This window comes from Streptomyces sp. NRRL F-525 (genome assembly GCF_000716605.1).
In the GTDB taxonomy this organism is placed as follows: Bacteria; Actinomycetota; Actinomycetes; order Streptomycetales; family Streptomycetaceae; genus Streptomyces.
Genome location: NZ_JNXE01000029.1, coordinates 1 through 57671 on the forward strand (window position 1 = coordinate 1; position 57671 = coordinate 57671).

At 70.4% G+C, this 57671-nt stretch carries 46 protein-coding genes (1 of these 46 running past the window's edge); 25 read left to right on the forward strand and 21 right to left on the reverse strand.

Translation table 11 applies throughout. The features are described from left to right. Positions 1 to 482: 482 nt before the first annotated feature. Positions 483 to 1442, reverse strand: a complete 960-nt coding sequence (locus OO69_RS32875) for a helix-turn-helix domain-containing protein (RefSeq protein WP_078652669.1) — start codon at positions 1440 to 1442, stop codon at positions 483 to 485. Positions 1443 to 1710: 268 nt separating this feature from the next. Between OO69_RS32875 and iolC the strand changes: the two genes are divergently transcribed. From iolC to OO69_RS32925, 10 genes are all read left to right on the forward strand, one after another. Further along, positions 1711 to 2661 (forward strand): 5-dehydro-2-deoxygluconokinase, encoded by a 951-nt coding sequence (iolC, locus tag OO69_RS32880; protein WP_033284523.1) that lies wholly within the window; start codon positions 1711 to 1713, stop codon positions 2659 to 2661. A 164-nt stretch (positions 2662 to 2825) separates the two neighbouring features. Beyond that, entirely contained in the window at positions 2826 to 3695 is an 870-nt protein-coding gene (locus OO69_RS32885; protein ID WP_033284612.1) for a Cgl0159 family (beta/alpha)8-fold protein, read from the forward strand. A gap of 10 nt (positions 3696 to 3705) precedes the next feature. Next, positions 3706 to 4545: a 5-deoxy-glucuronate isomerase gene (iolB, locus tag OO69_RS32890; protein WP_033284524.1), complete on the forward strand. Its 840-nt coding sequence runs from the start codon at positions 3706 to 3708 to the stop codon at positions 4543 to 4545. Continuing rightward, complete coding sequence (iolD, locus tag OO69_RS32895; RefSeq protein WP_033284525.1) at positions 4542 to 6425, forward strand: 3D-(3,5/4)-trihydroxycyclohexane-1,2-dione acylhydrolase (decyclizing); 1884 nt, start codon at positions 4542 to 4544, stop codon at positions 6423 to 6425. Before iolB ends, iolD begins: the two co-directional genes overlap by 4 nt. A gap of 14 nt (positions 6426 to 6439) precedes the next feature. After that, positions 6440 to 7942 carry a CoA-acylating methylmalonate-semialdehyde dehydrogenase gene (gene mmsA / locus OO69_RS32900; protein WP_033284526.1) on the forward strand — a complete coding sequence of 501 codons (1503 nt, stop codon included), beginning with the start codon at positions 6440 to 6442 and terminating at the stop codon, positions 7940 to 7942. 197 nt (positions 7943 to 8139) lie between these two features. Further along, entirely contained in the window at positions 8140 to 9573 is a 1434-nt protein-coding gene (locus OO69_RS32905) for an APC family permease (RefSeq protein ID WP_033284613.1), read from the forward strand. 160 nt (positions 9574 to 9733) lie between these two features. Next, positions 9734 to 12538, forward strand: coding sequence for an alpha/beta fold hydrolase (locus tag OO69_RS32910; RefSeq protein ID WP_033284527.1), 2805 nt, complete (start codon positions 9734 to 9736; stop codon positions 12536 to 12538). Next, positions 12535 to 13398: an ABC transporter permease gene (locus OO69_RS32915; RefSeq protein WP_033284528.1), complete on the forward strand. Its 864-nt coding sequence runs from the start codon at positions 12535 to 12537 to the stop codon at positions 13396 to 13398. The genes OO69_RS32910 and OO69_RS32915 overlap by 4 nt, the downstream gene beginning before the upstream one ends. Before the next feature lie 148 nt (positions 13399 to 13546). Continuing rightward, positions 13547 to 15148, forward strand: a complete 1602-nt coding sequence (locus OO69_RS32920) for a vWA domain-containing protein (protein WP_078652670.1) — start codon at positions 13547 to 13549, stop codon at positions 15146 to 15148. An 88-nt stretch (positions 15149 to 15236) separates the two neighbouring features. Further along, a complete protein-coding gene (locus OO69_RS32925; protein WP_033284529.1) occupies positions 15237 to 17168 on the forward strand; it encodes an AMP-dependent synthetase/ligase in 1932 nt (643 codons plus the stop codon). A gap of 59 nt (positions 17169 to 17227) precedes the next feature. Here OO69_RS32925 and OO69_RS32930 read toward each other — a convergent pair whose 3' ends face one another. Both OO69_RS32930 and OO69_RS32935 read right to left on the reverse strand, forming a co-directional pair. Next, on the reverse strand, positions 17228 to 17638 hold the full coding sequence (locus OO69_RS32930; protein WP_033284530.1) for a rodlin: 411 nt from the start codon (positions 17636 to 17638) through the stop codon (positions 17228 to 17230). Positions 17639 to 17952: 314 nt separating this feature from the next. Beyond that, a complete protein-coding gene (locus OO69_RS32935; RefSeq protein ID WP_033284531.1) occupies positions 17953 to 18366 on the reverse strand; it encodes a rodlin in 414 nt (137 codons plus the stop codon). A 191-nt stretch (positions 18367 to 18557) separates the two neighbouring features. Here OO69_RS32935 and OO69_RS32940 point away from each other — a divergent pair, with 191 nt between their 5' ends. From OO69_RS32940 to OO69_RS53760, 3 genes are all read left to right on the forward strand, one after another. Further along, entirely contained in the window at positions 18558 to 18974 is a 417-nt protein-coding gene (locus OO69_RS32940) for a rodlin (protein ID WP_019056497.1), read from the forward strand. A gap of 259 nt (positions 18975 to 19233) precedes the next feature. After that, on the forward strand, positions 19234 to 19461 hold the full coding sequence (gene chpD, locus OO69_RS32945) for a chaplin ChpD (RefSeq protein ID WP_033284615.1): 228 nt from the start codon (positions 19234 to 19236) through the stop codon (positions 19459 to 19461). Between the two features lie 96 nt (positions 19462 to 19557). Further along, positions 19558 to 20493 carry a chaplin gene (locus OO69_RS53760; RefSeq protein WP_033284532.1) on the forward strand — a complete coding sequence of 312 codons (936 nt, stop codon included), beginning with the start codon at positions 19558 to 19560 and terminating at the stop codon, positions 20491 to 20493. Between the two features lie 44 nt (positions 20494 to 20537). Here OO69_RS53760 and OO69_RS32955 read toward each other — a convergent pair whose 3' ends face one another. Further along, entirely contained in the window at positions 20538 to 21794 is a 1257-nt protein-coding gene (locus tag OO69_RS32955) for an NAD(P)-binding domain-containing protein (protein WP_033284533.1), read from the reverse strand. Further along, positions 21794 to 23104, reverse strand: coding sequence for a hypothetical protein (locus OO69_RS32960; protein WP_033284534.1), 1311 nt, complete (start codon positions 23102 to 23104; stop codon positions 21794 to 21796). The genes OO69_RS32955 and OO69_RS32960 overlap by 1 nt, the downstream gene beginning before the upstream one ends. Before the next feature lie 153 nt (positions 23105 to 23257). Here OO69_RS32960 and OO69_RS32965 point away from each other — a divergent pair, with 153 nt between their 5' ends. Further along, a complete protein-coding gene (locus OO69_RS32965) occupies positions 23258 to 24559 on the forward strand; it encodes a glycoside hydrolase family 26 protein (RefSeq protein WP_033284535.1) in 1302 nt (433 codons plus the stop codon). 22 nt (positions 24560 to 24581) lie between these two features. Here OO69_RS32965 and OO69_RS32970 read toward each other — a convergent pair whose 3' ends face one another. From OO69_RS32970 to OO69_RS33010, 9 genes are all read right to left on the reverse strand, one after another. Beyond that, positions 24582 to 25676 carry a GNAT family N-acetyltransferase gene (locus tag OO69_RS32970; RefSeq protein ID WP_033284536.1) on the reverse strand — a complete coding sequence of 365 codons (1095 nt, stop codon included), beginning with the start codon at positions 25674 to 25676 and terminating at the stop codon, positions 24582 to 24584. Between the two features lie 5 nt (positions 25677 to 25681). Beyond that, a complete protein-coding gene (locus OO69_RS32975; protein WP_033284537.1) occupies positions 25682 to 26314 on the reverse strand; it encodes an LPS biosynthesis protein in 633 nt (210 codons plus the stop codon). Further along, on the reverse strand, positions 26311 to 27465 hold the full coding sequence (locus OO69_RS32980) for a glycosyltransferase (RefSeq protein ID WP_033284538.1): 1155 nt from the start codon (positions 27463 to 27465) through the stop codon (positions 26311 to 26313). The genes OO69_RS32975 and OO69_RS32980 overlap by 4 nt, the downstream gene beginning before the upstream one ends. After that, positions 27462 to 28220 carry a polysaccharide deacetylase family protein gene (locus OO69_RS32985; protein ID WP_033284539.1) on the reverse strand — a complete coding sequence of 253 codons (759 nt, stop codon included), beginning with the start codon at positions 28218 to 28220 and terminating at the stop codon, positions 27462 to 27464. Before OO69_RS32985 ends, OO69_RS32980 begins: the two co-directional genes overlap by 4 nt. Next, complete coding sequence (gene murJ, locus OO69_RS32990) at positions 28204 to 29919, reverse strand: murein biosynthesis integral membrane protein MurJ (protein WP_078652671.1); 1716 nt, start codon at positions 29917 to 29919, stop codon at positions 28204 to 28206. The genes OO69_RS32985 and murJ overlap by 17 nt, the downstream gene beginning before the upstream one ends. After that, entirely contained in the window at positions 29916 to 31232 is a 1317-nt protein-coding gene (locus OO69_RS32995; RefSeq protein WP_051801349.1) for an O-antigen ligase family protein, read from the reverse strand. The genes murJ and OO69_RS32995 overlap by 4 nt, the downstream gene beginning before the upstream one ends. An 84-nt stretch (positions 31233 to 31316) precedes the next feature. Then, a complete protein-coding gene (locus OO69_RS33000; RefSeq protein ID WP_033284540.1) occupies positions 31317 to 32738 on the reverse strand; it encodes an exopolysaccharide biosynthesis polyprenyl glycosylphosphotransferase in 1422 nt (473 codons plus the stop codon). Continuing rightward, positions 32735 to 33910, reverse strand: coding sequence for a glycosyltransferase (locus tag OO69_RS33005; protein ID WP_033284541.1), 1176 nt, complete (start codon positions 33908 to 33910; stop codon positions 32735 to 32737). The genes OO69_RS33000 and OO69_RS33005 overlap by 4 nt, the downstream gene beginning before the upstream one ends. 54 nt (positions 33911 to 33964) lie before the next feature. Continuing rightward, positions 33965 to 35044 (reverse strand): hypothetical protein, encoded by a 1080-nt coding sequence (locus tag OO69_RS33010; RefSeq protein WP_033284542.1) that lies wholly within the window; start codon positions 35042 to 35044, stop codon positions 33965 to 33967. Positions 35045 to 35297: 253 nt separating this feature from the next. Between OO69_RS33010 and chpG the strand changes: the two genes are divergently transcribed. From chpG to OO69_RS33045, 7 genes are all read left to right on the forward strand, one after another. Further along, positions 35298 to 35537, forward strand: a complete 240-nt coding sequence (chpG, locus tag OO69_RS33015; protein WP_019065678.1) for a chaplin ChpG — start codon at positions 35298 to 35300, stop codon at positions 35535 to 35537. A 260-nt stretch (positions 35538 to 35797) separates the two neighbouring features. Beyond that, on the forward strand, positions 35798 to 36505 hold the full coding sequence (locus tag OO69_RS33020) for a hypothetical protein (RefSeq protein WP_033284543.1): 708 nt from the start codon (positions 35798 to 35800) through the stop codon (positions 36503 to 36505). Between the two features lie 267 nt (positions 36506 to 36772). Beyond that, positions 36773 to 37063, forward strand: a complete 291-nt coding sequence (locus tag OO69_RS33025) for a hypothetical protein (protein WP_033284544.1) — start codon at positions 36773 to 36775, stop codon at positions 37061 to 37063. A gap of 127 nt (positions 37064 to 37190) precedes the next feature. Next, positions 37191 to 37688, forward strand: a complete 498-nt coding sequence (locus OO69_RS33030; protein WP_033284545.1) for a DUF5949 family protein — start codon at positions 37191 to 37193, stop codon at positions 37686 to 37688. A gap of 188 nt (positions 37689 to 37876) precedes the next feature. Next, positions 37877 to 38395 carry a hypothetical protein gene (locus tag OO69_RS33035; RefSeq protein ID WP_033284546.1) on the forward strand — a complete coding sequence of 173 codons (519 nt, stop codon included), beginning with the start codon at positions 37877 to 37879 and terminating at the stop codon, positions 38393 to 38395. A 166-nt stretch (positions 38396 to 38561) separates the two neighbouring features. Continuing rightward, the gene (locus tag OO69_RS33040) at positions 38562 to 38996 is read left to right on the forward strand and encodes a tyrosinase family oxidase copper chaperone (RefSeq protein ID WP_033284547.1); all 435 of its coding nucleotides are present in this window, start codon (positions 38562 to 38564) and stop codon (positions 38994 to 38996) included. After that, on the forward strand, positions 38980 to 39846 hold the full coding sequence (locus OO69_RS33045; protein WP_033284548.1) for a tyrosinase family protein: 867 nt from the start codon (positions 38980 to 38982) through the stop codon (positions 39844 to 39846). Before OO69_RS33040 ends, OO69_RS33045 begins: the two co-directional genes overlap by 17 nt. Positions 39847 to 39940: 94 nt before the next feature. Here the strand turns inward: OO69_RS33045 and OO69_RS33050 are convergent, their stop codons facing one another. Further along, positions 39941 to 40240 carry a chaplin gene (locus tag OO69_RS33050; protein WP_033284549.1) on the reverse strand — a complete coding sequence of 100 codons (300 nt, stop codon included), beginning with the start codon at positions 40238 to 40240 and terminating at the stop codon, positions 39941 to 39943. Between the two features lie 196 nt (positions 40241 to 40436). Between OO69_RS33050 and OO69_RS33055 the strand changes: the two genes are divergently transcribed. Next, positions 40437 to 40982, forward strand: a complete 546-nt coding sequence (locus OO69_RS33055; protein WP_033284550.1) for a DUF2087 domain-containing protein — start codon at positions 40437 to 40439, stop codon at positions 40980 to 40982. 40 nt (positions 40983 to 41022) lie between these two features. On the opposite strand, the gene OO69_RS33060 is transcribed toward OO69_RS33055, so the two are convergent. From OO69_RS33060 to OO69_RS33075, 4 genes are all read right to left on the reverse strand, one after another. After that, entirely contained in the window at positions 41023 to 41982 is a 960-nt protein-coding gene (locus tag OO69_RS33060; RefSeq protein WP_033284551.1) for a D-2-hydroxyacid dehydrogenase family protein, read from the reverse strand. Positions 41983 to 42022: 40 nt separating this feature from the next. Further along, positions 42023 to 43561, reverse strand: coding sequence for an APC family permease (locus OO69_RS33065; protein ID WP_033284552.1), 1539 nt, complete (start codon positions 43559 to 43561; stop codon positions 42023 to 42025). 221 nt (positions 43562 to 43782) lie between these two features. After that, the gene (rfbB, locus tag OO69_RS33070; RefSeq protein WP_033284553.1) at positions 43783 to 44793 is read right to left on the reverse strand and encodes a dTDP-glucose 4,6-dehydratase; all 1011 of its coding nucleotides are present in this window, start codon (positions 44791 to 44793) and stop codon (positions 43783 to 43785) included. Further along, positions 44790 to 45857: a glucose-1-phosphate thymidylyltransferase gene (locus OO69_RS33075; protein ID WP_033284554.1), complete on the reverse strand. Its 1068-nt coding sequence runs from the start codon at positions 45855 to 45857 to the stop codon at positions 44790 to 44792. The genes rfbB and OO69_RS33075 overlap by 4 nt, the downstream gene beginning before the upstream one ends. 224 nt (positions 45858 to 46081) lie before the next feature. On the opposite strand from OO69_RS33075, the gene OO69_RS33080 reads away from it, so the two are divergent. Continuing rightward, the gene (locus OO69_RS33080) at positions 46082 to 48091 is read left to right on the forward strand and encodes a glycosyltransferase family 2 protein (protein ID WP_033284555.1); all 2010 of its coding nucleotides are present in this window, start codon (positions 46082 to 46084) and stop codon (positions 48089 to 48091) included. A 367-nt stretch (positions 48092 to 48458) separates the two neighbouring features. On the opposite strand, the gene OO69_RS33085 is transcribed toward OO69_RS33080, so the two are convergent. Continuing rightward, positions 48459 to 49550: a hypothetical protein gene (locus OO69_RS33085; protein WP_033284556.1), complete on the reverse strand. Its 1092-nt coding sequence runs from the start codon at positions 49548 to 49550 to the stop codon at positions 48459 to 48461. A 463-nt stretch (positions 49551 to 50013) separates the two neighbouring features. Between OO69_RS33085 and OO69_RS33090 the strand changes: the two genes are divergently transcribed. Continuing rightward, positions 50014 to 56433, forward strand: coding sequence for an RHS repeat-associated core domain-containing protein (locus OO69_RS33090; RefSeq protein WP_078652672.1), 6420 nt, complete (start codon positions 50014 to 50016; stop codon positions 56431 to 56433). Positions 56434 to 56504: 71 nt separating this feature from the next. Next, on the forward strand, positions 56505 to 56795 hold the full coding sequence (locus tag OO69_RS33095) for a hypothetical protein (protein ID WP_033284557.1): 291 nt from the start codon (positions 56505 to 56507) through the stop codon (positions 56793 to 56795). A gap of 429 nt (positions 56796 to 57224) precedes the next feature. Here the strand turns inward: OO69_RS33095 and OO69_RS33100 are convergent, their stop codons facing one another. Further along, on the reverse strand, positions 57225 to 57671 hold the 3' end of the coding sequence (locus OO69_RS33100) for a membrane protein (RefSeq protein WP_033284558.1). Its footprint extends 1266 nt past the window's final position; only the last 447 of its 1713 coding nucleotides appear in the window; the start codon falls outside the window, past its right edge; the stop codon is at positions 57225 to 57227.

Here is a 57671-nt window from a genome sequence, read left to right on the forward strand (position 1 = left end):
GGCGTGCGGGGTGGGGAGGTGGGCCGGGCACGCTGGGGCGGGGTGGCGAGATGGCCCGGATCTCCTGCACCGGCCCTGGTGAAGGTGGCCCGGATCTCCTGCACCGGCCCTGGTGAAGGTGGCCCGGATCTCCTGCACCGGCCCTGGTGAAAGTGGGCCCGATCTCCCGCACCGGCTCCGGCGAAGGTGGGCCCGATCTCCCGCACCGGTCCCCGGCGAAGGTAGGCCCGGATCTTCCGCACCGGCCCCGGCCGAGGCGGCCCGGATCCCCCGCGTCGGCCCCGAGCGAGGTAGGCCGGATCCCCGTCCCGGCCCCGGCAAGGCGCCCCGGATCCCCACCCCACCCCACCCACACGCACCCAAGGCGGGCCGGACCCGCTGCGACAGGTCCGGCCCGCTGCCCCCGCATCCCCCGTCGGACCGGTGACCCCCTGAGGACCCTCGCGTCCCCAGGGATCAACCGGCCAGGCGCTCAGCCTGCATCAACGTGCCCGGCCGGTCTTGGAAAAATCCGCACTACGGCCCGGCGCGAGCAACAGACTCGTCGCCTCGCCCGTCATCCGGTCGCCGGCCGGCATCCCGGACCGCGCCACCGCCGGACCCACCCGCGCCACCGCGAACTGCCCCGGCGTGCACCCCGTCATCGCCCTGAACTCGCCGCTCAGGTGCGCCTGGTCGTAGAAGCCGCAGACCGCCGCCGTCTCCGCCTGGCTGCGGCCGGACGCGAGGAGCCGCCGGGCCCGTTGCAGCCTCAGTACCCGCGCCGCCGCCTTGGGGCCGAGGCCGATCTGTTCCCGGAAGCGGTTCTCCAACTGCCGTACGCTCCAGCCCACTTCCTCCGCGAGCCGGGGCACCGGCACCGCGCCCCGGGTCCGCACCAGCTCCGACCAGGCCCGCACCACCCGCTCCGAACTCGGCGTACCGGCAGCCGACCAGCGGGTCAACACGTCGTCCAGCAGCCCGAATCGAGCCTCCCAGGTCGGCAACGCGGCCAGCCCGGCGGCCAGTTCACCGATCCCGGCCCAGCGGGAGCCGAGCACGTGCGGGAGTTCGTCGGGGTCCACCACCCGGTCGGCGAGTTCGTGCTGAGCCGTACCGAACAGCGTGAACGCCGCCCACGGCATCAGCAGCACCTCGACTCCCGCGAGCCGCCCGCTGTGTTCGCCGAGCGCCGCAGTGGTCGTAGGACCGCAGAACACGGACCCCAGCGTCGCCGTGGGCCGCCCCGCCCGCGAGATCCGCACCGACCCCTCGAACCCGAGCAGCAAGGTAGCCGCCCCGATCGGCGCCTCCAGCCGAGCCCGCGGCCGCGCCAGGTCGAGCCGCATCCCGCGATAACTGATCACCCCGGGCCGCAGGCGCGGATGCGGCGACCCGAGCGCGGTCTCCCAGGACCCATCGGCCCCGTGCCCGCGCCGGATGTACACGGCAGCAACAGACATCCACTCATAGTCCACGGGACTACAGCGCCCCGTAAGGGGCGCGGGGAACTGCGCGACAAGCCACAACGGACCCGCACCCGACGAACAACCTGACACGGCGGTCACTGTGCAAGCCCTTACCCCCAACCCACCCCCGTCTCGTCCGAATGTCTGGACAAAACATTGACAGGGCTCGGCCACCGGGACTACAAACCGTGGAGAGCCGAAACGAAGCCGCTCCGCATCCGGTCCTCAGGGGGACCGCTCGCGCGGGCGCGAAGGGAAGTCGATGGCGTACGACCTGATCACCATGGGGCGGCTAGGGGTGGACCTCTACCCGCTGCAGACGGGCGTGCCGCTGCCCCAGGTGACGACCTTCGGGAAGTTCCTCGGCGGCTCGGCGGCGAACGTCGCGGTCGCCGCCGCCCGGCTCGGTCGCGAGGTCGCCCTCGTCTCGCGCACCGGCGACGACCCCTTCGGCACCTACCTGCACGAGGCGCTGCGCGACTTCGGGGTGGACGACCGCTGGGTCACGCCCGTCGCGGAGTACCCGACCCCGGTCACGTTCTGCGAGATCTTCCCGCCGGACGACTTCCCGCTGTACTTCTACCGGCAGCCCAAGGCCCCGGACCTGGAGATCGACGCCCACGACCTCGACCTGGACGCGATCCACGAGGCCCGTATCTTCTGGATCACCGGCACCGGCCTGAGCGAGGAGCCCAGCCGTACGGCCACGCTCGCGGCCCTCGCCCACCGCGCCAAGTCCGGTACGACGGTCTTCGACCTCGACTGGCGCCCCATGTTCTGGAAGGACCCGAGCGCGGCCCGCCCCTTCTACGAAGAGGCCCTGCGCCACACCACCGTCGCCGTCGGCAACCTCGACGAGGTCGAGGTCGCCACCGGCGTACGCGAACCGCACGCCGCCGCCCGCGCGCTGCTGGACGCCGGAGTCGAACTCGCCGTGGTCAAGCAGGGCCCCAAGGGCGTCCTGGCCGTGCACCGCGACGGTACGACCGCCGAGGTACCCCCGCTCCCCGTGACCGTCCTCAACGGACTCGGCGCCGGTGACGCCTTCGGCGGCTCGCTCTGCCACGGCCTGCTCTCCGGCTGGGACCTGGAGAAGATCATGCGCCACGCCAACGCGGCCGGCGCGATCGTCGCCTCCCGCCTGGAGTGCTCCTCCGCGATGCCGACCGTCGCCGAGGTCGAGGGCGCCGTCGCCGCCGGAGCGGTGCTGTGAGGGCGGGTCGTGTGACGGGCGCCGAGCACGGGGGCGAGTACGAGGGCCAGTACGAAGGCGGGGACGGTGTGACGCACGCGCACGGCGAGCAGGGTGACGGGGACGACGTCTCCGGCCACGAAGGCAACACCGGCACCGGCGCAGGCACCGGCCCCCGCGTCGACATCTCCGAACTCGTCCGCACCCGCGCCCGCCACCCCGAAGCGATCGCCGAGGCCGCCGCCCGCCGCGTCCGCCGCCCGCTGCTCAACGACGCCGGCCGCCTGATGATCGTCGCCGCCGACCACCCCGCCCGCGGAGCCCTCGGCGTCGGCGACCACAAGTTCGCCATGGCCAACCGCGCCGAACTCCTCGAACGCCTCTGCCTCGCGCTCTCCCGGCCCGGCGTCGACGGCGTCCTGGCGACCGCCGACATCCTCGACGACCTGCTCCTCCTCGGCGCCCTCGACGGCAAGGTCGTCATGGGCTCGATGAACCGCGGCGGCCTCCAGGGCGCGAGCTTCGAACTCGACGACCGCTTCACCGGCCACCGCGCCGAGGACATCGAGCGCCTCAACTTCGACGCGGGCAAGTTGCTGCTCCGCATCGACTACGACGACCCCGGCTCCCTCACCACCCTGGAGTCCACCGCCCGCGCCATCGACGACATGGCCGCGCGTCAACTCCCGCTCTTCGTCGAGCCGTTCATCAGCCGCCGCACCGACGAGGGCAAGCTGAAGAACGACCTCTCCGCCGAGGCCGTCATCAAGTCCATCGCCATCTCCTCGGGCCTGGGCGGCACTTCGGCCTACACCTGGCTCAAGCTCCCGGTCACCGAGAACCCGGACGACATGGCCCAGGTCATGGAGACCTCCACGCTCCCCGCCGTGCTGCTGGGCGGCGAGGTCGGCGACGACCAGGACGGCGCCTACGAGAAGTGGCGCGGCGCCCTCCAACTCCCCACCGTGCGCGGCCTGGTCGTCGGCCGCTCGCTGCTCTACCCGGCGGACGGAGACGTCGCCGCCGCCGTGGACACCGCCGTAGGACTGCTGTGAGGGGCGCGTTATGACGACCGCCGAGCCGTACGTCCCCGAGCTGTACGTCCCCAAGGGCTCGGCCGCCAACGCGCAGTACGCCGTGGACATCGACCCCAAGCGGGCCGGCTGGACCCACAGCAGTCTGCGGGTCGTCGAGCTGGAGCCGGGCGGGACACACCACTTCACCACCGGTGACAGCGAGTGGATCGTGCTTCCGCTCGGCGGGGGATGTACCGTGCGAATTGAGGACGAAGAGTTCCAACTCCTGGGCAGGGAAAGCGTGTTCGCCGGAGTCACCGACTTCGCGTACGTGCCCCGCGACGCCCAGGCCAAGATCGCCTCCGGCGCGGGAGGCCGCTTCGCCCTGGCAGGAGCGAAGTGCGAGCGACGACTCCCCGCTCGCTACGGCCCCGCGCCGGAGGTTCCGGTGGAACGACGCGGCGACGGCACCTGCCTGCGCCGCGTCCGCAACTTCGCCTCGGCCGACGCCTTCGACTGCGACAAGCTGATCGCCGTCGAGGTGATCACCCCCGGCGGCAACTGGTCCTCGTACCCGCCCCACAAGCACGACGAACAACGGCCGGGCGAGGAAGCCGAGTTGGAGGAGATCTACTACTTCGAGATCGACGGCCCGAACGGTTTCGGCTATCAGCGCGTATTCCCCTCCCGTGAGGGCGGATCCGACGTCCTCGCGGAGGTCCGCTCCGGCGACGCCGTGCTCGTGCCCGATGGCTGGCACGGCCCGTCGATCGCCCAGCCGGGTCACGACATGTACTACCTGAACGTCATGGCGGGGCCGGGTGGAACGAGGGAGTGGCGGATCTGCTTCCACCCGGACCACGTTGAAAGCACAGGTGGTTACCGATGACCTCGACGACGAGGCTGACGGTCGCACAGGCACTCGTACGGTTCCTGTCCGTCCAGTACACCGAACGCGACGGCGTACGGCGGCGGTTGATCGACGCGACCTGGGGCATCTTCGGCCACGGCAACGTGGCCGGCCTCGGCCAGGCCCTCATCGAGTACACCGACGAGATGCCGTTCCACCAGGGCCGCAACGAACAGTCCATGGTCCACGCGGCAGTTGGGTACGCCCGTCAGTCGAATCGCCTGTCCGCACACGCGGTTACGACGTCCATCGGCCCCGGCGCCACGAACCTCGTCACCGGCGCCGCCCTCGCCACCATCAACCACCTCCCGGTCCTGCTCCTCCCCGGCGACACCTTCGCCACCCGCGTCGCCGACCCGGTGCTCCAGCAGCTCGAAGTCCCGTACGCGGGCGACGTGTCGGTCAACGACTGCCTGCGCCCGGTGTCGAAGTACTTCGACCGGATCACCCGCCCCGAGGCCCTGATCCCGGCGGCGCTCCAAGCCATGCGCGTACTCGCCGACCCGGTCGAGACCGGAGCCGTAACTCTCGCTCTCCCGCAGGACGTTCAGGCCGAGGCGTACGACTGGCCGGACGAGTTCTTCGCCGAACGCACCTGGCACGTAAGGCGCCCGGCCGCCGACCCGGCCGAACTCGCAGAAGCGGTAAGGGCAGTTCGCGAGGCCAAGCGCCCCCTGATCATCGCGGGCGGCGGAGTCCACCACAGCCGCGCCGAGGCAGCCCTCGCGGAGTTCGCGTCGGCCACCGGCATTCCGGTCGCCTCCACCCAGGCCGGCAAGGGCTCCCTGAACCACGACCACCCCCAGGACGTCGGCGGCATCGGCCACACCGGCACCGCGACCGCCGACGAACTCGCCCGCCTGGCCGACCTGGTGATCGGCGTCGGCACCCGCTACACCGACTTCACCACCGGCTCCCACACCCTCTTCGAACGCCCCGGCGTCCGCTTCCTCAACCTCAACATCGGTGCCTACGACGGCCACAAGCTCGCCGGGCAGCCGCTGATCGCGGACGCGCGGAGCGGACTGGCCGCGCTGGCAGGGGAGTTGGGCCAGGACGCGTACCGGGTCACCGAGTCGTACATCGCCGAGTACCGCGAGGACAAGGAGCGTTGGGAACAACGCGTCGATGCCTGCTACGAGGCCGAGGAACCCGACGTACGACCGACACAGCCCCAAGTCCTGGGCGCGCTGGACGAGATCGTCGACGAGTCCGACATCCTCATCAACGCGGCCGGTTCGCTCCCCGGCGATCTGCACAAGCTGTGGCGGACGCGGTCGTTCGACCAGTACCACCTGGAGTACGGCTACTCCTGCATGGGCTACGAGATCCCGGCCGCGATCGGCGTGAAGCTGGCCGCGCCGGACCGGCCGGTGTGGGCGCTGGTCGGCGACGGCACGTACCTGATGATGCCGACGGAGATCGTGACCGCCGTACAAGAGGGCATCGCGATCAAGGTCCTGCTGATACAGAACCACGGGTACGCGTCGATAGGCGGCCTGTCCGAGTCGGTCGGCGGAGAGCGCTTCGGCACGGCCTACCGCCACCAGGCCGACGACGGCACCTACACCGGCGCCCCGCTGCCCGTCGACCTCGCCGCCAACGCGGCCAGTCTCGGCATGCGGGTGCTGCGTGCGAAGACCGTCAGCGACCTGCGTGAAGCGCTTGCCGTGGCGCGGGCGGCCGACACTCCCACATGTGTCTACGTGGAGACCGAAACCGCAGACACTGTGTCGGGCGCGCCTCCCGCGCAGGCCTGGTGGGATGTACCTGTGGCCGCGACCGCGACCCGATCGTCCGCGGTCAAGGCACGTGAGCTGTACGAACGGCACGTCTCCACCCGACGCCGCCATCTGTGAAGGAGCAACTGGGCATGACGAAGATCGTCAACCACTGGATCGGCGGCAAGACCGTCGAAGGCGCGTCGGGCACGTACGGGCCGGTCACCGACCCGGCGACCGGCGCGGTCACCACCAAGGTCGCCTTCGCGACCGTCGACGAGGTCGACGCGGCCGTCGCCGCCGCCAAGGACGCGTACGCGACCTGGGGCACCTCGTCGCTCGCCAAGCGCACCACGATCCTCTTCAAGTTCCGCGCGCTGCTGGACGCCAACCGGGACGCGATCGCCGAGCTCATCACCGCCGAGCACGGCAAGGTGCACAGCGACGCGCTGGGCGAGGTCGCGCGCGGCCTGGAGATCGTCGACCTGGCGTGCGGGATCACCGTGCAGCTGAAGGGCGAGCTGTCGACGGAGGTCGCCAGCCGCGTCGACGTCTCGTCGATCCGCCAGCCCCTTGGCGTGGTCGCGGGCATCACGCCGTTCAACTTCCCGGCCATGGTGCCGATGTGGATGTTCCCGATCGCCATCGCGACCGGCAACACCTTCGTCCTCAAGCCGTCCGAGAAGGACCCGTCGGCGTCCCTGAAGATCGCCGAACTCCTCGCGGAGGCAGGCCTCCCGGACGGCGTCTTCAACGTCGTCAACGGCGACAAGGTGGCGGTGGACCGCCTCCTGGAGCACCCGGACGTGAAGGCGGTGTCGTTCGTCGGCTCGACCCCGATCGCCCGCTACATCCACACCACGGCCGCCGCGAACCACAAGCGCGTCCAGGCCCTGGGCGGCGCCAAGAACCACATGCTGGTCCTCCCGGACGCCGACCTCGACGCGGCGGCGGACGCGGCCGTGAGCGCGGCCTACGGGTCGGCCGGCGAGCGCTGCATGGCCATCTCGGCCGTCGTAGCGGTCGGTTCGATCGGCGACGAGCTGGTCGAGAAGATCCGCGAGCGCGCCGAGAAGATCAAGATCGGCCCCGGCAACGACCCGACGAGCGAGATGGGCCCGCTGATCACCGCGGTCCACCGCGACAAGGTGGCGTCCTACGTCACGGGCGCGGCGGCCGAAGGCGCGGAGGTCGTCCTCGACGGCACCGGCTACACGGTCGAGGGCTTCGAGGACGGCCACTGGATCGGCATCTCCCTCCTCGACAAGGTGCCGACCACGGCGAAGGCGTACCAGGACGAGATCTTCGGCCCGGTCCTCTGCGTCCTGCGCGTGGACACGTACGACGAGGGCGTGGCGCTGATCAACAGCTCCCCGTTCGGCAACGGCACCGCGATCTTCACCCGCGACGGCGGCGCCGCCCGCCGCTTCCAGCTGGAGATCGAGGCCGGCATGGTCGGCGTCAACGTCCCGATCCCCGTCCCGGTGGGCTACCACTCGTTCGGCGGCTGGAAGGACTCCCTCTTCGGGGACCACCACATCTACGGCAACGACGGCACGCACTTCTACACCCGCGGCAAGGTCGTCACGACCCGCTGGCCGGACCCGGCCGACGGCCCGTCGGGCGTGGACCTGGGCTTCCCGCGCAACCACTGAGAAACCCTGAACGGGGCCGTCCGCATCGCGGACGGCCCCATTTTTTCGCCTACGACGACTGCGGTTCCCGTACCGAGCCGAACCGGGACCGACACTGCGTCGAGATGCCGAATAGGCCGCTCCATCCACTCTCGATCAACGAATTCCGTAGGTGAACACCCATTGACGTGACGGTTTCGTCAATGTTCCATCAGCGCGTGACCGACACCCTCTCCACCGCCGAAGCCGCCGAAGCCGCCACAGCCGAGGCGCCGGACACCTCCGGGCGCCCGCAGCAGCTGAAGCGTTCCATCGGCATCGTCGGCGGCACGCTCCTCACGCTCTCCTGCGTGACACCGGCCTCCACGCTCTTCGTGGTCGTCCCCGACCTGTTCGGCTCGCTCGGCACCGCGACCGCCCTCACGATCGCGATCGGCTCGGTCCTCTGCATAGCCGTGGCGTTCTGCTACTCGGAGCTGGGCACCCTCATCCCCAGCGCGGGCGGCGAGTACGCGATGGTGTCGACGCTGGCGGGCAGGCTCGCGGGCTGGCTGGTCTTCGTCCTGTCCCTCCTGGTCGTGATGATCGTCCCGCCGGTGATAGCGATGGGTACGGCGGACTACCTGGCCCCGATAGCCCACCTGAACCCGTCCATGACCGGCGCGGGTGTGATGCTCCTGGCCACGCTGGCAGGCCTGTTGGACCTGCGCGCCAACGCGTGGATCACGGGCATTTTCCTGGTCCTGGAGGTCATAGCGGCGGGAGTCGTGGCGCTCCTGGGCTTCACCCACAGCCAGCGAGGCATCGGCAGCCTCACCTCGATGCAGGTAGCGGGGACGCACGGCCACACAGACACGGTGACGGCGATGCTGGTGGTGTCCGGCCTGGCGATAGCCCTCTTCGTCACGCAAGGCTTCTCAACGGCGGTCTACCTCTCCGAGGAGTTGGAGAACCCGCGCCGCAACGTGGCCCGCACGGTCCTGGCCACCCTCGCGATCTCGACGGTGATCATCCTGGTCCCGGTGGTGGCGATCACGATGGGAGCGTCCGACCTCTCGACCCTGACAGGCGGCGACATCAGCACCATGGTGACGGCGTGGTCCAACTCCGCGGTGGGCACCTTCGTCAGCCTCTGCGTAGCCCTGGCGATCATCAACGCGGGCATCGTCATGGTCATCCAGAACTCCCGAGTCCTCTTCGCCTCCGCCAGGGACAAGGCCTGGCCCCAGCCGGTCAACACGGTCTTCTCCAAACTCGGCCGCTTCGGCTCCCCTTGGGTGGCCACCCTCGCCGTAGGCATCCCCGGCGCGATCCTCTGCTTCGTCAACTTGGACACCCTGTACGGCGTGACAGGCGTCTCGGTGACCGGCATGTACCTGCTCGTGGCAGTGGCGGCCCTACTGTCCCGCCGAGGCCATCACCGCCACACACACGCATGGCGCATGCCGTTGTGGCCCGCAATGCCGATCTTGCTGATCGCAGTCCTGGCCTACATCCTCACCCAGCAGGAAACGACCTACTTGCTGTGGACGGGCGGCATAGTCACAGCAGCAACTCTGTACTGGGCCCTGTACTTGCGCCCGCGCAGAGAGACCCGCTGGCTGATCTCACTCCCCGAGGAGGACGAGGCCCCGAAGGGGCGAGCCCTCTAGGGGCGCGGGGAACTGCGCGCTCAGCCCCAACGCACCCGCACCCGGCAACGCAACAGCACCCCCCGACCCAGAGCCCGTACTCCCAGCGCGGTACACAGCCATCCCCGGTTCACCCCAGGGTCTGCCCCAACTGTCAGAGACGCCCCGTACCGTTGAACGCATGGATCTTCGACTGCCCGGGCGACAAGGCCTACGACGACTACGACACCCCCGGCGCTGGCTGGCAGCCACCGCGGCCGTCGTCGTGCTCGCCGCCGCCGGCACCTGGACGGCCGCAGCGTCCGACACCAAACCCCCGGTCCACCAATCGGACCGGATGATGGCGATCGACGGCGTCACCTTGGACACCTCGTACTTCACAACAGGCGGATCGACCCGCCGCCCCGCCGTCCTCCTTGCGCACGGCTTCGGCGGCAACAAAGAAGACGTACGAAAAGAAGCCCAAGCCCTGGCCCGGGACGGCTACGCGGTACTCACCTGGTCCGCCCGCGGCTTCGGCAAGTCCACCGGCAAGATCGGCCTGAACGACCCGTCCGGCGAGGTCAAGGACGTATCGAAACTGATCGACTGGCTGGCGAAGCAACCGGACGTGGAACTGGACAAGCCGGGCGACCCGCGCGTGGGCATGGCGGGAGGTTCCTACGGAGGCGCGATCTCCCTCCTGGCCGCGGGCTACGACGACCGGGTCGACGCGATCGCCCCGGCGATCACGTACTGGAACCTCGCGGACGCCCTGTTCCCGAACGGCGTCTTCAAGAAGCTCTGGGCCGGCATTTTCATCAACTCCGGTGGCGGCTGCGCCAAGTTCGAGCCCGCGCTGTGCCAGATGTACGACCGCGTCGCCGAGTCGGGCAAGCCGGACGCCCAGGCCCGCGCACTCCTGGAAGCCCGTTCACCGTCGGCCGTGGCGACGCACATCAACGTGCCGACCCTCCTGCTCCAGGGCCAGACGGACTCCCTCTTCCCGCTCGGCCAGGCCGACGCCGCCGAGAAGGCGATCCGCGCGAACGGCGCCCCCGTGGACGTCGACTGGATCGCCGGCGGCCATGACGGCGGCGACATGGAGACGAGCCGAGTCCAGGCCCGCGTGACGTCCTGGTTCGACCGGTACCTGAAGGACGACAAGAACACCGACACCGGCCCCGCGTTCCGCGTCACCCGCACCGGAGGCGTCGACTCCACGGACGGCGCGGCCCTGCTGCGCGGCGCGAGCGGCAGCGCGTACCCCGGCCTGGAGAGCGACCCGCGCACGATCGCCCTGACCGGCCGCCGCGAACAGTCCTTCACCAACCCGGCCGGCGCCAGCCCACCCGCGATCTCGGCCCTGCCGGGCCTGGGCAGCACAGGCGGCCTGTCCCAGCTCTCCTCCCTGGGCATCGGGGTCTCCCTCGACTTCCCCGGCCAGTACGCCGCGTTCGACTCGGCCCCCCTCACCACCGGCCTCCGCATCACCGGCTCGCCCACGGTCACCGTCCACGTGAAGTCGACGAGCGACGACACCGTCCTCTTCGGCAAGGTCTACGACGTGGGCCCCGGTGGCACCCAACAGGTGCTCCCCTCCCAGCTGGTGACCCCCTTCAGGGTCGACGGCACCAAGTCCGGCAAGGACGTCACGATCACCCTCCCGGCCATCGACTACGACGTCCAGAGCGGCCACCACCTGCGCCTGGTCCTCGCCTCGACGGACCTGGGCTACGCCTCCCCGGCGGCCCCGGCGACGTACACGGTCACCCTGAAGAGCGACCTCAAGGTACCGACGGCCCCCAGTGTCACGACCGCGGCGGCGACGCTCCCGTCCTGGGTGTGGTGGCTCCCGCTCGCGGGCGTGGCGATCGCGCTGGCCCTGCTCCTGACCGGACGCAGGCGTACGGCATCGACGCCCCCCGACCCCGCCATTGCCGAAGTCCCGCTCCAGATCACCGACTTGAGCAAGCGGTACGCGAAGTCGGCGGACCGGTACGCGGTACGGGACCTGTCCTTCCGCGTCGAGAAGGGCCAGGTGCTCGGCCTCCTGGGTCCGAACGGCGCGGGCAAGACGACCACCCTGCGCATGCTGATGGGCCTGATCAAGCCGGACGCCGGTGAGATCAGGGTCTTCGGCCACGCGATCCGCCCGGGTGCCCCCGTCCTCTCCCGGGTCGGCGCGTTCGTCGAGGGCGCGGGCTTCCTCCCGCACCTCTCCGGCCGCGAGAACCTGGAGCTGTACTGGCAGGCGACCGGACGCCCGCCCCAGGACGCCCACTTGGAGGAGGCCCTGGAGATCGCGGGCCTCGGCGACGCGCTCGCCCGCGCGGTCCGCACCTACTCCCAGGGCATGCGCCAGCGCCTCGCCATCGCCCAGGCCATGCTCGGCCTCCCCGACCTCCTCATCCTCGACGAACCGACCAACGGCCTCGACCCGCCCCAGATCCGCGAGATGCGCGAGGTGATGATCCGCTACGCGGCAGCCGGCCGCACGGTCATCGTCTCCAGCCACCTCCTCGCCGAGGTCGAACAGACCTGCACCCACCTGGTGGTCATGGACCGCGGCCGCCTGGTCCAGGCGGGCCCGGTCGCCGAGATCGTCGGCTCCGGGGACTCCCTCCTGGTCGGCCTCGCAACAGATATTCCGGACCCCTTGGTGGAGAAGGTGGCGGCCCTGCCCGGGGTCGAGTCGGCAACACGAACAGAGGGCGCCCTCCTGGTACGCCTGACGGCAGCGCCCCAGAGGGGCGCGGGGCTGCATCCATCAGCGGCTCCGCCGCGGAGCGCGCCCAGCCACGACGGCGCAGCAGACGAACAACTACAAGCCGCCGCACACTCGGGCACTCTCGCAAACGCCACCCGCGAAACCGACGGCACTGAAACACTCACCGCCGCCCGCCTCCTCGTAGAGCTGGTCCGCCTGGAGGTCCCGGTCTCCTCCCTCGGCCCCCACCGCCGACTGGAAGACGCCTTCCTCACCCTGATCGGAGGTTCCGCATGAGCACGCTCGCCGAGCCCGTAGAGGTGGCCTCCGGCTACCGGGCGGGCCGCACCCTGCCCCTACGGGTCGAACTGGTCCGGCAGTTGAAGCGGCGCCGCACGCTGGTCATGGGCGGCATCCTCGCCGCGCTGCCCTTCATCCTGGTCGCCGCCTTCGCGATCGGCGGCACCCCGGGCGACCGCGGCTCCCAGCTGACGCTGATGGACACGGCCACCTCGTCCGGCGCCAACTTCGCCGCGGTGAACCTGTTCGTGTCCGCGGGCTTCCTCCTGGTCGTCCCGGTCGCCCTGTTCTGCGGGGACACGGTCGCCTCGGAGGCGAGCTGGTCCTCCCTGCGCTATCTGCTCGCGGCACCAGTGCCGAGAGCCCGCCTCCTCTGGTCCAAGCTGGTCGTCGGCCTGACCCTCAGCCTGGCCGCGATGATCCTGCTCCCGGTCGTCGCCTTGGCCGTCGGCACCGCCGCCTACGGCTGGGGCCCCCTGGAGCTGCCCACCGGCGGCGCGATCGGCGCGGGCACGGCGGCCCAACGCCTGCTGGTGGTCGTGGCGTTCATCTTCGTGTCCCAACTGGTCACCGCCGGGCTCGCGTTCTGGCTCTCGACCAAGACCGACGCCCCCCTCGGCGCGGTCGGCGGAGCGGTCGGCCTGACCATCGTCGGCAACGTCCTGGACGCCGTCACGGCCCTCGGCCACTGGCGCGACTTCCTGCCCGCACACTGGCAGTTCGCCTGGGCGGACGCCGTACAACCCCATCCCGAGTGGTCCGGCATGATCCAGGGCACGGCGGTCTCCGTTACGTACGCCATCGTGCTGTTCGCCCTGGCCTTCAGGGGTTTCGCCCGCAAGGACATCGTGTCCTAGGTCACCGGAGCATCACCCACCGGTCTCGACGGGCCATGATCGCGACCCCTTCGAGACGCTTCCGCAACTCCCCGTAGCGCACATTCCCGCCCCCTCCGCCGTCACAGTCGCAAGAAGCCGACGTCAACGGACCGAGGGGGCACGGGAGATGAAGACCCACCAGACCGACCGAACACGACCGAGGCAGGAGCACGCCCACCACCGCACCCGGAAACCCCGGCGACTGCGCACCACCCTGCTCGCCCTCACCGCCGCGAGCGGCCTGCTCCTCACCGGCTGCGGCGCGGGCGACGGCAGCCACTCCAACACCTCGAACGCGAGGAACCGCACCGGCTTCCCGGCTCCGGCCCCACCCGTAGCCACCGGCGGCGACAACAGCAGCGAACAGGACGGCGAGCAGACCGGCACCCCCGCCGACAAGATCGCCCCGTCCCCGGACTACCTCTCCACCTTCGCCCTCGACGTCGACACCGCCTCCTACGGCTACGCCCGCCGCGTCCTCGCCGACGGCCAGCGCCCCGACCCGTCGACGATCCGCCCCGAGGAGTTCGTCAACAGCTTCCGCCAGGACTACGACCGCCCCGACGGCAACGGCTTCACGGTCACCGTCGACGGCGCCCGCACCGACAGCTCCAACTGGTCCCTCGTCCGCGTGGGCCTCGCCACCCGCACCGCCGACTCCACCGACGAACGCCCGCCCGCCGCCCTGACGTTCGTCATCGACGTCTCCGGTTCCATGAGCGAGACGGGCCGCCTGGACCTCGCCAAGAAGTCCCTCGACGAGATGACCGACCGCCTGCGCGACGACGACTCCGTCGCGCTCGTCACCTTCAGCGACGAGGCCGAGACCGTCCTCCCGATGACCCGCCTCGACGGCCACCGCGGCCAAGTCCACGAAGCCATCGACGAGTTGGAGACCCAGTCCTCCACCAACCTCGGCGCCGGCGTCGAGACCGGCTACGCCACCGCCACCGAGGGCCTGCGCGAAGGCGCCACCAACCGCGTCGTCCTCATCTCCGACGGCCTCGCCAACTCCGGTGACACCAACGCCGATTCGATCCTCGACCGCATCGCGAACGAACGCCGCGACCACGGCATCACCCTCTTCGGCGTCGGCGTCGGCAGCGACTACGGCGACGCCCTGATGGAGAAACTCGCCGACAAGGGCGACGGCCACACCGCGTACATCTCGGACGACGCCGACGCCCGCAAGGTCTTCGTCGACCAACTCCCGCAGAACATCGACCTCACCGCCCGCGACGCCAAGGCCCAGGTCGCCTTCGACCCCGAGACGGTCGCCCAGTTCCGCCTCATCGGCTACGAGGACCGCAAGGTCGCCGACGACGACTTCCGTAACGACAACGTCGACGGCGGCGAGATCGGCCCCGGCCACACCGTCACCGCCCTCTACGCCGTCCGCACCAGGCCCGGCGCCGACGGTCACCTCGCCACCGCGAGCGTCCGCTGGCTCGACCCGAACACCCGCGCCCCGCACGAGGATTCGGGCCAACTGGAGACCGGCGCCCTGCACGACTCCCTGACCAGCGCCCCGAACACCTTCCAGGTCACCGCCGTGGCCGCCTACTTCGCCGACACCCTCCGCTCACCCGAGGACAGCACGGGCACCCTGCCCGGCAACCCCGGCCTCACCGAACTCGCCGCCCGCGCCCACACGTTGGCGAGGAAGACGGAGGACAAGGACGTACGCCAACTCGCCGAAGCGATCGACGAGGCACGCCGAACGGACTGAACCCACCGGAACCGCACAGACCCCATTGACCTTCCCCTACTTGCGAGTAAGTTGACGCCCCAGCCACCGTCGACCGGGAGCAGTCGTCATGGGCGTACGCAAGGACTTGAAGCGGGCGCGGCAACGCACCGACCTGGCGGCCCGCACCCGGGTCCAACTCACCAGGGACGAGCGGGGCGTCGTACGGGAGGCGGGCACGCTGCCCCTCGCCCCGCGCCCGACGACCGGCAGCACCGCAGACCTCCCGTTCACCAACGCGGCGGAGGCCCCCGACACCGTGGTCCTCCGCCGCGAACAGCACGGCACCTGGCACCCCGTCACCGCGACCGCCTTCGCAAGCGAAGTCACCGCCACGGCAAAGGGGTTGATAGCCGCAGGCCTCGAACCAGGCGGCCGGGTAGCGGTCATGTCCCGCACCCGCTACGAGTGGACGGTCCTCGACTTCGCGATCTGGGCGGCCGGCGGCCAGACGGTACCGATCTACGCGACCTCCTCCGCGGACCAAGTGGAGTGGATCGTAAGGGACTCGGGCACCCGCTTCGTCGTCACGGAGACCCCCGAGAACACCGACACGGTCACCACCGCCACGGCCCGCCACCCCCAACCCCCGCGCGTCTGGCAGCTGGACGCCGGAGCCATGGCCGAACTCGCCGCCCTGGGCGAGGAGTTGCCCGACGACGAGATCACCAAGCGCCGCGCCTCCCTCACCCCCGACACGATCGCGACGATCTGCTACACCTCCGGCACCACCGGCCGCCCCAAGGGCTGTGTCCTCACCCACGCGAACCTGCACACCGAGGCCGCCAACCTGGTCGAGTTGCTGCACCCCCTCTTCACGGAGGTCACCGGCCAGGTCGCCTCGACGCTCCTGTTCCTCCCGCTCGCGCACATCATGGGCCGCACCCTCCAGATCGCCTGCCTGATGGCCCGCATCGAGATCGGCCACTGCCCGAGCATCAAGCCCGACGAACTCCGCCCGGCGCTAAGGGAGTTCAGGCCAACGTTCCTCGTCGGCGTGCCGTACCTCTTCGAGAAGATCCACGACGCCGGCCGCGCGACCGCCGAGAAGATGGGCCGCGCCGCCTCCTTCGACCGCGCCGACCGCATCGCCGTCCGCTTCGGCGAGGCCTACCTCAACAAGTTCCTCGGCACCGGCAAGGGCCCCGGCCCCGCCCTCTACGCCGCGTGGGCCCTCTACGACCTGCTGGTCTACCGCCGTATCCGCAAGGAACTCGGCGGTCGCCTGCGCTACGCGATCAGCGGCGGCTCCCCGCTCGACCGCGACCTCAACCTCTTCTTCTCCGCCGCCGGAATCATCGTCTACGAGGGCTACGGCCTCACCGAGACGACGGCCGCCGCCACCGTCGTCCCGCCCCTGCGGCCCCGCCCCGGCACGGTCGGCCTCCCGGTCCCCGGCACCACCATCCGCATCGCCGACGACGGCGAGGTGCTCATCAAGGGCGGGGTGGTCTTCGGCGCCTACTGGAACAACCCGGCGGCCACCGACGCCGTACTGAAGGACGACTGGTTCGCGACCGGGGACCTGGGCGCGCTCGACGAGGACGGCTATCTCACCATCACCGGCCGCAAGAAGGACATCCTCGTCACCAACGGCGGCAAGAACGTCTCCCCGGCCGTCCTGGAGGACCGCCTGCGCAGCCGCGCCCCGGTCGGCCAGTGCCTGGTCGTCGGCGACAACCGCCCCTTCGTCGCCGCCCTGATCACCCTCGACCCCGAGGCCCTCGCCCACTGGCTCGCGGTCCGCAAGCTCCCCGCCGACACCCCGCTCGCCGACCTCGTCGAGGACCCCCGCCTGCGCGCCGACGTCCAGAAGGCCGTCGACCACGCCAACGAGGCCGTCTCCCGCGCCGAGTCCATCCGTGCCTTCGCCCTGATCGAGGGCGAGTTCACCGAGGACAACGGCCTCCTCACCCCGTCCCTGAAACTCAGGCGGCACGTGGTGACGGCGGCCTACGCGGAGGACATCGAGGCCCTGTACGCGAGGCCGAAACAGGCATAACAAGAAGCGGGCCGCCGATGTGCTCGGCGGCCCGCTTCTTGTGGTGCGTGGTGCTGAGGTCAGCTGCCCGAGGCGCCGTTGCCCGACAGGACCGGGATGTTGTCCAGGATGTGCGACAGCGGCTCGTCGCCCTTGGCCTGGGTGGAGTTCTCGGTGCACTGCTGGTTCTGCGGGGCCGAGAGGATCGGCACGTCCTGCAGGACCGTGACCGGCACGACGCCGACGATCGAGGCGAGGTTCGCCTTGACCGGCAGGCCGACACAGGGCTTGTTCAGGGTGCCCTGGACGAGGGAGAGCTGGGGGCTCATGTCGCCCTTGGTCTCCTGGTTGCCGTACTTCTGCACGGCGCCGTTGCCCTGGGTGGTGGTGACACCGTCGTCGTTGCCGATCGCCATCGCCGGGGTGGCGACAGCGGCGGTGGCACCGGCGAGGGAGGCGGCAACAGCCGCGGTCGCCCACAGCTTCTTCATGTTCAAACCCTTTCGGAGGACGGACTCCCGTTGCGGAGCCGCGCGATGATCAACTGAGTGATGACTGGTTTGGTTGCGGCCTTTGCCCTGAATGGAGCAATAAGTCGGCTCGCGTGTAAGTGAATTGGCTGCCTCGCGCGGGGACGCGCCGGGAGATCCGCGGCGGGTCGCTCGGCAGGGGCTGCTGTCCGCGGGGGACCAGCGGACGGGCCGCGCGCAGCTTCCCGAACTCCTCGGCCGCCTTCCGCGCGTCCCGGCGAGGCAGACCAGCGGGCCGCCGAGAGATCGGCGGCCCGCTGTGCGTGTCCGCGAGGTCAGCTGCCCGAGGCGCCGTTGCCCGACAGGACCGGGATGTTGTCCAGGATGTGCGACAGCGGCTCGTCGCCCTTCGCCTGGGTGGAGTTCTCGGTGCACTGCTGGTTCTGCGGCGCGGAGAGGATCGGCACGTCCTGCGCGACGGTGACCGGCACGAGGCCGACCAGCGAGGCCAGGTTCGCCTTGGCGGGCAGGCCGATGCAGGGCTTGTTCAGCGAGCCCTGGATGAGCGCCATCTGGGGGCTCATGTTGCCGTACGTGGCCTGGTTGCCGTAGACCTGCTCGGCGCCGTTGCCGTTCGCCGTGGTGACGCCGTTGTCGTTACCGATCGCCATCGCCGGGGCGGCGACGGCAGCCGAGGCTCCGACGACGGAAGCGGCGACAGCCGCAGCAGCCATAACCTTCTTGATCACTTGCGTGGTCCCTTCTGGAGTAACCCCGTCCACCGGAGCGACCTGAACAACTGGCACCGGGCCGCATGGTTGCTCCGATTCACTCCAATGGCCCAGATGAATCCAACCGGGTGAAGACACGCAACCAATCCGGCCGACCTCTGTTGATGGGGGAGCAGGAATTGTGTCTCTGCCAGGAAAGGACCGCAGAAATGCTCAAGAAGGCAATGGCTGCGACGGCTGTCGCGGCTTCCGTCGTCGGCGTATCGGCGACGGCCGCCCCGCAGGCGCTGGCCATCGGCAACGACAACGGCGTCACCACGGTCAACGGGAACGGTGCCGAGCAGGCCTATGGCAACGCCAAGACGGCCGGCGACATGAGCCCCCAGCTCGGGCTCGCCCAGGGCGACCTGAACAAGCTCTGTGTCGGTCTGCCGGCCAAGGTCAACGCGGCCTCGATCGTGGGCGTGCTGGTGCCGGTCACCGTCCTCCAGGACGTGCCGGTCCTCTCGGCCCCGCAGAACCAGCAGTGCGCCGAGAACTCGACCCAGGCCAAGGGCGACGAGCCGCTGTCGCACATCGCGGACAACATCCCGGTGCTGTCGGGCAACGGCGCCATCGGCAGCTGACCGTTCGTCAATAAAGCGGCCAGGGCGGCCCGTCGGAAATCTCCGTGCGGGCCGCCCTGGCCGTTTCGCATTGCGGTCCTCTTCCTGACTCCCCCTTGAAGAGAAGCGTTTCTGCATCCGTGCGCCCATCGCGTCAATTCGGTGCGGACGATCGAGTGAATTGTCAGGTGACACGCGTTCTTGAGTTTCTTCCTGCGTCTATCCCTCGTTTTACAGGCTGCAGGTCATGGTGGGCATGACCGCAGAGAAGGGAACGTTCATGAAGAAGAGCGCTGCTGTTGTCGCTGGTGCGATCATGGCTCTCGGTATGGCCGCCCCGGCCTTCGCCGACGCGGGTGCCGAGGGTGCGGCCGTCGGTTCGCCGGGTGTCCTCTCGGGCAACGTGGTCCAGGTTCCCGTGCACATCCCCGTCAACGTGTGCGGCAACTCGATCGACGTGATCGGCCTGCTGAACCCGGCGTTCGGCAACACCTGCGTCAACGACTGACGACGTAGCACCCCAGCCGTTCCGGCTGTTTCATGGCCGGCCTTGGACAGGTTTCCAAGGCCGGCTTTTCCCACTTCAAGCAGGAAGACAACGAGATTGCGACAGACCCTGGGTAAGGGAATGGTCGCGGCGGCCGCCGCGACGAGCATTCTGTCCCTGTGCGGCAGCCCCGCCCTGGCCGATTCGTACACCGGCGGCGCTGCCAAGGATTCGCCGGGCGTCCTGTCCGGCAACAGCATCGACGTCCCGATCGACGCACCGGTCAACGCGTGTGGCAACACCGCCGACGGGGTGTCCGGGCTCAACCCGACGTTCGGCAACTCCTGTGCCGGCGGCAAGGAGGGGCACCGGCACAGCGAGTACCACCGGTGGGCCGAGCAGTCGTACGGGGACTCCGACGACGATTCGGGTTACGGCGGCTACGGGGACGATTCGGGTTACGGCTCCGGGGGTGACTCGGGCTACGGCCACGGGGACCACACGGGGTACGGCTCCGGAGACCACACGGGCTACGGCCACGGGGATCACACCGGGTACGGCCATGGGCACCACCCGGGCTACGGCACCCCGGACTGCGAGGAGACGCCGCCGCCCACGGGCGGGCACCACCACACGCCGCCCCCTCCGCACACGCCGCCTCACCACACCCCACCGCCTCACCACACTCCGCCCCCTCATCACACCCCGCCTCCCCCCACGGGTGGGCACCACACTCCGCCTCCGACCGGCGGACACCACACGCCGCCTCCGACTGGTGGGCATCACACCCCGCCTCCCACGGGCGGTCACCACACTCCGCCGCCTCCCAGCGGTGGGCACCACACGCCGCCTCCCACCGGCGGCAACCACACCCCGCCCCCTCCCACGGGCGGGCACCACACGCCTCCGCCCTCCGGTGGGGAGCACACCCCGCCGCCCGTTCTGGCGCACACCGGCAGTGAGGCCATGCTGGCCACGTCCGGTGTCAGTGCCGCGCTGATCGCGGGTGGCACGATCCTCTACCGACGAGGCCGGATCGCGTCCCGTAGGTAAGACGCACGGGGTGCCGGACGTCACCGCCCGGCACACCCGCGCCGTCAGCGCCGTACGAAGGCCGGCGCGCCCCGTCGGCCCGGTGCCGGGATCATGCCGCCGCGCGGCTCCGAGCGCAGCCGGCGTTCCACTCCCCGCACCAGCGCGCCCGCCGTGAACGTGGCGCCGTGCACGAAGCGCATCGCCGGGCCGAAGCCCGAGGCCGTCACCAGGCCCGCCATGAAGAGGCCGGGGTGCGAGGACTCGAAGTCCCGGTCGACCTCGGGGGAACCGTCGCCCACCGTGGCCAGGGAACCCCTCAACTCGCTGGAGAGCAGCCCGAGTCGGTTGGCCGTGGCCGTGAACCCCGTTGCCGCGATGACGTGTTCGGTGTCCAGGTTCCGCGTACCGCCGGCCCGGCTCACCGTCTCCAGGCGCACCCCGCCCGGCACCACGTCGGCCGCCGCGACCTCATGGCCGAGCAGCACCTCCACCGCCGGTTCGAACCGGTCCCGCACCCACCAAGCACCGGCCGGGCCAAGGGCGTTGGCCGCGATCCTGGCCCGGGTCGACTCCGGGAGGCGGCGGAAGAGGTCGGGGCGCTCGGAGTAGAACCAGTTGCGCCAGCCGGGGCCCAGGCCGCTGTGCGGGGAGCGGGCCGACTGCCACCACGGGCGCTCCCACGCGGGCGGCACGTCGTTCCAGAGGAGTTCGTCGGCGCGTGCCAACACCCGTACCCGCGTGCCCTGTTCGGCGAGCAGGGCCGCCGTCTCCAGTGCCGCCTGGCCGCCGCCGATCACCGTGACGTCCTTGCCGCGGAACTCGTCCAGCGCGCTGTGGTGGCTGCTGTGCGAGACGAGGGAGCGGCCCAACCCCCGCAGTGCGGACGGGATTTCGACGAACGGCATGACGCCGACCGCGAGCGCGACGGTCCGGGCGTGCAGCACCGTGCCGTCGTCGGTCACCGCCTCGAAGCCGCCCGGCACCGGCGCGATCCGCTCCACCGTCCGCTCGTCCACCTCCGGGACGGCGTTGCGCGCGAACCACAGGCCGTAGTCGGCGAACATCTCGACCGGGATCGGCTCCCCGTGCCGGGACTCCACACCCTGGCCCGCGCAGTACACGTCGAGCGGCCAACGGCCCTCAGGATCCGACAGGTTGGAGGCCCAGGGCTCCGACTTGAGGAACATGCCCCGGGGCATGTGGTCGCGCCAGGACGCCATCGGCCGGCCGAAGACGCGCAGGTTCAGCCCCGCGGCCGCGGCGTGGGACGCGATGGACAGGCCGTACGGGCCCGCGCCCACCACCAGCAGGTCGTACATCAGCAGCTGCTCGCTTTCTCGTCATCGCTCAACTCGGTCACCTTCGTCAACTCGGCCGGTTCGACAGGCCCGTTGGGGTGGCTCTCGCCCGCCTGCCGGACCACGCGCACCTCCGCCGTGCGCGGCGCCGGGCCCGTACCGCCCAGCCGCTCCCACACCTTGCGCAGCACATGCCGGCCCCAGAGCCCCCACATCGCACGGCCCGGCCCCGGGTCGTCCGGCGCGTGCCAGGCCAGCTCGCGTCCGCCGAGCGCCGGCCGCAGCGCGCTGAGCGGCGCGTAGTTCTCCACCACGAACACCCGACCCGGCCGCGGCGACCCGTCGGGCAGCGGACGGTGGGTCAGGTCGAGGTGCAGGGCGCGGACGACGTCCAGGCCCGCGGAGTCGGCGAAGAGCCGGAACTGGGCGCCGGGCCGCGGGTTGAAGTCGAGCAGGTGGTAGCGGCCGGTCGAACCGCAGCGGCGGAAGTCCAGGTCGAGGATGCCCCGGTAGCCGAGCGAGGCCGTGAGCCGCTCGGCCAGCGCCTGCACCTGCGGGTTGGGCGTCCAGCGGCCCACCGCCGTCAGCCCCGCGCCACGCGGCCAGGCCCGCTGCTTGCGGCCGGTGCCACCGCCGCGCACGGCGCCGGACCGGTCGGCGTACCCGTGGAAGAACCAGTCGCGGTCCGGCCCGGGCGGCAGGAACGCCTGCAACAGGAGCCGGCTGCCCGCCTCCTCGGCGCGCAGGAACAACTCGCGCGCCTCCTGCGCGCTGTGCACCACCACCGTGCTGCGCAGCCCGGTCCCGGCCGGCACCAGCCAGGGCCGGCTCCACTTCGCGACCACCGGCAGCCCCAGCTGCCACGCGAAGGTCGCGGCCTGCGCCGGGCTCTCCGGGATCAGCGTCACCGGGTGCGGGATGTCCGCGCCCGCGCACACCGCGGCCAGTTCGGCCTTGTCCGCGACCCGTTCGGACAGCGCGCCGGGCTGCTGCGGCAGCAGGTAGGAGGGCGCGAGTTCGTCGCCGAGGCGGCCCACCGCGACGGCGCTCGCGTCGTCCATCGGGATCAGCACGGCGGGACGCGCGATCCGCGCCGCCACCCGCCGGAGCGTGCCGGCGATCTCGCCGGGAGACGCGCCGGGCGCCGGCGGGGGATGCATCTGGCAGACAAAGCGGGAGCTGCGTACGGGACTTCCGGCGGAATCGGCGACCACATGCACCTCCACTCCCGCCCGGCCCAGCGAACGCACGGCACCCAGCGTTCCGTGGTGAAAGGGATTCCGGTCGATCCGCAACAGAACTGCGGGGACACGGATGTCGAGCAGCGACACGGACTGTTTCCTTCGGTTCGGTTCACCCGTGCGGGCGATAGGGGAACTCGGAAGCCGTAACGGCGGTGGCGTAATTCATATTCATATGACTGAGTGTCAGTAGAAGGAAAGGCAAAGTCGGAACAGCGCACGAGAGTGGAGAGAGGAGCAGGCATGGCCCCACAGCAGCGACGGTCCCGGACCGGACGACTCGCCTTCATCGCGGCCGCGGTCGCCGCGTCGGCGGCTTTCGCGTCGGGTCCCGGGTTCGCGGCGGGGGTGACGCGGGTCACCGACCCGCCTGCTCCCGTGACCACCCCGACCACGGCCACCGCACCCACGACCCCGACCGCCGCGGAACCCGCGAAGGCACCCGAGGCCACCAAGACCCCCGAGCCGAAGCAGGCGCCCGCGTTCGGCGCCTTCCTCGACTCCGGTGCCCGCGGTGTGGCCCGCATGGCGGCGCTGAGCAGCTGGCTGGGCGGGGCCGAACTGCGCGTCGGCCACACCTACCTGCCGGGCAATCACTGGAGCGACATCGAGGGCGCCCCCGGTCTCCTCGACGTGTGGGCGGACTGGCGTACCGAGAAGTCCGACCGGATGCTCGTCCTCAACGTGCCGATGCAGGAGCACAACGAGGACGGTGTCTCCGACTGGCAGGTGCGGCAGCTGCTCCAGCAGGGCGCGGCCGGTCAGTTCGATCAGCACTTCAAGGCCCTCGCCGAGCGGCTGGTCGACCTGAAGGTGCCGGACACGGTGATCGTGCTCGGCTGGGAGATGAACGGCACCACGTACACCTCTCGTTGCGGGCCGGACCCGGAGGCCTGGAAGAAGTACTGGAACAGGATCGTCACCACGATGCGCTCGGTGCCGGGCCAGAAATTCCGGTTCGACTTCGATCCGAGCCGCGGCCGGGACGCCGTTCCCTGGACGCAGTGTTATCCGGGGGACGACACGGTCGACATCGTCGGAATGGACTCGTACGACCAGCCGTCCGGGCTGACGTTCGACGAACAGGTGAAAGAGCCCTACGGACTTCAGGCACATGTGGACTTCGCCAAATCCCACGGCAAGCCCATTTCCTATCCTGAATGGGGACTCTTCCGTAACGGCGACAACGCGGAGTACATGAAGCGCATGCTCGCCTGGATGGACGAGCACAAGCCGCTGTACAACACGGTGACCGACTACTGCCCGCACGGTGTGTGGCAGTGCTCCCAGAACCCGAAGTCGTCCCAGGTCTACCGTTCGGTCCTGTTCGGCCGCACCGAGGACCCGACCCCGACCGCCCCCGTGACACCGACGACACCCACGCCCCCGGTCACCCCGGAGCCGACCAAGCCGACCGCACCCACCACACCGCCCGCCCCGACGCACCCGGCCAACTGCTCGCCCGTGGAACTGGGCGACTGGGTCGAGTACTGGCTCGGCGGGAAGCTGTGCGTGAAGTTCGACTGGTGGCAGCGCGACCGCTGAACCAGAGGTGGCGGCGGGCCGCTCACGGTCCGTCGCCACCGCGTTCCTTCCACTTCCGCAGGAGCACCTTGCCCCGCCGGCGCGCGGCGACATCGCAGACGACCGCCGACATCAGCGGCGCCGTCCGCCGCCGCGCCAGCAACAGCCGCTGGTTGACGACCGGTTCGGGCCGCCAGTGATGCTTGTACGGCTCGTCCCCGCGCAGCAGGCTCAGCGTGCGCGGCTCGTCGGCGCCGGTGTGCTCGGCACACGCGTCCAGCAGCATCACCGCCACATCCGCCTTCCGCTCCCGCAGCCGCGGATGCGCGCCGTAGAGATAACCCCCCGCGAGCCGCCGCGACAACAACGTCAGATCTACGGCGACCACGTCCTCGTCCAGCCGGAACTCGGTGACGACGGCGTCCCCGGAGCGCACCATCGGCCCGACCGAGCGGACCAGGTGTTCGCAGAACCGGGTCTGGAGATGCTCGGACGTCACCTTCCGTCCCTGCCACTGGAGTTGATGCAGCTCCAGCAGCCGCCGCAGGGCGGAGTCCACCCCGTCCGGCTGTACGACGTGCCGCTCCACGCCCAGCGCGGTCAGCTTGCGGAGCTTGGCGCGGACGCGCTGGGCCTTGGAGGAGGGGAGACGGGCGACCAGTTCGGCCATCGGTACGGCGGGCAGTTCCAGGCACAGGGAGTCGTGGACGCGCCGACGGGGGCCGCGCCAGCGGTCGTAGACGCGCTCGACCGCGCCGCCGGGGCGCACCTCGCGGAAGTCGATCAGCGCGGTGCGGGCGGCGGCCGCGAGGCCCTCGGTGAGCGCGGCGACGGCCGGGTCGCCGTGGTCGTCGTCCAGCAGGACGTCGCCATAGTCGGAGATCGCGCCGCCGAGCGGGACCAGTGAGGGAACCGGGCTGCGGACGAGCATCAGGGGCGCCGCGGCGACGAGTTCGCGGCCGTCGCGGACAACGAGCAGGCGCAGGCGGCCCGTTCGGCCGTACGACAGCCACCAGGAGTGCAGCCAGGCGTGGGACTGGAACGGGGTCGCCGCGCCGCACTTCTGGTACAACCGGCCCCAGGCCGGGGCGAGTTCGGCGAACTCCTGGGCGTCGGTGACGAGTTCGGCCGAGTACACCGGTGTCACAGGACGTCGGCCGCGGTGGCCGGGCTGGGCACGGAGGCGGGGCGGCCGGTCTCGTCGGTCGTACGGCGGGGCCGGACGAGCAGCAGCAGGCCGCCGAGGAGGCCGCCCGCGCTCGCGCCGACCAGGCCGGTCACCGCGGCCGAGGCCGAGGTGGGTGCGGCGGGCCTGATGGCGCGGGCGAAGGTCTGGAGTTCGACGTGGGTCGAGGCCTTCGCGTCGTTCGCGTGCACGGTCAGCGAGCGGGACACGGCGTTGGCCATGTCGGCGGCGAGGTCGGCGCGCGAGGAGGTGGCCGTGACGGCGACCATCGGCGCGTCCGGCGAGGTCGCCGTCTGCACGCTCGACTGGAGCGTCTTCACCGGCACGCCCGCCCACACCTGCGCGTCCCCGAGCACCGCGAGCTGGGTGGCGACCCGGCCGTAGGCCTGCGCGAAGCCGAGCGCGGTCGCGGAGTCGGCCTTGTCGGTGGGGACGGCGATGACGTAGCTGGTCGCCGTGTACGTCGGGCTCTTGACGACGCCGTACGCGCCGCCGAGCAGGCCGCCGGTCACGGCGCCGGCCGCGAGGAGGGTCCAGGCCGGGAGGGCTTTCGCGCGGCTGAGGGGGAGGTGCTGTCGGATCTCGGTCATGAGGAACTGGCTCCCTGGGGTGCGGGGGACGGCGACGAGGTGGAGACCGCGGCCGCGTACACGTCCATGAGGTGGGCGGCGCTGCGGGTGATGCAGTAGTGGTGGGCGGCGTCCGGGGCGGTGCGCGGCCGCGGGCCCTGCGCGCGGGCCGCCGCGAGCGCGCGGGCGAAGACCTCGGGTCCGCCCTGCACGCGCCGGGCGGCGGCCGCGGCCTGCGGGGGGAGGTCCTCGATGGCGGGGCAGGAGGCGTAGAGCACGGGCAGCCCGGATGCCAGTCCCTCTACGACCGCCAGGCCGAAGGCCTCCTCGGGGGACGGGGAGGCGAGCAGGTCCATCGCGGCGGTGAGGGACGGCAGGTCGGGGCCCGGGGTGCCGTCGGGTGTGTAGGGGCGTTCGCCGGTGAACAGCACCCGGTCGGCGACCCCGCAGTCGTGGGCCGTGCGGCGCAGGAGGTTCTCCTCGGTGCCGCCGCCGACCAGCAACAGCCAGTAGTCGTCCGGGAGTTGGGCGAGGGACCGGATCAGCACGTCGAAGCGTTTGCCTGCCGCGAGGCGGCCGATGCCGCCGATGACGTACGCGCCCTCGGGGAGGCCGAGGCGTTGGCGGGTGCGCAGGCGTTGGACCGGGTCGAAGCGGAAGCGGTCCAGGTCGATGCCGTTCGGGACGACTTCGATGCGCGGGCCCGGTACGCCCCAGCGCTTGAGGCGTTCGGCGACCGTGGGGGACACGGCGACCGTGGAGCGGCCCAGGCGCTCGCTGGCGAGGTACAGGGCGCGGACCCCGGTGCTGAGGTCGCGGCCCTCCATCTGCGAGTCGCCCAGGGAGTGTTCGGTGGCGACGACGGCCTTCACGCCCGCGATCCGGGCGGCGAGCCGGCCGTAGACGCAGGCGCGGTAGAGGTGGGTGTGGACGAGGTCGTAGCGGCCGGTGCGGATGATTCTGACCAGGCGGGGGAGGGCGGCGAGGTCGCGGTTGCCGGTCATGCCGAGGTGGAGGACGCGCACCCCGTCGGCGGTCAGGCCGTCGGCGACCGCGCCCGGGTTGGTGAGCGTCACGACGTCGCAGTCGACCGGCAAGTGGCGGATGAGCAGGCGCAGTTGCTGCTCGGCGCCGCCGACGCCGAGCCCGGTGATGATGTGCAGGGCCTTCATGCGAGCCCCTCCACCGGGCGGCGGCGCAGGCGGTGCAGCCGGTACTTGAGGAAGAGGCGTACGGCGGTGTCGTTCTGGCCGATGTGGACGCGGGGGAGCGCGTGCGGGCCGTTGAGGTCGCCGGGGTCGATGGCGCAGGCGTAGGTGTAACCGGCCTCGCGGACGGCGTCCATCGCGCGGGTGTTGATCGTGCCGTAGGGGTAACAGAAGCCGTCGACAGGGGAGTTGAGCAACTCCTGGAGTCTGGAACGGCTTTCGGCGACTTCGGCGTGCAGGGTGTCGTCGTCGGCCTTGGTGAGGTCGACGTGGGTGAGGCCGTGCGAGCCGATCTCCACACCCTCGGCGGCGGCTTGGCGGATGCCGTCGGCGGTGAGGAGGGGCTTGCGGGGGCCCTGCGGGTCCCAGGCGTTGTCGCCGCCGAGGCGGCCGGGGAGGACGAAGAGGGTGGCGCCGCAGTCCCAACGGGCCAGCAGGGGAAGGGCGTTGGTGACGAAGTCGGCGTAGCCGTCGTCGAAGGTGAGACCGACCAGACCGTGGCCCTCGCCCCGGGCGCGGGCGGCGAGCAGGTCGGCCATGGACACGCCCCGCAGACCGCGCCGGCGCAGCCAACTCAGCTGCTGGTCAAGGCGGTCGGGGGTGACCGTGATGCGGTAGGGGTCGTCGGAGCAGTCGCCTACGGAGTGGTACATCGCCACCCACGGGACCGGGCCCGTGGCGCGTCTGCCGGTGGTCGGGGAATCAACGGGAGCGGCCATGGATGAGCCTTCGTGTGATCGAGCGTACGGTTTCCAGTGCGGGTGCGAAGCCCTGGGCGCCCAGGGCCCAGCCGAGCAGGACGAAGACGACGGTGACGGTCGTGCAGCCGGCAGTGAGACCGAGCAGCGGCGAGGGCAGCGCGTGGGCCACGAACGCCCCCGCGATTGTGGCGACCACGGCCGCGCGCACGGGCCGGCTGAGCTCGATCAGGACCTGCCGGGTGCGGAGCGGGACACTGCGCGGGCCCGATCCGTAGAGCAGGAGTACGGCGGTGAAGGTGATGCCGGTGGCGTTGGCGACGGCGATGCCGATGACGCCCCAGGGGCCGACCGTCCAGGCGCCGATCCAGGTGGTCACGACGATGCCGGCGGCCATCGCGCCGACCGGGTACCAGGTGGGGCGGCCCGCCGAGAAGTAGGAGCGGACCAGGACGCCGACCAGGGTCTGGCCGAGCAGTCCGAGGGCGTACACGCGCATCACGCCGGCCGTGGCGGCGGTGTCGTGGGCGGTGAACGCGCCGCGCTGGAACAGGAGTTGGATGATCTGCGGGGCGCAGGCGATCACCGTGGCGGCGCCGAGCAGGACCAGGCAGGCGGCGAGGGCGAGGTCCCGCTCGACGCGGTTGCGGGCCTTCTCGGTGTCGCCCTCGGCCAGTGCCCGCGCGACCACCGGGAAGGTGACCGTGCACAGCATCAGCGAGAGCACCATCGGCATCTGGGCGACCTTCTGCGCGTAGTTCAGGTGCGAGATGGCGCCGGCGGGGAGGTGCGAGGCGAGGAAGCGTTCGATCAGGACCTGGGACTGACGGCACAGGGCGAAGAGCAGCACGGTGGCCATCAGGGCGAGGTTCATCGGGCGGGGTTCGGCGGGGCCGGTGTCTGCGTCCGGGGTGGTGGGCTTGTGGCTCGTCAACTGACGCCAGAGGGCCGGGAGTTGGGTCAGCACCATGAGGACGCCGCCGCCGGCCACGCCGAGGGCCGCCGAGCGGACGCCCCAGTGGGCGCCGAAGGCGTACATCCCGGCGATGATGCCGATGTTGTACGCGACGTAAATCGCGGCCGGGGCCACGAAGCGGCGGTGGGCGCGGAGGGCCGCGCTGCAGTAGCCGGCCAGGCCGAAGCTGAGGACGCAGGTTGCGGTGATGCGGGTGCAGCTGATGGCGAGGGCGGGGTTGGGGAGGCCGGGGGCCAGGGCTTCGACGAGGTAAGGGGCTGTGCCGATGAGGAGGGCCGATACCGCGATGAAGGCCAGGGTCAGGCGGGGGAGGGTGGCTGCCACCAGGGTGCGGACCGGGTCGCCGGAGGTGCCTTGGGCTCTGCGGGCTAGGGCCATGCTGAACGCGGGGATCAGGGCGAAGGCGAGGCCGTCCTCGATCAGGAGGGTGGCGGCGAATTCCGGGATCGTCCAGGCGATGAGGAAGGCGTCTGTTTCGCTGCCTGCGCCGAAGAGGCGGGCCAGGGCCTGGTCTCGTGCGAGGCCTAGGAGGGAGCCGGTGATGGAGAGGGCGGCTGTGATCAGTGCGGCTTTGGCCAGGAAGCCGCGGGAGTCTGGGGTGGGGGTGTCTTCGGGGGTGCGGGACGGTGGGAGTAGGGGGGTGGTGTCGGTTGTTTTTTGGGTGCTGCGCCGTGGGGGCTGGGCGCGCAGTTCCCCGCGCCCCTTTACGGGGTTGCCCTGCTCGGTGTTGCCCGTCACCGTCATTGGGACATGGCCCCTTCGGGGGTTGCGCGTACCGGAGTCGCCACGCGTGGCTGCTCCTCCGCGTTTGCGCCCACCAAGGACCACCACGCCGCCAAGCCGAAGACCACCGCCGTGAGGACTGTTGACGGGCCGCCGATGTCCGCGTAGACGAAGTCGATCAGCTGCCAGGTCAGGAGGCCGGTGGAGACCAACGCGCAGTCCAGGCCCGGGAGTTCGGTGCGGTGGACCCGGAAGAGGCCGCGCAGTGCGCAGACCAGGAGGGCCAGCCAGCTGCCCGCCAGGGTGACCAGGCCGATCAGGCCCTGTTCGCTGAGGACCAGGAGGTACATGTTGTGGGGGGAGAGGAGGGGCTGCTTGAGGAAGGCCGCGCCTGCTCCCTCCGTGTCGCTGCCTGAGGACAGGGCCAACGAGGCGTTGCCGTCCCGGTGTTCGGGGAAGCCCTTCAAACCGACGCCGGTCAGCGGGTGTTCGCGCCACATCGCGGTGGCCGCCGCCCACATCGTGTAGCGGTCGATCACCGACTGGTCGGGGGCATTGGTGACTTGGGTGATGCTGTCGATCCGCTCCTGGAGCATCGCCGTACCGACGCCGAAGCCGCCCACCAGGACGATGCCCGCCGCCGTCACCGCCGCCGCCACCTTCAGGGCACGGCGCAGGCCCGCCAGGGCCAGGAGCACCGCGCAGGTCGCGGCCGTCGCGATCCAGGCGCCCCGGCTGAAGGAGAGGGCGAGGGGGACCAGGAGGGCGAAGGCGCAACACGTCGCAACTGCCCGCTGTCGTACGTCATTTCGGCCCAGGGCGAGAGCCAGCGCGCAGATCAGGCCGAAGGACACCACCGTCGCCATGCCCATCACGTCGGTCGGGCCGAAGGTGCCCACCGCGCGGATGTCCTCGCCCTGGTACGAGGCGCCGGTCGCGGTGACGTACTGCTTGACGCCGATCGCCCCCTGCCACACCGCGAGGGACACGAACGACCAGGCCAGGACGCGGAAGTCGCGGCGGTCGCGGATGAGGAGGACGACCGCGGCCGGGACGAGTACGAAGATCTGTAGGTAGCGGCCCAGGCCGCTCAGGCCCGCGCCCGGGGAGGACGCGCCCATCGCGGCGATCGACAGGCCCAGGACCGGAAGTCCCATGACCGCTACGGCAGTTGGGGTCAGGGGGCGGCGGCGGTCGCGGAGCAGCCGGATCCCGCAGTACAGCACCACCAGGCCGGAGACCGCGTCGGCCGGGCCCGCGCCGCCCGCGCCCGGGGTGAGGGGCAGGCCGAGCAGGGCGATCACGGCGATGACCGGGAGGACGGGGGCGAACATGCGGACGCGGTGCGGCACGGTTCAGCTCCCCGTCGGGCGTACGGGCAGGGCAGGGGCGTTCATACGGGCTCGGTGGTTCACGGCTCAGCTCCCGGTCGGACGTACGAGCGCGGTCACCGTGCGGGCCAGGATGCAGATGTCCTGCCACAGCGACCAGTTGTCGATGTACGCGTTGTCGAACCGGCAGCGGTCCTCGATCGAGGTGTCGCCGCGCAGCCCGTGGATCTGGGCGAGGCCGGTGATGCCGGTCTGCATCCGGTGGCGGGCCGCGTAGCCGGGGTAGGTCTGGCTGAACTGGGCGACGAAGTAAGGGCGTTCGGGGCGCGGGCCGACCAGGCTCATGTCGCCCCGGAACACGTTCCAGAGCTGGAGCAGTTCGTCCAGCGAGGTCTGGCGCAGGAAGCGGCAGAAGCGGCTCATCTGCGGCTCGCGCGCGATGTTCCAGCGGGTCGCCGCCTCGTGCTCGTCGACCGGGCGGTGCGTGCGGAACTTCAGCAGCGTGAAGGGGCGGCCGTCCTTGCCGATGCGCTCCTGGCGGAAGACGACACCGCGCCCGTCGGTGAGACGGAGGACCACCGCGCACACCAGCAGCAGCGGGCTGACGAGGAGGAGCAGGGTGCCGGACGCCAGCACGTCCAGTGCCCGCTTGCCGAAGCTGCCGGACCGACGCGACCCCAACTCCAGCCTGCGGCAGGCGAATCCGGCCAGCTGGTCACGCATCTCGTACGAGGGTGAGTCGGCGTCGACCTCCCAGACCACGCAGCCCGACTCCGCCAACGCCCGCAGCAGCGGCCCGCGTTCGGACCGTACCGAGGGATGCACGGTGAGGACGGCCCGGACGCCGTTCTGGATGAGGGCCCGCTCGACCTCCTCGCCGGTGGTCAGGACGGGCAACCCCTCGGTGCCGTCCGGGTGTTCGGCGACGATGCCGATCGGCTCGATCCCGCACTTCGGGTGCCGCAGCACCGCCGCCGCCACGCGTTGCGCGGTCGCCGCCGGGCCGATCACCAGGGCGGCGCGGGGGCGGTTGAGGAGGGCCTTGCGGCGGCGTCGGTGCACCGCGCCGCGGGCCACGCAACTCGCCGCCGACTGAAGGGCGAAGCCCAGGAGCAGGGTGCGCGGGGAGAGGGCGCGGTCGGGGGCGTAGGCCGCGGTGAGGGTGCCGAGGGCGAGCCAGGCGACGGCGATCCGGCCGCAGACGGCGGGGAGTTCGTCGAGGACGCGGGGTACGGCCCCGGGAAGGTTCGGGCGCAGCAGTATCGACCCGGCGATCAGCAGGGCCACCAGGAGCGGTCTGCGCTGGCTGCCGGTGAGCGCGAGGGCGCCCACCAGGGCGGCGGTGAGGTCCGCGCCGAGCAGCGGCAGCGGTGAGGCCGGCCGGGCGGGCGGGCGGCGGACCGGGAACCGGAAACCGCCGCCGGTGCGGCGGGGGATGACCGAGACGTTAGAGAATCCGTGGTCCCGTGGCTGTCCGCCGGGGGAGGGGACGGTGCTTTCCGCGGTCACGAGTGGATGGACTCCCTGCACTCGGTGGGCACGACGGGTTTGCCGCCGAGGAGATCGCGATAGACCTCCGCGACCGCCTCGGCGGAGTGCCGCACGTCGTGCGTGGACTGGACGTACCGGCGCCCCTGGTGGCCGAGGGACTCGCGCAGCAGCGGGTCGAGCAGCAGCTCGGCGACGGCCCCGGACAGCACCGCCGGTTCGTCGGCCGGTACCAGGCAGCGCGGGGCGAGCCCGGGCGGCAGGCTCTCGCGGGCGCCCGCGACATCCGTGACGACGACGGGCCGCCCGCAGGCCATCGCCTCCAGCGGGGCCAGCGCCATGCCCTCCCAGCGCGAGGGCAGGACCACCAGGTCGGCGGCCTGGTACCAGGGCACGGCATCGGGGACGGCACCCGCGAACAGGACGGAATCCGGGGCGAGTTGGCGCAGTGCGGCCCGGTCGGGCCCGTCGCCGACGAGCACCAGCCGCGCCTTCGGCACCCGCCGGACCACCTCGTCCCACGCCGTCAGCAGGACGTCCTGGCCCTTCTGCCGGCACAGCCGCCCGACGCAGACGACCAGGGGAGCCGCCGGGTCGACCCCGGCGAGCTGCTCGATCCCGGCCCGTACGGTGTCGACGGCCGCGGGGTGGAAGTGCTCGGTGTCGATGCCGTTGGGGATCACGCTCCAGCGGCCCCGGACCCCGGCCCGCAGCCCGGTCGTGCGCTCCGCCTCGCTCACGCACACCGTCCGGGTGGCCCAGCGCGCGCCCCAGCGTTCCCAGCCGGTGGCGAGCGTGGCGGTGACCCCGCCGACCGCCTCGAACGACCAGGCGTGCGGCTGGAACACGGTCGGGATCCGCCCCCGCACGGCGAGACGTCCGGCGAGTCCGGCCTTCGCGCTGTGCGCGTGCACCAGGTCGGGGCGCACCTCCGCGACCACCCGGGCGAGCCGCCGTACCTCGGAGACGAGCGCCGGACCGGGCGAGCGGGTCGCCTCCCACAGGCTTACGTCGGCGCCGAGCGCCCGGGCCCCGTCCGCGAGGCCGCCGCCGGCGGGGCAGGCGACCGTGACGTGCAGGCCGGACGCGAGCTGGGCCCGCGTCAGATCCAGGACGACACGGGCGACCCCGGCGTCCACGGGCTGGGCGAGGTGCAGGACCCGTGGCCGAGGGTCGGTTGCTGGCTGGTGCATTGCGCGGTTTCCTCGCTCACGGGTGGCGCTCGGGACTGCGGGCGGGAACGCGCCTCACTGCTGGGCGTCGACGGCGACGAAGAGCGCCCCGAACCACGCCGCGTCCCGCTGGGAAACGAGCCGGAAGGCCAGCTGGTCACCGCCAGGACGCAGCGCCTTCCCGAGATCGAACACATCGGAGTCGTAGCCGAGGGTGTTCGCATACGCGGGCGCACGCTCCGAAGGAGCCGCCGCCGGGTCGCTGATCGTGGAATTCAGCACGTCGTCACGGGGGTTGGCGCCGTCACCGAGCGCGGTGGCGTTCGTACGACCGGTCGAGAGCGTGAGCGAATCCCCGGTGCGGCCGCGATCCCCGTTGTACGCCACCACGCCCGCGCGTCCCCCGGCGTGCGCGGGCACACGCACCCCGCGCATGCGGATCTCCGCGCCGGTCCGGGAGTCCAGTGCGCCGAAGCCGTCCCACAACTCCAGCCGGCGCAGCGGCTCCTGCGGCTTCTCGTACGCGACCACCAGGGTCCAGCCGCCCCACGCGCCGGCCGCCGACTTGCCCATCGCGGTGTTGACCTGGGCCACGGTGTAGAGGCCCGAACCGCTCTCCCGGACCAGCTTCGTGACGTCCGCGGAGGCCTGGAACGCGTCCGCGCCGCCCGCCACCCGGTGCCCTACGACCGTGTCCGCGAGCACCGCCTTGTACTCGCCGCCGGGCTCCGCGATCAGCACCCGGCCGTTGTCCTTGGGCGGCTTCTGCTCGCCCACGCGGAGGTTGCCGCCCCAGTACAGGCGCGCGTACGTGGCCCGGGCGCCCTCGGGCAGCCGGACCTCCGCGCGCGAGGAGTTGTAGGTGTTCGGGTCGCGGTCGACGTCTACGTAGAACATGTCGAAGTCGCCGTTGACCGCGGCCTGTCCCTCTCGTACGGCCGGGCACGCGGCCGAGTTCGCGCGGCAGCTGATGGAGGTGTTGGCCGCGCGGACGATGCCGCCATGCTGGAGCGCGTGATAGCGCTGGGCGAACGGGACGCGCTCGGCCTCGACGGGCGGGGCGGATGCTCCGGAGGCGGCCGGGGCCCAGATCGAGACGAGGGCGAGCGCGCCCGTCGACGCCCGGCGCAGCAGCGGACCCAGGGAATTGCGCATGACCGGAGATGCCCTTTCGGGAAGTACGGCCCCTATGTGCGATCTGATGGCTATAGGGGTACTTCGGGAGGTGCGCAACTCTAGTGGCTATCCGTATTAATCCTGCGAAACCCGACAAGTGTGTCGGAATGGTGAAGTTCGGCCCTCGGGAGATCACCCCATTGGCGGCACAACCCCTTTGGGCGCCGCGCGTTGACACAGCGCCGGGCATCCCCGCCCGTCTGTTTGTTTCAACCCCAAGGAGCACCTCTCCATGTCGCGTATCGCGAAGGGCCTGGTCCTGACCTCCGTTGCCGCCGCCGCCATGGCGGGCACCGCCGGCATCGCCGCCGCCGACAGCGACGCGCACGGCGCGGCCGCCCACTCCCCGGGCGTGCTGTCCGGCAACGTCGTCCAGGTTCCGGTCCACATCCCGGTCAACGTCTGCGGCAACACCGTCAACGTCATCGGCCTGCTGAACCCGGCCTTCGGCAACACCTGCGTCAACGACTGACGTCCGCGCGCATCACTTCGTCCGGCCGTTCTCCCGTGGGGTCTCCACGGGGGGACGGCCGGTCGGCGTTCGGGGGTGTTGCCCCGAATGGGCGGTAGCCGTCCCGGTCCGGCGCTTCGGTCTTGACATGGCCCTCACCAGGCACGACGTCGACCGGGCGGCTGACGGGCGGTCACCCGGCGCGTCCGACCGGTTGCAGATGGTGGTGAGCGCTTTCACGGTGGGCTCAAGATCCGAAGCACCACCGAAAGGAAACACCCATGCGTGGTCTGCCCGCACGGCGCGTCGCGTCCTCCGTGCTCTGTGCCACTGTCCTGATCGGAATCGCCGGCCCCGCGGCCGTCGCCGCCGACAACGACTCGGCGCGGAAGCACGTCCACGCCGCGTCGAGCGCGCCGGTCCCCAACGCTGACGCGCTGCTCGCCCCGGTCAAGAGCCTCGGCGGCCTCGGCAGCGTGCTCACCCCCGTCACCGACCTGCTGACCCAGGCGCTCAAGGCCGACAACGGCCAGCTCTCCGCCGACCAGGCGAAGACGCTGGGCGACGCGGTCACCGCGGCCGTCGCCAAGATCACCGCGGCGGCGCCGGCCGCACCGGCGGTCCCCGCAGCGCCTGCCGTGCCCGCCGCCCCAGCGGTTCCCGCCGTGCCCGCGCTGCCCTCGCTCAAGAGCGCCGACGACTCCAAGGCCAAGGCGCCCGCCGACCTCGCCGGTGACGCGCTCGCCTCCCTGCAGAAAGCGGTCGCCACGCTGCTCGCGGCGGTCACCTCCGGCGATGTCGCAGGCGTCGTCCCGGCGGTCACCGGTGTGGTGACGGGCCTCGTCAACGTGGTCGCGGCCACGCTGCTCGGCGGCGGTCTGCCCGCACCGAGCCTGCCCGGTCTGCCCGCGCTGCCGTCGCTGCCGTCGACGTCCTCGCTTCCGGCCGTGCCCGCGGTACCGGCGGTTCCGGCGGTTCCGGGCGTCTGACGCGAGCAGCCGCAAGGCAGTCGTAGAGCAGTAGTAGAGCAGTCGTAGAACGGCCGTCGGGCCGGTCCCTTTACGGGGGCCGGCCCGACGGTCTTTCCGGTTCCACGGCCTTTTCATATGAGGATGGGAAACGCCGATGAGACACACACCGCATTCGGGTGGGCAGCAGAAAGTTTCTGCGCACGGGGTTTCCGCCCCGGCCGGAACTCGTTACACACGGCGACAGAATTCGCTCTGGTGACATGAGTTGCCGAAGAAAGGAACACGATGAAGTCCCTGAAGGCTGCCGCTGTCGTTGCCGGGTCCCTCGCCATCGCCGGTGCCGCCGCGCCCGCGTTCGCCTACAGCCCCGCCGACGTGACGCCCACCAGCCTCACCGGCGCCGTCAACACCCTCACCAGTGGTCAGCTCCAGCCCGCCGACGTGATGCCGCTGCAGCACCAGTCGGACGCGCTCGACACCGAGAACAAGGGCTCCGCGCTCAACACCCTCAAGGGTGCGACCGCCGCGCTGAACCAGCACAACCCGCTGCTCGGTGGTCTGCCGCTGCAGAGCTGAGTCTCTCCGGTGGTGTTCGAGGGGCGTCGCGAGGCGTCCCTCGTTCGTGTGGCGGGGTGCCCGCGCCATCGGCCGGACGGGTGAGAACGCGTCCGGTGGCCTTCCGGCCCGTCGATAAGGTCGCGCGGTGACCTCAACCTCAAGCGAAACGCGCCCCTTCCGCGTCGCCGACCTCGGTACCCTCGTCGTCCTGGCGTGGAGCGGCGAGGCCCCCGACGGGGACATGCCCTACCTCCTCGCCTACACCCTGGGCGACGCCGCGGACGGCCCCGAGGCCGCCACCGCCGCCGTGGAACGGCTGCTGACCGACAACGGGCTCCCGGTCGGCGGCAACGTCGTCGACGGCGCCAGCAAGCCCAGCCTGCCGATCACCATGCTCGTCGAGTCCGGGCAGGCCGTCCTCAACATGCCGCAGCTCAACGCCCAGTGCGTGCCGCCGCCCGAGTGGCTCGCGGCCGTCGGCGAACGCGGCTTCGCCTACCTGGTGTTCACCACCCGCCCCTGGCCCGAGGCCGAGCCGGGCAAGCCCGTCACCCCCGAGGCGCTGGCCGAGTTCGCCGGCTCCGAGGACACCCTGAACGCCGCCGCGCACATCATCCTGCCCGCCCGCAGCCTGCGCGGCTGACGACCGGACAGCGGGCGGGAATTGCCGGTTCCGGCCCGCTGACGGGAAGCAACTTCCGGCCCGCCGACGGGAATTCCGGAAAGCTGACTACTACGGCACCCGGGGGAATCTTGAACTGATGCGCTGCCCGGCCTCGTTACCCGGTCAGCACGCAGAGCCTCCGAATTCCGAAAGGGACCGTACTCGAGATGAAGTCGACCACCCGAGGAACCATCGCCGCCGTCATCACGGCCGTGGCGGCCGCGACCGGCGCCGCCGTCGCGACCCCTGCCGCCGCGATCGGCACGGTCCCCGTACCCGTGCCGCTCGAGGGCGCGGAGAGCGCCCTCGGCATGGAACTCCCCAAGCTGGGCGGGGAGGTGCCCGTGCCCATGCCGGGCTCGCCCGAGGGCCCGCGGTACGTCGAGGGCCGGCTCATCCCGGAGCGGGCCGTGCCCCAACTCCCGGTCCACGGCGGCCTGCCCGGCCTCGGCCTGCGCGCTCCGCTGCCGCACGTCCTCGGCGACGGCTTCGACCACGTCGGCGTCAGCACGCCCGCCTCCGACCTGCGCACGATGGCCCCCGGCCTGGCGCTGGACGTGCCGCTGACCCCGCCCAACCCCGACAACTTCGGCCTCCCGGACCTGAAGGCGCCCCAGCTGGGCGTCCTGGCCCCGGTGCTGCAGACCGTGCCGGGCGCGGACCTGGTCACGGGCGCCGGCCTCTAGGACGTAGCGCGGGAAGAACGAAGGCGGCCGCAGGGCCGGAGCGGACGAGGGCCCGGGTGGTGCGACCCGGGCCCTTCTGTCTGCCCGAGCCCTGCGGAGGGTGACCGCACGGGCCGCCGGACGGTTAGCCCCTCGAACGAGCCGTACCGGACGAGGGAGTTGGGCCATGAGCGTGAGCGTCGGTGGAGTACCCGTGGGCCGGGAGCCGGTCAGACCCGGGCCGGTGCGCAGGACGCGGCGGGAGGCGCTGCGCGGGGCGTTCGGTGCCGTGCTCGCCGTGGCCCTTGTGCCCGTCGTCGCGGCCTCGCGGCCCACGCGCTCCGGCGAGGACCCCGGGGACACCGCCTTCGACGAGACGTACCGGGGCCGTCGTATCCACGGCGTGCTGAAGGACGGGTGGCAGGTCACGGTGGACGGCCGGCCGCTGCATCTGATGCGGCGCGCGGACGGCACCTGGCTGAGCATGGTCGACCACTACCGCTCGTACCCGACGGCGCTGGAGGCGACCCGCGCGGCGGTCGACGAGCTGAGCCCGGGCCGGGAGTTGAGCGAGGCGAAGGGTCCGATGCACATGGGGGGAGACCATGGCGTACACGCGTAAGGACGTCAGCACGCTCACGAGCGCCGAGAAGCGGCGGTTCGTGGCGGCGCTGCTGGAGGTCAAACGGCGGGGCGAGTACGACGAGTTCGTGCGCACGCACGTCGAGTTCTTCGTGCCCGACGGGGAGTACGGACTGCGCTCGGCGCACATGGCGCCCTCCTTCCTGCCCTGGCACCGGCAGTTCCTGCTGGACCTGGAGCGGGCGCTGCGCCGGGTCGACTCCTCGGTGACGGTGCCCTATTGGGACTGGACGCGCGAGCGCTCCGCGACCTCCACGCCCTGGACCAAGGACCTGCTCGGCGGCACCGGGCGGCGCTCCGACCACCAGGTGACGACCGGGCCGTTCGCCTACGCGGCGGGCAAGTGGAAGCTCACGGAGAACATCACCGACGAGCCGTACCTCACAAGGGACTTGGGCCGAGCGGGCGCCCCCATCGAGCTGCCGACGAAGAGCGACCTGGACGGGGCGCTCGCCGATCCCGTCTACGACGTCTCGCCCTGGGACTCGACCTGCCGCACCGGGTTCCGCAACCGGCTCGAAGGGTGGGGCACCGGGGCCGGCAGCGCGTCCTGGCGCAACCACAACCGGGTCCACAAGTGGGTCGGCGGCGTGATGCTCGGCGGCGCGTCCGTCAACGACCCCGTGTTCTGGCTGCACCACGCCTTCATCGACCTGCAGTGGTCGCGCTGGCAGAGCAGGCACCGCGGCGCCCGCTACCTTCCGGCGAAGCCGCCGGGCGCGGGCGACGACCAGGAGGGGCGGGTCGTGGCACGGCAGGAGCGGCTGCCGCCGTGGGATGTGACGCCGGAGCAGCTGGAGGACGTCAGCACCATCTATCGGTACGGCTGACCGGCCGCGGACATGGGGAGAGCCCCGGCGCCTGAGGTGCCGGGGCTCTTCGCGTACGTCCGTCCGCGTGTGCGGTCGAAAGCGTGCGGTCGAATCAGTGGCCGTAGCCGTTGCCGCCGTAGCCCGGGCCGGGGTGGCCGGGGTGGCCGTGGCCGCTCACGTTGGCGCAGGTGTTGCCGAAGGCCGGGTTCAGCAGGCCGATCACGCTGATGGTGTTGCCGCAGACGTTGACCGGGATGTGGACCGGGACCTGCACGACGTTGCCCGACAGGACGCCGGGCGAACCGACGGCCGCACCCTGCGCGCCCGCGTCCGCCATGGCCAGGCCGGCGCCACCGAGCGCCACGGCACCCGTGCCGAGGGCGACGACGGCCACCTTCGCGATGCGAGACATCACGTTCTCCTTTGGTTCGATGAGTGCGGCGGCAGGACTCGCCGCCGCACTTGGAGTTCAACGCGGCGGCGCAGGGCTGGTAACGGCGTGGACGTGGGGATCACTCTTTTTGAACACGACTTCGAGCGCCGGGCGCGGATGTTCGACGGGCGGAAATCCGGTGCCCCGACGGGTGGGTGTCCATTAACCTCCGGGCATGGCAACCGACCAACTGTTCCGTCTGTTCGCCGAGCAGAACCGTGTGCGCGCCTTCGCGGCGGTGGCCCTGGGGGCCGAGACCTCCGAGCAGGTCGCCGAGGTGGCGGGGCTGACCCCGCGGGGCACGGCCGTCGCCCTGCTGCGGCTGCGCGAACAGGGCGTGGTGAAGACCATGGACGACGGTGAACTCCGCGTCGACTACGACCTGTTCAAGAAGCTGGCCCGCGAGGACGCCGAGCCGGCCGAGACCGGCCCGGTCACCGGCGACGAGCACACCGACATGATCCTGCGGACCTTCGTCCGGGGCGGCCGCCTCATCCGCCTCCCCGCCCAGTGGACCCGCAAGCAGGTGGTGCTCCAGCACATCGCCGAGCAGACCTTCGCGCCGGGCGTCGAGTACCCCGAGCGCACGGTCAACGAGAAGCTGCGCGCCTGGTGCGACGAGGGCGAGGTCGACCATGTGACGCTCCGGCGCTACCTGGTGGATCTGCATCATTTGCGGCGGAGCGAGGGAATCTACCGGCGGCCGGCAGCGGCGGCCTGACGCGCGGGTCCGGCGTCAACCGCCGTACGGGCCTTGGGTTCTACGGCAGTTGCCGTACGGGCGAACCCGCGAGGTAGGCCTGGATGTTCTCGACCGCCTGGCTGTAGTACGTCGTGTAGTTGGCCCGCGACACATAGCCGAGGTGGGGTGTCGCGAGCAGGCGCGGGGCCGTGCGCATCGGGTGATCGGCGGGGAGGGGCTCGGTGTCGAAGACGTCGATACCGGCGCCGGCGAACCGGCCCTCGCGCAGCGCGGCGAGCAGGGCGTCCTGGTCGACGATCGCCGCGCGTGAGGTGTTGATCAGGTACGCGGTGGGCTTGAGCAGGGCGAGTTCGGCGGGGCCGAGGAGACCGCGGGTGCGGTCGCCGAGGGCGAGATGGACCGAGACGAAGTCGCTGTCCGCGAGCAACTCCTCCTTGGACGCGGCGAGTTGTACGCCGACCTCGTCCGCGCGTTCCTCGGTGAGGTGCTGGCTCCACGCGGTGACGCGCATGCCGAAGGCCAGGCCCACCTGTGCGACCCGGCCGCCGATCTTGCCGAGTCCGAGCAGCCCGAGGGTACGGCCGTGCAGGTCGGCGCCGACCGTCTGCTGCCAAGGGCCGCCGCCGCGCAGGGAGTTGGCCTCCTCGACGATTCCCCGGGCGAGGCCGAGCAGCAGCGCCCAGGTCAGTTCGACGGGCGGGGTCGAGGAGCTGGCCGTGCCGCACACGGTGACGCCGTGCGCCTTCGCGGCGGCGTAGTCGATGACCGTGTTGCGCATGCCGGAGGCGATCAGCAGCTTCAGGCGGGGGAGCCGGGCGAGGAGCGAGGCGGGGAAGGGGACGCGTTCGCGCAGGGTGACGATGATGTCGGCGGTGGCGAGGGCGGCGGCCAACTCGCCCTCGTCGTCGAGGTGTTCGCGCAGGCTCACGACCTCCACGGTGTCCTTGAGCGGCGACCAGTCGGCTAGTTCGGTCGCCGCGTTCTGGTAGTCGTCGAGGACGACACAGCGCAGGGGCACGGCAGTTCCTTGGGTAGGTTCCCGGTGATCGTCCGGAACGCTACTCCTTCGCGAGCGAGACCGAGTTGGCCGTCCGGGTCGGCTTGCCCAGGGCCCAGAAGAGGACGCCGAGGAGCATGAAGCCGATGAGCGGGACGAGTTCCGTCAGCAGGTACTGCCCGCGCTCCCCCTCGGTCCAGCCGTCCGGGGCGTAGTCGGCGCCGAACCAGTGGTCGCCCGCACCGGGCGCGACCAGCTGCACACTCGCGAACACGATGAGCGCGGTGAGTACCACGCTGAGCAGGATGGGGAGGGGCGCCTTGTAGGGGCGGGGGACGTCCGGGGCCTTGTAACGCAGTACCGCGAGTGCCGGGAAGATGCCCAAGTAGCTGACCAGCGTGGTGGACACGGCGAGACCGAGGACGGCGCCGAAGAGTTTCGCCGCGCTGCCGTTGGTGAGCTGGTGGGCCAGGACCAGGACGAGGGTCGAGACCAGGCCGCTGAGGATGTTGACCCGGACCGGAGTGCCGAAGCGGCTGGAGATGACGCCGAGGAAGCGGGGCGCGGCGCCGTCGTAGCCGGAGACGGCGAGGGCGCGGTCGGAGCCCATGACCCAGGTGACGCCGGAGGACAGCACCGTGAGGATGAACAGCACCGCGGCGATGTCCCCGAGCAACGTGCCCGCGCCGCTGCTGGTGACGGTGCCGTCGGCGGCCACGTCACCGCCGTAGACGGTGAAGACCTGGCGGATCGCGTCCAGGAAGCCGCCGAGGCCGGTGATGGCCTTGACCGGGAGGACGAGGAGGATGCCGAGGATGGGGAGGGCGTAGAGGAGGACGGCGAGGCCGGCGCTGCGGAAGATCGCGAAGGGGACGTCCTTCTGGGCGTCGGTCATCTCGTCGCCGGCGGTGTTGGGGAGTTCGAAGCCGACGTAGTTGAACATCAGGACGGGGACCAGGCCGACGAAGCCCGCGTAGGTCGGGGAGAAGTCGCCGGGGCCGAAGCCGTGCAGGCCGTGCTTGATGCCGTAGATGACGACGGTGATCGTGAAGAGGCCGAGGAGGACGAAGCGGCTCCAGGCGCCGATGGTGGGGATCCACTTGCCGACGTCGAAGGAGAGGATCGCGGCGAGGACGCCGACCCAGATGAAGACGAGGGCGAAGACGTAGAAGGCGGGGGTGCTGAGGTCCTTGCCGTCGTTGAAGAACGTGGTGAACGCCGTGACGGCGGAGACGGCGAGGGTGCCGCCGAGCCAGACCGGGTTGGTGATCCAGTACAGGAAGTTGTTGACGGCGCCCGCGAGGCGGCCGAAGGCCCGGCTGGTCCAGATGTACGGGCCGCCCTCCTCGGGGAACGCGGCGCCGAGCTCCGCGATCAGCAGCGCGGAGGGGATGAAGAACACCGCGGCCAGGATGATGAGCCAGGTGAACGCCTCGGCGCCGGACGAGGCGACCGTGCCGATCGTGTCCACGCCGACGATCGTGCAGAGCAGGAAGAACAGGATGTCGAAACGGCCGAAGTGCTTGCGCAGCTTCTGCCGTTCCGTCTGAGCGGCGGTCGGCGTGTCGGCCGGCTCGGAGGCGATCTGACCAGCGGCCACCGGGGCTCCTGCGGGGTAGTGGGGAGGGGCGGGATTCGGCCAATGATCCGGCGCCCTTGCGATGTCCCACAAGTGTTCGGGTGCAATTCTTGACCATTACGTATCCACCCGGACGTAACGGAAACCGTGCCGAAATGTGGCGGCCGATTTGGTGCGTGACGGCGACCGCGCCAGGCGCCCGGTGAACGGGCGGTTCACCGGGCGCCTGGCGCGGTCGTAGGTCAGAGCGCGGCCCGGTCCTTCAGCGGTTCCCACCAGGCGCGGTTGTCGCGGTACCACTGCACCGTCTCCGCGAGGCCCTGCTCGAAGGTCTTGCGGGGCTCGTAGCCGAGCTCCTCGCGGATCTTTGTGCAGTCCACCGAGTACCGGCGGTCGTGGCCCTTGCGGTCGGTGACGTACTCGACGCTGGTCTCCCAGTCGGTGCCGCACGCCTCCAGCAGCAGCCCGGTCAGCTCCTTGTTGCTGAGCTCCGTGCCGCCGCCGATGTTGTAGACCTCGCCGGCGCGGCCCTTGGTGCGCACGAGTTCGATGCCCTGGACGTGGTCGTCGATGTGCAGCCAGTCGCGGACGTTGCCGCCGTCGCCGTACAGCGGGACCTTCTTGCCGTCGAGGAGGTTGGTCACGAACAGCGGGATGACCTTCTCGGGGAAGTGGTGGTGCCCGTAGTTGTTCGAGCAGCGGGTGACGCGGACGTCCAGGCCGTGGGTGCGGTGGTACGACAGTGCGATCAGGTCGCTGGAGGCCTTCGCCGAGGAGTACGGCGAGTTGGGCTGCAGCGGGTGCGTCTCGGGCCAGGAGCCCTCGTCGATGGAGCCGTAGACCTCGTCGGTGGAGATGTGCACGAAGGTCTTGATGCCCGCGTGGTGCGCGGCGTCGATCAGGGTGTGGGTGCCGACCACGTTGGTGCGCACGAACTCCGCGCCGCCGTCGATGGAGCGGTCCACATGCGACTCGGCGGCGAAGTGCACCACCTGGTCGTGCTCGGCCAACAGCTTGCCGACCAGCGCGGGGTCACAGATGTCACCCTGCACGAAGGCGAAGGCGGGGTGCTCGCGCACCGCGTCGAGGTTGGCCGGATTACCCGCGTACGTCAGCTTGTCCAGCACGGTGATCGTGATGTCACCCGGGCCCTCGGGGCCGAGCAGCGTACGGACGTAGTGCGAGCCGATGAAGCCGGCGCCGCCGGTCACCAGGATCCGGGTGGGGAGGGCCGGAGCCGAAGGGGAGGTCATGAAGAGATCTGTACCTTGCTGTGGTCGCCGAGGACGAGACGGTGGGCCGCGGGGTTGCGGGGCGCGGGAGTGACCTGGACGTTGCGGCCGATGAGGGACACCTCGACCCGCCGTACGCCGGTGATGGAGGAGTCGCGCAGGACGATGGAGTACTCGACCTCGCTGTCGTCGATCCGGCAGCCCTCGGAGACCGAGGTGAAGGGGCCGATGTACGAGTCGGTGATCACCGAACCGGGGCCGATGACGGCCGGGCCGACGATGCGCGACCCGCGGACCTCGGCGCCGGCGTCGATCCGCACCCGGCCGATGATCTCGCTGGACTCGTCGACGGTGCCCTCGATGCGGGGCTCGACCGTCTCCAGGACGGAGCGGTTGACCTCCAGCATGTCGGCGACGTTCCCGGTGTCCTTCCAGTAGCCGGAGATGGTCGTCGAGCGCACGTCCCTGCGCTGGTCGATCAGCCACTGGATGGCGTGGGTGATCTCCAGCTCGCCGCGCCAGGAGGGCTTGATGGAGCGAACGGCCTCGTGGATCGCCGGAGTGAAGAGATACACACCCACCAGGGCGAGATCGCTCTTGGGCTCCTTCGGCTTCTCCTCCAGGCCCTTGACCCGGCCGTTCCCGTCGAGCTCGGCGACACCGAACGACGTCGGGTTGGGCACCTTGGTCAACAGGATCTGCGCGTCGGGGTGCTCGGTGCGGAACTCGTCGACGAGGCCGGTGATGCCGCCCACGATGAAGTTGTCGCCGAGGTACATGACGAAGTCGTCGTCGCCGAGGAACTCGCTCGCGATGAGGACCGCGTGCGCCAGGCCGAGCGGCTTGTCCTGGGGGATGTACGTGACGTCGATCCCGAGCTTCGAGCCGTCGCCGACGGCTTCCCGGATCTCGTCGGCGGTGTCGCCGACGATGATCCCGACATCCGTGATCCCGGCGTCGGCGATGGCCTCAAGACCGTAGAAGAGCACGGGTTTGTTGGCGACGGGCACCAGCTGCTTGGCCGATGTGTGGGTTATGGGGCGCAGGCGTGTGCCCGAGCCACCGGAGAGAACGAGAGCCTTCATGCGCGGCATCCTAACCGTGGCCCTGTCAAGCAACACTCCGGCTGGTCCGCCACAGTTCGTGAAATCGTTCCATAGGCTTTGTGATCCGTTTGTGTCTTGGTCCGTCACTTGCTGTGACGGAGGGCGGGTCGGTCACCCGTTAGCCTTAATCGAACGTCTACCGAGCGGCGACATGCGCCGGGTCCTGACGAATGACTCCCAGTAGCTGAGGCGGAAGAAGACACATGCCCATCAAGGTGAGCGTGGTGATCCCGGTCTACAACCCGGGCAGGTACATCGAGGACTGCATCGCCTCTCTTCTGCGTCAGAGCCTGCCGGACGACGAGTACGAAGCGATCTTCGTCAACGACGGTTCCACCGACGACACTCCCGCGCGCCTGGACCGGCTCGCCGCCGAGCACGCGAACATGCACGTCATTCACCAGGAGGCGTCCGGCTGGTCCGGTAAGCCCCGCAACGCGGGCATCGCGGCCGCCCAGGGTGAGTTCATCCAGTTCGTGGACAACGACGACTGGCTGGGCGACGAAGCTCTCGAACGCATGTACAACTACGGCGTGGAGAACAAGGCCGACGTCATCGTGGGCAAGATGGTCGGCAAGGGCCGTGGCGTCCCCCGGGAGCTGTTCCGCAAGAACCGTCCGCACGCCACAGTCGACAACGCCCCGCTGATCGACAGCCTCACCCCCCACAAGATGTTCCGCAAGGAGTTCCTCGACCGGCACAACCTCCGTTATATGGAGGGGCGTCGACGTCTTGAGGACCACGTCTTCGTCACCGAGGCGTACCTGCGGGCCGAGAACGTCGCGGTGCTCAGCGACTACCTGTGCTACTACCACATCAAGCGTGAGGACGCGGCCAACGCGGGCTTCCAGCGCTTCGACCCGGTCGGCTACTTCAAGAACCTCCGCGAGGCCCTGGACGTCGTCGAGGAACTCACCGAGCCCGGCCCGCTGCGGGACAAGCTCTTCCGCCGCTGGCTGCGCAACGAGATGGTCGAGCGGATGCGCGGGCAGCGACTCCTGAAGCTTCCCGAGGACTACCGCCGGGAGCTGTTCGACGAGATCCACAAGGTGGTCGTCGAGCGCTTCGGCCCGGGAGTCGCCGCGGGTCTGCCGCCCGCACAGCAGATCGTCGCCGCGCTGATCGCCGCCGGCCGGTTCGCCGACGTCGAGGAGTTCGCCCGCTGGGAGTCCGGGATCAAGGCCTCCGGCAGCCTGGACGGTCTTGCCTGGGACACGGGCGTACTGACCGTGGGCTTGACCGCCGCTCTCACCTCCGGTGGCGAGCCGCTCAGCTTCCGCAACGACGGCACGAAGGACCTGCTCGCCCCGCCGTTGTCGCAGGAGAGCATGGAGGCCGTCGCGAAGCTGGGCGCGGATACCTCGGCGCCGCTGGGCAAATCGAGGGCGGATGTCGTCCTGCGGGAGCGCTCGTCGGGCGCGGAGTTCTTCCAACCGGTCGAGCTCACCAGGGAGAAGGTCGCCGTGGAGGGGCGCGAAGGGCACTTCCGGCAGGTGCTGCGGGCCGGCTCGCGGGTGGATCCGCTGGCAGCGGCCAACGGCGCCGCACTGGACGCCGGTGTCTGGGACGTCCTGGTCCGCATCAGCTCCTGCGGCTGGTCCAAGGAGACCCGCCTCGGTGCCGTCCGCAGCGAGGCGGCCGGGCGCGGGCGCGCCGGCGCCGTCGTCGGCTCCCCGGCCCACCTGGTCCTGCCGTACTGGACCGAGCCGCACGGCAACCTCTCGCTCGACGTCGACCAGCAGACCGACCGGCTCTCGTACGAGTTCGCCCATCTCGCCTCCGCCGACGTCACCGTGACGACGGACCCCGGCCGCCTCGTCGTCGTCCTGCCGTTCCATGTCCAGGGCGAGAGTGCGGCGGACCTGAAGCTGACGAACGTCGCGAGTGGTCGTGCGGTCGCGCTCCCCGCCACGCTGACCGCCCGCGTGACCGGCGACGCCGACCTGAGCGCCGACCTCCGGCTCGACGAACTGGCGGACGGCGAGTGGCGACTGGAGCTGACGTTGCCCGCGACCGGAGTCGGCAAGCTGGTGGCCCTCCCGCTGGCCCTCGACGTCTCCGCGAGCGGGGGTGTCGTCGTCAAGCGTCTCGCCGCCGCGGCGGCCGAGCTGGCGGCCAAGGATCCCGGACGGCGCAGGCCCACCCCGCGCCCCGGGGCGACGACGATCCTGCGCCGCGCCGCGGGCAAGCTCCGCCGGGCGCTGAAGAAGTAGGGGGGCTCACGAGCGGAGACCGACACGGGCGGTCGCTGGGCATCGAGGGCGCTCGGGGGGCGGAAGCCCGAGGTCTTCCCCAGCGATCGCGGCGGCTTCCGGGAGCGGTTTCGTGGCGCCGGGTTCCGCGAGGCGATCGGCCAGGAACTCCCGCCCTGCCCGGGCCAACCGCTCCCTGCGTAGGAGGACTGCGTCGCCCATCGCAGGACGCTCCGCGGCGAGTCACACCCGGACATCTCCAGTACGTGCCCTTCCGTGCGAAGGCGGAAGGGCACGGTGATGTCGGCGAGCAGCGTGACCGCCCGGTGCGGCATCGGGGACGGCGGCCTGGGCATCGGCTGTCTTGCTCAGATGGAGCGGGCCAAGGTCAGATCAGGGAGCCCTTGTAGTAGAAACTCGCCATCTTGTCCGTGTCGGTGGCGGAGTTTTCCGAGGCGAATCCCATGACCAGTCGGCAGGCCGCCGTATTACTGGTGTCCGGGATCTGAATGGCGAGGCCCTCGGGCTCGCGGTAGTAGAGGCTTTCCGCGGCTTTTGTGAGCTGGCGGTCGCTCACCGCCCCGGTGTTCCAGTCGATTCTCGTGATGTACGTGTTGCCGGCGGGATTGGTAGGTGTCGTCGTCGTGCTGTCCGCGTATGTGTACGCGTTTCCGTCGATCATGTACAGGTATTGCCCGAGGGCCGTGAAGCCCTGGAAGTCGGAATACGCGCTGCCGGTCGGCTGCGTCACCGTCGCGAGCGGTGTGAATGTGCCGGCCTTGAATGCGGCGAGCTCGTAGAGACTGAACTTGAAGGCGCCGCTGACGCGGTACCGCACGGCCAGGCGACTGTTGACGGGGTCGATGGCGATGGTCGTGCGGTCGGCTCCGGACACCGGGCTGAACTTGGTGATCTGCGACGAATCGGTGGTGAGGACCGTGCCGTTGACGAACTTGAAGCGGGCGATCTTACTGCCCCAGCCATTGGTGACACCGGCCGAATCGGTGGCGGCGACGGCGTCGGTCTCGGTCCACAAGTAGGCGCTGTTCCCGGAGGGTTCGACGGCGATCGCGACGCCGTGTCCGAATCCCCTGAGGTACATGCGGCCGATTTTCGCACCGGTGAGGTCGAGGCGGGTGACGGCCAGGTCGCCGTTGGCCGCGCGCTCGGTTCCGGTGTACGGGCGGGATTCGCCGGGGAGTTGTCGACCTCCCTGGATCAGGTTGACCGTGTAGATGTGCTTGTTGGTGTTGTCGAAGGAGAAGGACTGCAGGACACGTACGTCCTGGAGGTCTATTTCCCGCAGCAATTCGCTCGACGGCGCGGTGAGGTCGAACTTCGTGGACGCGGCGACCGCCGCGGATGCGGTGCCACTGGTCAGAGCGATGGTCGCGGCCGAACCCAATGTGGCCGTTCCCAGCATTCCCCCGGCCCATTTCATGAGCTGTCTGCGGCTCATCCCCGAAAGAGCGTCACCCATGTCGTCTTCCCCCCTGGAGTTCTCCTTGGCTGTGAGGGGGGATTGAAGCATCCGGAGATCTCGTGACGCCAGCCTCGGTTTGTCGCCGTTCCAGAGGTCGGGTCGATTCCGGCGGAACCGGGAGTAAATCCCGTAGTGCGCCTGTAGTCCCCTGAATCGATAAAGAACGGACTTTAGGTAACGCTAATCGCGACCGATGCCCAAATTTTCGGCAAACGTGATTCAAGTCACTCATGTAAGGAGGGTGTGAAGGACTGATTGGTGTTGATCACCCGTTTTGCGGGGCTGTCGGCTGATGGTCAAGCCTGTTTAACGTGCACCTTTGATCAGGCTGTGACTCGTGGTCACTTCACCGACCGCCCAATGTCATGACCTGTTCACTTTGCTTTCCAGGTGTGATATGGGCTGGTTTTGCCGGGTTGGGGGATGGTCCGTGCGTTCGAGGCGCAGACACAGATCGAACATGTCGTGGGCGTTGGCCGTGGCGGTGGCCGCGACGCTGTTGGGGGCGCCGGCGGCCGAGGCCGCGGCGGCGGTCGTCACGCTGGCGCCGAAGCCGGTGAACGTACCTGCCGAGGCGTCCGGGAGCGTGCCGCGTGACGGCGCGGAGCCGACGCGGACCGAGCCCGTCCGCGCCACCTGGCCGAAGGCGGCCGAGGCGCGGATATCCCTGTCCGGCATGGCGGCGGGCAAGTCCGCCCCGGTCACCCCGACGGCCGGCGGCAAGGCGGCCGTCCAGGTCGGACCCGCCTCGGCGGCCGCCCTCGTGTCGTCCCTCGCCGGGACCCGGTCACCGCTCACCGCCGCCCCGAAGGACGTCGACGTCAAGGTCCTCGACCGCGCCCAACTGGCGCCGGCCGGGGGCACAGGCGTGGGCGTCCGGGTCACCCGGCGGGACGGCACCGGCACTCCGGGCCCGGTGCGTGTCGCCATCGACTACTCCGGCTTCAAGGACGCCTACGGCGGCAACTTCGCCTCCCGGCTACGCCTCGTCGCCCTGCCCGCGTGCACGCTGACCACACCGAACGTCAAGGGCTGCTCGCACGACACCCCGAAGTCCGTGCCGATCACCAACGACACGGCGAAGAACACGATCACGGCGACCGTGCAGGCGGACGGGGACCCGGCCGCCCGCGTCTCGGTGATCCAGCCCAACGGCTCGACGCTGTCGCAGTTCCAGTCCGCCCAGACCCTCGCCGCCACCACCGACTCCGGGACGGTGTACGCGCTGGCGTCCGGCTCGTCGTCCGACGCCGGTGACTACCGCGCCTCGACGCTGAGCCCGACCGGCTCGTGGAACGTCTCCAAGGGGTCGGGCGCGTTCACGTACAGCCTTCCGATCGACGTACCGAAGCCCCCCGCCGGCACCGCGCCGAGTCTGTCGCTCAACTACAACTCGCAGTCCGTGGACGGCATGACCTCGGCTGTGAACACCCAGGCCGGGATGGCCGGCCTGGGCTGGGACCTGGGCATCGGCTTCATCGAACGCCGCTACCGCGGCTGCCAGGACGACGGCACCGGCACCGGCTGGGTCGGCGACCTGTGCTGGGACTCGCCGAACTCCACCACGGAGCCCGACGGCGCGGTCTACGTCATCAACCTCAACGGCGTGACCTCGCAGCTCGTGCAGGACAACGACGGCACCGGCTGGTACCACGTCCTGGACGACCCGGGCTGGCGCGTGCAGCATCTGTCCGGCGGCTACGGCTCGGACGACGAGTACTGGGTGGTCTCCACCCAGGAGGGCATGCGCTACTACTTCGGCTGGGGCCGCTCGGAGCGCCAGACGGGCACCGCGACCAACTCCGTGCTGACCGTCCCGGTCTTCGGCAACAACCCGGGCGAGCCCGGCTACAACGGCGGCGTCGGCGTCTCCACCCAGGCCTACCGCTGGGGCCTGGACCGGGTCGTGGATCCCAACGAGGTCGAGACGGCCTACTTCTACGAGAAGGAACAGAACAAGTACCGCTCCGTCCTGCTCACCGACCAGGCCCGCACCTACGACTCCGCCGCCTACCCGGTGCGCATCGAGTACGGCTGGGCCTCGCAGATCGCCGGCGCGCAACTGCCCGCCCAGGTCGAACTGCGGTACGTGGGCCGCTGCGTGGAGCGGATGAGCGACACGGACCCTCTGGCCAAGGAGCCGGACCCGTGCCCCGGCATCTCCAGCAACCCGAGTTCGTATCCCGACGTGCCCACGGACCTGATGTGCGACGGCACCGACGGCTGCAAGAGCATCACCGGTGAGACGTACTCGCCGACGTTCTTCGCCACGAAGATGCTGTGGGACGTCAAGACCTGGGTCCGGGACAACGACAGCTCAGCCTGGGACCCGGCGATGCAGTACCAGATGAAGTACGGCCTGCCGAACCCGGACGGCGTGATCGACGCCAACCTCTGGCTGGACTACGTCCAGCGCCGGGGATACGGCAGCGGTACGGACATCACCCTGCCCACCATCAACATCAACGGCGAGTGGCGGGACAACCAACTCGGCGGCGGCGTACTGAACTTCCGCCGCGTCACCCAGATCCACGGAGACCTGGGTGCGTTCACCAACGTCACCTACAGGAACTACGACGCGCAGGACACCTGCGACATCAACAGTCCGCCGTCGGAGTCCAACAACACCCAGGCCTGCTTCAAGCAGCGCTGGGTGCCCGAGGGTTCGACCACCGAGAAGACCGGCTGGTTCAAGAAGTACGTGGTCGCCAAGGTCAGCGTCGATCCCGGACCCGGAGCGGGCACCGCCAACGACGGCGACCCGGTCATGACGACGACGTACGACTACGTGGGCAAGCCCGCCTGGGCATACCCGAACGACCCGCTGGTCAAGGACGCGAACGAGTCCTGGACCGACTGGCGCGGCTACCAGCAGGTCGAGGTCCACACCGGCACCAAGGACAACGCCGCTTCCACCTACTACTGGCTGTACCGCGGCATGGACGGCGACCGCACGTCCAAGACCGACTCGTCCGCCACTCGCTCCGTGACCGTCGACGACGGTGACAGCGGCAGCGCGGCGAAGACCGACTCCCCCTGGCTGGCGGGCCGGGTCCTGGAGTCCAGCGACCGCGATGGCACCGGCCAGTCGCACAAGCGGGTGTGGCACGAGTACTGGGCCTACGACACCGCCCAGTACGACGGCCTGCCCGACGCCCGCTTCGTGCGCGAGACCAAGACCACCACGCACGACCTGACCTCCGCGGGCTGGCGCGAGCACGTCGTCAGGGACGAGTACGACGACGCGGACGCGCGCAGCACGACGTACGGCCGCCCGGTGCGCACCAACGACTGGGGCCTCAGCTCCTTCGACGACAACCGCTGCACGACGTACGGCTACGCCTACAACACGGACCTGTTCCCGAGTTCGCAGGTCCAGCGCTGGATGGTGCTGCAGGACGACGTACGCCACTACGAGGCGGACTGCGCTGCCACCGACCGGCTGAGCAAGCAGAACGGCCATGCCGTCAAGCTCTTCGACAACGCGGCGGTCGCGACCGGCAGTGAGCCGGCCGCCAACAACAAGCCCGGCGACGCCAACATCACCGCGGTCCTGAAGTACACCGACGGAACGAACTACCGGATCACGAAGTACGGCTACGACGCGGCGGGCCGGACCACGTCGAGCACCGACGGCAAGAACAAGACCACCACGACCGTCTACCAGCCGAACACGTCCTGGCCGGTCAACGGCGTCAAGGTCACCACGCCCGACCCGGACGACAGCGGTCCCGCGACCGCGCAGTCCACCACCACCTGGTCGTCCAGGCTGTGGGGCATCCCGCAGCAGGTCCTGGACGCGAACGGGCAGACCACCCGGACCGTGCTCGACGCGGTGGGCCGCGTTGTCCAGGTCTTCAAGCCGGCCCAGATCGCCAACTACCCGGACGGCACACCGACGGCGAAGTTCGCCTACACGATCACCACGTCCGACAACAGCGAGGGTGTCCCGGACCTGGTGTCCACTGTCCCGCCGAAGGTGACGACCCAGCAACTGCTGTCCGGCTCCACGTTCATGACCGGCTACACCTACACCGACGGCCTGGGCCGCACCCGCGAGACCCAGACCCTGTCACCGGCCGGCTCGGGCCGTACCGTCGTCTCCACCCGCTACGACACCTCCGGCAACGTCACCGGAACCAGCGCGCCGTTCTACAACGCCTCCACGGCGGGCTCCGGGATGGTGCTGCCCACGGTGGCGAACCTGCCCTCGTACACCGACCTGGTCGTCGACTACGCGGGCCGTACCACCCAGTCGCGGCTGATGGCGCTGGGCAACCCCCAGGCCCAGCGGCAGACGCTGAGCAATTATCACGGCGACTACGTCACCGAGATGCCGGCCGTCGGCGAGCGCAGGAACGTGTACAACGACGTCTTCGGCCAGACCTCCAAGATCGTGGAGTTCGGAGGGTCCACCTACACCACCAGCTACGAGTACGACCGCTCCGGCCATCTGACCAAGCTCACCGATGCCAAGGGCAACATCTCGACGTACGAGTACAACTGGCTCGGAGAGACGACCAAGTCGGTCGAGCTGGACACCGGCACACGGCTGACGCAGTACGACGCCAACGGCCTGGTCCAGCAGACCACCGACGGCAACAATGCTGTCCTGACCTACGCCTACGACAACCTGAACCGGCCGCTGACCGTGTCCAAGGGCAGCACCGTGCTGACCCGCAAGACCTACGACACCGCGACCGGCGGCATCGGCAGGTCGGCCACCTCCACCTCCTACGCGGGCGGCTTCGCCTACACGACCGAGGCCGTGAAGTACGACGCCAACGGCCAGTTGACCGACAGCAAGGTCACCGTCCCCACCGACGGCAACGGGCTGCAGGGCACCTACACCTCGACCTACGGCTACGACGCCGCGGGCCACAACACCACCGTCGCCTACCCCGCCACCGCCGGGCTGCCGGCGGAGACGGTGACCACGTCGTACGACGCGTCCGGTCTTGAGGACAAGGTGACCAGCAGCATCAGCGGCACCACCTATGTCGACGCCACCGACTTCGACTCCCTCGGCCGCCTCACCGGCCGCACCTACGGCGTCACGGGCGCCGCCAACAGCGCCAAGCGCACCTACACCTACGAGGACACCACCGGCACCGGCTGGCTGAAGAACATCACCACGAGCACCACGGCCAAGGGCACCGTCCAGAACGACGACTACACCTACGACCTGGGCGGCCAGATCACCGATCTGAACGACAGGACCACCGGCCAGCACCAGTGCTTCAACTACGACGAGCTGAACCGGATCTCCAAGGCGTACACCACGCTGAGCACCAGCGGCTGCACGGGTCCGTTCGCGCCCGACCTGGCCACCGGCACGGACCCGTACCAGCTCGACTACACCTACGACGGTGCCGGCAACCTGCAGAAGGTCACCGACACCAAGTCCACCGGCGCCGAGGTCAACGACTACGTCTACCCCGGCTACTCCGCCGACCAGTCGACGTACACCCCCAACGCGGCGCGTCCGCACGCCGTCTCCTCCGTCAAGACGCCGACCGGAACCGACAGCTACGGCTACGACAACGCCGGCCAGATGACGTCGAAGACGGTGAAGGGGGCGAGCACCACACTCATCTGGAACGAGTTGGGACAGCTCGTCCAGACCACGGGTGCCTCGGCCACGTCGTACGTCTACGACGCGGACGGCAACCTGCTGCTCCGCAAGGGCAGCGCGGCCACGGTCCTTTACCTGGGCGGCCAGGAGATCCGCAAGGCCGGCAGCACCCTCACCGGCACGCGGTACTACGCGGACGGCGCCAGCACGGTCGCTGTGCGCACCTCGGGCACCGGCGGGACCGTCACCTGGGTGATGTCCGACCCGCAGGCGTCGACGTCGGTGACGGTGGACTCCGTGACCAACGCCGTCACCCGCCGCCGCTATCTGCCCTTCGGCGCCCAGCGCAGCGGAACCCTGCCGAGCGGCACCGACCACGGCTTCCTCGGCAAGAGCGAGGACTCCGACACCGGGCTGTCCGTCCTGGGGGCCCGGATGTACGACACGAAACTGGGCCGGTTCATCTCCACGGACCCGCTGAGAACGCCGTACACACCGCAGAACATGAACCTGTACAGCTACTCAATGAACAACCCGATCGCCTACAGCGACCCGACCGGCCTGGAGCCGCACGGCGACCCGTGCCTGTACGACCTCTCGGACTGCCCGAAGGACGTGCAGGAGTCGGTGGGCTACGACCCCGGCTCGGGCAAGGTCTACCCGGAGAAGGGCACCGCGGTCGGCGACGGGTCGATCAACGAGTGGATCGCCAGCGGCAAGAAGCAGGACACGTCGAAGAAACTCAGCGAGAAGACCTTCGACTGGCTGAAGAAGAACCTCGGTTACAGCGGGTCGCAATATATGAGCCGGGGTGACGCGGCGGCGTGGTTGCAGAACGCGAAGGATGAGTGGACAGGGGCGATCAACGCGTTCGTGGGCTGCTACGTCGTCTCGTCGCAGAGTTCCGACCAGTGCAAGAAGGCCGTGCAGCACGACTACAAGGACGTCTTCGAGAAGGACGAGGACAAGCCCTGGTGGTCGACCGCATGGGATCACGTGAAGGAACACATCGGCGATGTGGTCGCCATCGGCCTGACCATCGGCTGCACGGCAGGTGTCGCCTTCGTGACCGGAGGTGTGGGCCTCCTCGCGGGCACTCTCTGTGCGACGGCCGCAGCCGCTATCGGAGGTGCAATCAATTACCGAATGTCTGACGGCAAGAAGACCCTGGGCGGGTATGCAGAAGCCACCATCTGGCCGGCTGCTACCAGCCTTGTCAGCGCGGGCGCTGCGGGTACGGCAACCAGTCTGACTGCCCGGTCAGCGCTCAGCGGAGCCGCGTTCCGTATGATGTTGGGTCGCTAGCGCGGGCGGGACTCATGGCCTGGCCCGGGCCTTCGGGCCCGGGCCAGGCCATGTAGTGCGAGGAGAGAACAATGGACCGGATCAAACGAATATTCTTCGCAGTCGATCGAGCCTTCGGCGGGCATCTGCCCCCGTCCGAAGGCCGCAAGCGGGCCGTTCAGCATCCACTGCGCTTCGGCCTCGTCGGTGCCGTGTTCTTCGGCGGGGTGGCCGCGTGGGCGATCGGACGGATCGATCTCCCGATCGTCCTGTACTCGCTGGTCATGGGAGCGCTCGTCAGCCTTGGCGTCATCGGGGAGCGCAAGCGGATGATGCACTACGGCTTTCTGCCCCGGCCGGACCGGCCCGCCTCGCGCCGCTAGGCCGCCCGGTCCTCGACCGACAGGTCCGCAGATGTGGATATCGGCGCTGTCGCTTCGCCGACCTGCACCGCGCCCGTGCGCCGGTGCGCGGACAAGCCCGGCGTCAACTCGCCGTCGGACTCGGCCGGTTCAGCTCGGCCGCGGCGAGTTCACCTCGCCGGTGTGATGTCGACGGACATGTCGGCCGACGGTGCCGTGACGATCGCGTATCCCAGGCGTGCCATGTAGCCGCGCGGGGGAAGCGCGACAGCCGTTCCGGCTGGGAGGAGTGTCCCGGTGGCCCCGAGGCCGGGTCGGCGTAGACGATCTGGTGGGCGGCGGTGCGGTTGACAGGCCGTTTGAGGTGTGGGAGAAGGACTCGATCCGCGTGGAGAACGCTCCCGGGGAGCTCTCCCAGAAACGCTGAGAGGACGAACCGGCGTCCTCCGCCTACCCCTTCGGTACGTGGATGTCGACGCTGCTCAGCGTCTGCGGCCGGTCCGTGAACACCCGCAGCCGGACCCGCAGATGCTTCCGGTCCGGGAGGGAGTAGCTTCCACCGGCGGGCACGAGTTCGTAGCGCGCCGACTGGTGAGGGCCGAGCACGGCTGGGCCTTCGCGCACGGTCCAGTACGCGGATGTGCTCTCGCCGGTGCTGGAGGCGAAGTGCAAAGTCAGCGCGGTGTCACCGGCGTTGGTCGCCCGCACGGTGAGCCTGTGGATCCCGCCGCTGTCGCCCCGTACGCCGCTGACCGTCAGCCGGATCGGTGGCCCGCTCGCGGCGGCGACGGCCACGCACGCGGCGGCCGGCGCCAGCACCGCCGCTGCCACCATCGCGCTGACCGCTCGCCGCTGGCCGAACGGCAGCCGGGGCTGCCAGGCCAAGGCGAAGTCGGA

Bases quoted from the DNA above. Each gene is read 5' to 3' on its own strand.
- OO69_RS32875 (WP_078652669.1), bottom strand. From the start codon at position 1,442: ATGTCTGTTGCTGCCGTGTACATCCGGCGCGGGCACGGGGCCGATGGG.
- iolC (WP_033284523.1), top strand. From the start codon at position 1,711: ATGGCGTACGACCTGATCACCATGGGGCGGCTAGGGGTGGACCTCTAC.
- iolB (WP_033284524.1), top strand. From the start codon at position 3,706: ATGACGACCGCCGAGCCGTACGTCCCCGAGCTGTACGTCCCCAAGGGC.
- iolD (WP_033284525.1), top strand. From the start codon at position 4,542: ATGACCTCGACGACGAGGCTGACGGTCGCACAGGCACTCGTACGGTTC.
- mmsA (WP_033284526.1), top strand. From the start codon at position 6,440: ATGACGAAGATCGTCAACCACTGGATCGGCGGCAAGACCGTCGAAGGC.
- OO69_RS32910 (WP_033284527.1), top strand. From the start codon at position 9,734: ATGGATCTTCGACTGCCCGGGCGACAAGGCCTACGACGACTACGACAC.
- OO69_RS32915 (WP_033284528.1), top strand. From the start codon at position 12,535: ATGAGCACGCTCGCCGAGCCCGTAGAGGTGGCCTCCGGCTACCGGGCG.
- OO69_RS32920 (WP_078652670.1), top strand. From the start codon at position 13,547: ATGAAGACCCACCAGACCGACCGAACACGACCGAGGCAGGAGCACGCC.
- OO69_RS32925 (WP_033284529.1), top strand. From the start codon at position 15,237: ATGGGCGTACGCAAGGACTTGAAGCGGGCGCGGCAACGCACCGACCTG.
- OO69_RS32930 (WP_033284530.1), bottom strand. From the start codon at position 17,638: ATGAAGAAGCTGTGGGCGACCGCGGCTGTTGCCGCCTCCCTCGCCGGT.
- OO69_RS32940 (WP_019056497.1), top strand. From the start codon at position 18,558: ATGCTCAAGAAGGCAATGGCTGCGACGGCTGTCGCGGCTTCCGTCGTC.
- chpD (WP_033284615.1), top strand. From the start codon at position 19,234: ATGAAGAAGAGCGCTGCTGTTGTCGCTGGTGCGATCATGGCTCTCGGT.
- OO69_RS32955 (WP_033284533.1), bottom strand. From the start codon at position 21,794: ATGTACGACCTGCTGGTGGTGGGCGCGGGCCCGTACGGCCTGTCCATC.
- OO69_RS32965 (WP_033284535.1), top strand. From the start codon at position 23,258: ATGGCCCCACAGCAGCGACGGTCCCGGACCGGACGACTCGCCTTCATC.
- OO69_RS32975 (WP_033284537.1), bottom strand. From the start codon at position 26,314: ATGACCGAGATCCGACAGCACCTCCCCCTCAGCCGCGCGAAAGCCCTC.
- OO69_RS32980 (WP_033284538.1), bottom strand. From the start codon at position 27,465: ATGAAGGCCCTGCACATCATCACCGGGCTCGGCGTCGGCGGCGCCGAG.
- OO69_RS32985 (WP_033284539.1), bottom strand. From the start codon at position 28,220: ATGGCCGCTCCCGTTGATTCCCCGACCACCGGCAGACGCGCCACGGGC.
- murJ (WP_078652671.1), bottom strand. From the start codon at position 29,919: ATGACGGTGACGGGCAACACCGAGCAGGGCAACCCCGTAAAGGGGCGC.
- OO69_RS32995 (WP_051801349.1), bottom strand. From the start codon at position 31,232: ATGTTCGCCCCCGTCCTCCCGGTCATCGCCGTGATCGCCCTGCTCGGC.
- OO69_RS33005 (WP_033284541.1), bottom strand. From the start codon at position 33,910: ATGCACCAGCCAGCAACCGACCCTCGGCCACGGGTCCTGCACCTCGCC.
- OO69_RS33010 (WP_033284542.1), bottom strand. From the start codon at position 35,044: ATGCGCAATTCCCTGGGTCCGCTGCTGCGCCGGGCGTCGACGGGCGCG.
- chpG (WP_019065678.1), top strand. From the start codon at position 35,298: ATGTCGCGTATCGCGAAGGGCCTGGTCCTGACCTCCGTTGCCGCCGCC.
- OO69_RS33020 (WP_033284543.1), top strand. From the start codon at position 35,798: ATGCGTGGTCTGCCCGCACGGCGCGTCGCGTCCTCCGTGCTCTGTGCC.
- OO69_RS33025 (WP_033284544.1), top strand. From the start codon at position 36,773: ATGAAGTCCCTGAAGGCTGCCGCTGTCGTTGCCGGGTCCCTCGCCATC.
- OO69_RS33035 (WP_033284546.1), top strand. From the start codon at position 37,877: ATGAAGTCGACCACCCGAGGAACCATCGCCGCCGTCATCACGGCCGTG.
- OO69_RS33040 (WP_033284547.1), top strand. From the start codon at position 38,562: ATGAGCGTGAGCGTCGGTGGAGTACCCGTGGGCCGGGAGCCGGTCAGA.
- OO69_RS33045 (WP_033284548.1), top strand. From the start codon at position 38,980: ATGGCGTACACGCGTAAGGACGTCAGCACGCTCACGAGCGCCGAGAAG.
- OO69_RS33050 (WP_033284549.1), bottom strand. From the start codon at position 40,240: ATGTCTCGCATCGCGAAGGTGGCCGTCGTCGCCCTCGGCACGGGTGCC.
- OO69_RS33055 (WP_033284550.1), top strand. From the start codon at position 40,437: ATGGCAACCGACCAACTGTTCCGTCTGTTCGCCGAGCAGAACCGTGTG.
- rfbB (WP_033284553.1), bottom strand. From the start codon at position 44,793: ATGACCTCCCCTTCGGCTCCGGCCCTCCCCACCCGGATCCTGGTGACC.
- OO69_RS33075 (WP_033284554.1), bottom strand. From the start codon at position 45,857: ATGAAGGCTCTCGTTCTCTCCGGTGGCTCGGGCACACGCCTGCGCCCC.
- OO69_RS33080 (WP_033284555.1), top strand. From the start codon at position 46,082: ATGCCCATCAAGGTGAGCGTGGTGATCCCGGTCTACAACCCGGGCAGG.
- OO69_RS33085 (WP_033284556.1), bottom strand. From the start codon at position 49,550: ATGGGTGACGCTCTTTCGGGGATGAGCCGCAGACAGCTCATGAAATGG.
- OO69_RS33090 (WP_078652672.1), top strand. From the start codon at position 50,014: ATGTCGTGGGCGTTGGCCGTGGCGGTGGCCGCGACGCTGTTGGGGGCG.
- OO69_RS33095 (WP_033284557.1), top strand. From the start codon at position 56,505: ATGGACCGGATCAAACGAATATTCTTCGCAGTCGATCGAGCCTTCGGC.